This window comes from Mycoplasma imitans ATCC 51306, assembly GCF_000518305.1.
Taxonomy (GTDB): domain Bacteria; phylum Bacillota_I; class Bacilli_A; order Mycoplasmatales; family Mycoplasmoidaceae; genus Mycoplasmoides; species Mycoplasmoides imitans.
This window is the reverse complement of the sequence record NZ_JADI01000012.1, coordinates 1-48,793: the sequence shown is the minus strand read 5'-3', so window position 1 is coordinate 48,793 and position 48,793 is coordinate 1. Positions and strand designations below refer to the sequence as shown.

At 30.5% G+C, this 48,793-nt stretch carries 44 protein-coding genes, 1 tRNA gene and 1 pseudogene; 39 read left to right on the top strand and 7 right to left on the bottom strand.

The features are described 5' to 3' along the window. The 10 genes and pseudogenes from P690_RS04355 to metK all read left to right on the top strand — a co-directional run. Positions 1–89: pseudogene (locus P690_RS04355) on the top strand (transposase); the annotation flags it as partial. Between the two features lie 583 nt (positions 90–672). Further along, positions 673–1,728, top strand: coding sequence for a recombinase RecA (gene recA, locus P690_RS0101830; protein WP_027122095.1), 1,056 nt, complete (start codon positions 673–675; stop codon positions 1,726–1,728). Positions 1,729–1,742: 14 nt separating this feature from the next. Further along, on the top strand, positions 1,743–3,524 hold the full coding sequence (locus P690_RS0101825; RefSeq protein ID WP_036459521.1) for an HDIG domain-containing metalloprotein: 1,782 nt from the start codon (positions 1,743–1,745) through the stop codon (positions 3,522–3,524). A 69-nt stretch (positions 3,525–3,593) separates the two neighbouring features. Beyond that, on the top strand, positions 3,594–5,090 hold the full coding sequence (locus tag P690_RS0101820; protein WP_027122093.1) for a hypothetical protein: 1,497 nt from the start codon (positions 3,594–3,596) through the stop codon (positions 5,088–5,090). 434 nt (positions 5,091–5,524) lie between these two features. Continuing rightward, positions 5,525–7,027: an ABC transporter ATP-binding protein gene (locus P690_RS0101815; RefSeq protein ID WP_027122092.1), complete on the top strand. Its 1,503-nt coding sequence runs from the start codon at positions 5,525–5,527 to the stop codon at positions 7,025–7,027. Continuing rightward, positions 6,981–7,949, top strand: a complete 969-nt coding sequence (locus tag P690_RS0101810) for an ABC transporter permease (RefSeq protein ID WP_027122091.1) — start codon at positions 6,981–6,983, stop codon at positions 7,947–7,949. The genes P690_RS0101815 and P690_RS0101810 overlap by 47 nt, the downstream gene beginning before the upstream one ends. After that, positions 7,942–8,787 carry an ABC transporter permease gene (locus P690_RS0101805; RefSeq protein ID WP_027122090.1) on the top strand — a complete coding sequence of 282 codons (846 nt, stop codon included), beginning with the start codon at positions 7,942–7,944 and terminating at the stop codon, positions 8,785–8,787. Before P690_RS0101810 ends, P690_RS0101805 begins: the two co-directional genes overlap by 8 nt. A 2-nt stretch (positions 8,788–8,789) precedes the next feature. Beyond that, a complete protein-coding gene (locus P690_RS0101800) occupies positions 8,790–10,211 on the top strand; it encodes a spermidine/putrescine ABC transporter substrate-binding protein (protein ID WP_027122089.1) in 1,422 nt (473 codons plus the stop codon). Between the two features lie 29 nt (positions 10,212–10,240). Next, positions 10,241–11,203 (top strand): tRNA (adenosine(37)-N6)-threonylcarbamoyltransferase complex transferase subunit TsaD, encoded by a 963-nt coding sequence (tsaD, locus tag P690_RS0101795; protein ID WP_027122088.1) that lies wholly within the window; start codon positions 10,241–10,243, stop codon positions 11,201–11,203. A 105-nt stretch (positions 11,204–11,308) separates the two neighbouring features. Next, the gene (gene metK / locus P690_RS0101790; RefSeq protein ID WP_027122087.1) at positions 11,309–12,430 is read left to right on the top strand and encodes a methionine adenosyltransferase; all 1,122 of its coding nucleotides are present in this window, start codon (positions 11,309–11,311) and stop codon (positions 12,428–12,430) included. Between the two features lie 33 nt (positions 12,431–12,463). Here metK and P690_RS0101785 read toward each other — a convergent pair whose 3' ends face one another. Next, on the bottom strand, positions 12,464–13,603 hold the full coding sequence (locus tag P690_RS0101785; protein ID WP_027122086.1) for a hypothetical protein: 1,140 nt from the start codon (positions 13,601–13,603) through the stop codon (positions 12,464–12,466). A 59-nt stretch (positions 13,604–13,662) separates the two neighbouring features. Here P690_RS0101785 and P690_RS03960 point away from each other — a divergent pair, with 59 nt between their 5' ends. The 8 genes from P690_RS03960 to P690_RS03955 all read left to right on the top strand — a co-directional run bounded on the left by P690_RS03960 (position 13,663) and on the right by P690_RS03955 (position 23,704). Next, positions 13,663–14,478 carry a GntR family transcriptional regulator gene (locus P690_RS03960; protein ID WP_051420959.1) on the top strand — a complete coding sequence of 272 codons (816 nt, stop codon included), beginning with the start codon at positions 13,663–13,665 and terminating at the stop codon, positions 14,476–14,478. 52 nt (positions 14,479–14,530) lie between these two features. Then, a complete protein-coding gene (gene trxB, locus P690_RS0101775; protein WP_027122085.1) occupies positions 14,531–15,472 on the top strand; it encodes a thioredoxin-disulfide reductase in 942 nt (313 codons plus the stop codon). Then, positions 15,473–16,360, top strand: a complete 888-nt coding sequence (gene whiA, locus P690_RS0101770; protein ID WP_027122084.1) for a DNA-binding protein WhiA — start codon at positions 15,473–15,475, stop codon at positions 16,358–16,360. 44 nt (positions 16,361–16,404) lie between these two features. Next, complete coding sequence (gene secG, locus P690_RS0101765; RefSeq protein WP_027122083.1) at positions 16,405–16,638, top strand: preprotein translocase subunit SecG; 234 nt, start codon at positions 16,405–16,407, stop codon at positions 16,636–16,638. Positions 16,639–16,667: 29 nt separating this feature from the next. Further along, a complete protein-coding gene (gene rnr, locus P690_RS0101760; RefSeq protein WP_027122082.1) occupies positions 16,668–18,842 on the top strand; it encodes a ribonuclease R in 2,175 nt (724 codons plus the stop codon). A 19-nt stretch (positions 18,843–18,861) separates the two neighbouring features. Then, entirely contained in the window at positions 18,862–19,494 is a 633-nt protein-coding gene (gene cdaM / locus P690_RS0101755) for a diadenylate cyclase CdaM (RefSeq protein ID WP_027122081.1), read from the top strand. Between the two features lie 236 nt (positions 19,495–19,730). After that, a complete protein-coding gene (locus tag P690_RS0101750) occupies positions 19,731–21,566 on the top strand; it encodes an FIVAR domain-containing protein (protein WP_027122080.1) in 1,836 nt (611 codons plus the stop codon). Positions 21,567–21,955: 389 nt separating this feature from the next. Beyond that, on the top strand, positions 21,956–23,704 hold the full coding sequence (locus tag P690_RS03955) for a hypothetical protein (RefSeq protein ID WP_245576664.1): 1,749 nt from the start codon (positions 21,956–21,958) through the stop codon (positions 23,702–23,704). 205 nt (positions 23,705–23,909) lie between these two features. Here the strand turns inward: P690_RS03955 and P690_RS0101740 are convergent, their stop codons facing one another. Next, positions 23,910–25,025 (bottom strand): SLAC1 family transporter, encoded by a 1,116-nt coding sequence (locus P690_RS0101740; protein ID WP_027122079.1) that lies wholly within the window; start codon positions 25,023–25,025, stop codon positions 23,910–23,912. Between the two features lie 150 nt (positions 25,026–25,175). On the opposite strand from P690_RS0101740, the gene P690_RS0101735 reads away from it, so the two are divergent. The 4 genes from P690_RS0101735 (at position 25,176) to obgE (ending at position 28,836) form a co-directional block, all read left to right on the top strand. Beyond that, positions 25,176–26,513 carry a leucyl aminopeptidase gene (locus P690_RS0101735; RefSeq protein ID WP_027122078.1) on the top strand — a complete coding sequence of 446 codons (1,338 nt, stop codon included), beginning with the start codon at positions 25,176–25,178 and terminating at the stop codon, positions 26,511–26,513. Between the two features lie 21 nt (positions 26,514–26,534). Next, entirely contained in the window at positions 26,535–26,810 is a 276-nt protein-coding gene (locus tag P690_RS0101730) for a hypothetical protein (protein ID WP_027122077.1), read from the top strand. A 100-nt stretch (positions 26,811–26,910) separates the two neighbouring features. Further along, positions 26,911–27,513 carry an MPN565 family protein gene (locus P690_RS0101725; protein ID WP_027122076.1) on the top strand — a complete coding sequence of 201 codons (603 nt, stop codon included), beginning with the start codon at positions 26,911–26,913 and terminating at the stop codon, positions 27,511–27,513. Between the two features lie 18 nt (positions 27,514–27,531). Beyond that, on the top strand, positions 27,532–28,836 hold the full coding sequence (gene obgE, locus P690_RS0101720) for a GTPase ObgE (RefSeq protein ID WP_027122075.1): 1,305 nt from the start codon (positions 27,532–27,534) through the stop codon (positions 28,834–28,836). 3 nt (positions 28,837–28,839) lie between these two features. Here obgE and P690_RS0101715 read toward each other — a convergent pair whose 3' ends face one another. Continuing rightward, positions 28,840–29,124 (bottom strand): hypothetical protein, encoded by a 285-nt coding sequence (locus P690_RS0101715; RefSeq protein ID WP_027122074.1) that lies wholly within the window; start codon positions 29,122–29,124, stop codon positions 28,840–28,842. Further along, the gene (gene udk, locus P690_RS0101710) at positions 29,114–29,758 is read right to left on the bottom strand and encodes a uridine kinase (protein ID WP_027122073.1); all 645 of its coding nucleotides are present in this window, start codon (positions 29,756–29,758) and stop codon (positions 29,114–29,116) included. The genes P690_RS0101715 and udk overlap by 11 nt, the downstream gene beginning before the upstream one ends. 81 nt (positions 29,759–29,839) lie before the next feature. Here udk and P690_RS0101705 point away from each other — a divergent pair, with 81 nt between their 5' ends. The 10 genes from P690_RS0101705 to P690_RS0101660 all read left to right on the top strand — a co-directional run bounded on the left by P690_RS0101705 (position 29,840) and on the right by P690_RS0101660 (position 39,519). Then, entirely contained in the window at positions 29,840–31,258 is a 1,419-nt protein-coding gene (locus tag P690_RS0101705) for an arginine deiminase family protein (RefSeq protein WP_027122072.1), read from the top strand. A 55-nt stretch (positions 31,259–31,313) separates the two neighbouring features. Then, a tRNA-Arg gene (locus P690_RS0101700) sits at positions 31,314–31,390 on the top strand. Between the two features lie 1,745 nt (positions 31,391–33,135). Next, on the top strand, positions 33,136–33,297 hold the full coding sequence (gene rpmG / locus P690_RS0101695; protein WP_027122071.1) for a 50S ribosomal protein L33: 162 nt from the start codon (positions 33,136–33,138) through the stop codon (positions 33,295–33,297). Then, a complete protein-coding gene (locus P690_RS0101690; RefSeq protein WP_027122070.1) occupies positions 33,297–34,358 on the top strand; it encodes an aminopeptidase P family protein in 1,062 nt (353 codons plus the stop codon). The genes rpmG and P690_RS0101690 overlap by 1 nt, the downstream gene beginning before the upstream one ends. Positions 34,359–34,363: 5 nt before the next feature. Next, positions 34,364–35,104 (top strand): hypothetical protein, encoded by a 741-nt coding sequence (locus P690_RS0101685; protein ID WP_027122069.1) that lies wholly within the window; start codon positions 34,364–34,366, stop codon positions 35,102–35,104. After that, positions 35,104–35,535, top strand: coding sequence for an SsrA-binding protein (gene smpB / locus P690_RS0101680; protein ID WP_027122068.1), 432 nt, complete (start codon positions 35,104–35,106; stop codon positions 35,533–35,535). The genes P690_RS0101685 and smpB overlap by 1 nt, the downstream gene beginning before the upstream one ends. A 7-nt stretch (positions 35,536–35,542) precedes the next feature. Beyond that, positions 35,543–37,198 (top strand): C1 family peptidase, encoded by a 1,656-nt coding sequence (locus P690_RS0101675; protein ID WP_027122067.1) that lies wholly within the window; start codon positions 35,543–35,545, stop codon positions 37,196–37,198. Beyond that, complete coding sequence (locus P690_RS0101670; RefSeq protein WP_027122066.1) at positions 37,198–38,688, top strand: C1 family peptidase; 1,491 nt, start codon at positions 37,198–37,200, stop codon at positions 38,686–38,688. Before P690_RS0101675 ends, P690_RS0101670 begins: the two co-directional genes overlap by 1 nt. Beyond that, the gene (locus P690_RS0101665; protein WP_027122065.1) at positions 38,658–39,119 is read left to right on the top strand and encodes a hypothetical protein; all 462 of its coding nucleotides are present in this window, start codon (positions 38,658–38,660) and stop codon (positions 39,117–39,119) included. The genes P690_RS0101670 and P690_RS0101665 overlap by 31 nt, the downstream gene beginning before the upstream one ends. After that, on the top strand, positions 39,109–39,519 hold the full coding sequence (locus tag P690_RS0101660) for a hypothetical protein (RefSeq protein WP_027122064.1): 411 nt from the start codon (positions 39,109–39,111) through the stop codon (positions 39,517–39,519). Before P690_RS0101665 ends, P690_RS0101660 begins: the two co-directional genes overlap by 11 nt. 106 nt (positions 39,520–39,625) lie before the next feature. Here P690_RS0101660 and P690_RS0101655 read toward each other — a convergent pair whose 3' ends face one another. Beyond that, the gene (locus P690_RS0101655) at positions 39,626–39,970 is read right to left on the bottom strand and encodes a hypothetical protein (RefSeq protein WP_027122063.1); all 345 of its coding nucleotides are present in this window, start codon (positions 39,968–39,970) and stop codon (positions 39,626–39,628) included. Positions 39,971–40,321: 351 nt separating this feature from the next. Between P690_RS0101655 and P690_RS0101650 the strand changes: the two genes are divergently transcribed. From P690_RS0101650 to P690_RS0101640, 3 genes are all read left to right on the top strand, one after another. Then, positions 40,322–41,161, top strand: a complete 840-nt coding sequence (locus P690_RS0101650) for an aldo/keto reductase (protein WP_027122062.1) — start codon at positions 40,322–40,324, stop codon at positions 41,159–41,161. 106 nt (positions 41,162–41,267) lie between these two features. Then, complete coding sequence (locus tag P690_RS0101645; RefSeq protein ID WP_036459518.1) at positions 41,268–41,825, top strand: YbhB/YbcL family Raf kinase inhibitor-like protein; 558 nt, start codon at positions 41,268–41,270, stop codon at positions 41,823–41,825. A 15-nt stretch (positions 41,826–41,840) separates the two neighbouring features. Continuing rightward, positions 41,841–42,509, top strand: a complete 669-nt coding sequence (locus P690_RS0101640) for a YbhB/YbcL family Raf kinase inhibitor-like protein (RefSeq protein ID WP_027122060.1) — start codon at positions 41,841–41,843, stop codon at positions 42,507–42,509. Between the two features lie 135 nt (positions 42,510–42,644). Here the strand turns inward: P690_RS0101640 and leuS are convergent, their stop codons facing one another. Both leuS and P690_RS0101630 read right to left on the bottom strand, forming a co-directional pair. Beyond that, a complete protein-coding gene (leuS, locus tag P690_RS0101635; RefSeq protein WP_027122059.1) occupies positions 42,645–45,062 on the bottom strand; it encodes a leucine--tRNA ligase in 2,418 nt (805 codons plus the stop codon). A 17-nt stretch (positions 45,063–45,079) separates the two neighbouring features. Continuing rightward, positions 45,080–45,751 carry a potassium channel family protein gene (locus tag P690_RS0101630; RefSeq protein WP_027122058.1) on the bottom strand — a complete coding sequence of 224 codons (672 nt, stop codon included), beginning with the start codon at positions 45,749–45,751 and terminating at the stop codon, positions 45,080–45,082. A gap of 180 nt (positions 45,752–45,931) precedes the next feature. Between P690_RS0101630 and P690_RS0101625 the strand changes: the two genes are divergently transcribed. The 4 genes from P690_RS0101625 to P690_RS0101615 all read left to right on the top strand — a co-directional run bounded on the left by P690_RS0101625 (position 45,932) and on the right by P690_RS0101615 (position 48,623). Next, the gene (locus tag P690_RS0101625; RefSeq protein WP_027122057.1) at positions 45,932–46,990 is read left to right on the top strand and encodes a hypothetical protein; all 1,059 of its coding nucleotides are present in this window, start codon (positions 45,932–45,934) and stop codon (positions 46,988–46,990) included. Between the two features lie 40 nt (positions 46,991–47,030). Next, positions 47,031–47,741, top strand: a complete 711-nt coding sequence (locus tag P690_RS0101620; protein WP_027122056.1) for a hypothetical protein — start codon at positions 47,031–47,033, stop codon at positions 47,739–47,741. Positions 47,742–48,241: 500 nt separating this feature from the next. Beyond that, complete coding sequence (locus P690_RS04655) at positions 48,242–48,427, top strand: hypothetical protein (RefSeq protein WP_084318511.1); 186 nt, start codon at positions 48,242–48,244, stop codon at positions 48,425–48,427. Then, positions 48,396–48,623: a hypothetical protein gene (locus P690_RS0101615; protein ID WP_027122055.1), complete on the top strand. Its 228-nt coding sequence runs from the start codon at positions 48,396–48,398 to the stop codon at positions 48,621–48,623. The genes P690_RS04655 and P690_RS0101615 overlap by 32 nt, the downstream gene beginning before the upstream one ends. Positions 48,624–48,793: the final 170 nt, after the last annotated feature.

The following is a 48,793-nucleotide window of genomic DNA, read 5'->3' as shown; positions in this document are numbered from 1 at the left end:
TAAATCAGAAAAGTAATAGACTGAGAAATTGATATAGAATATATGAAGAGTTAATGGATGTATTTCCGAACTTACTTAAGAAAAACTAAAAGTTTGAAAAAATCCAGATTACACAAAATTAGCTTCGTTCCCCACTGCCCCCGTATGATATATGTTTAGCAGAATAGGTTTTAAAGAATAATAAGAAAATTCTATTTATCAAAGCGTTATTAACAAACTAAAATATACTAAATTATTTTCTAATAAACATTTTTAAAATATCAAAAAAAACACGGTAAAAACGCTATTTTTTACATTTTTAAGTGCTAAATAAAAGTTATTATATTCAACTGTTGAAGTTCGCTTTGTGACTATAAAAACACATCACTTAAAAACAATAGAATATCTGATAAACTATTAGAAAGGCGTTTTATGTTTTGTTATAAAAAGCTGTCTTTGTTTTTTAATATTTTTACCGAGAATTCTTTTAGAATTTATAAAATAGATAAGAATTTATTTTCATGAAAAGAGATTGATTTTTTTCATGAATATGAGCAGAAATCATTCATAGTTAATGACAATGCAAGTTTTTTAAGATTTTCTAAACTTGTAAAAAAACGATATTTTATTTACTTAAAAATCTCATTAAAAATAAGAAAAAAATTTTTCTTCCTAAATAACCACTTTATACATATGTTTAATAAAAAGAATTACGACAAAATTATGAATGATTTAAAAAACAGTAAAAGAAATAACGACAGAATTAGAAATGTTACAAATGATGACATTTTGAAGTTATTACAACAAAAGTTCGGTAAAAGCAACATATATTTAAATGAAAATGATGAATTGAAAGATTTGGAATTCATATCAACAGGAAGCATTAAATTAGATCAGGCTTTAGGAACTAATGGTTTTATAAAAGGAAGGATCGTAGAAATCTACGGCAATGAGTCTTGTGGAAAAACAACCTTAGCATTATCAACAATAAAGCAAGCGATTGATAAAAATATGCGTGTTGCTTTTATTGATGCTGAACACGCATTAGACTTAAGGTATGCAAAACGTCTAGGTATAGATTTAACAAAACTAATTATTGCTAGACCTGACTATGGAGAACAAGGTTTTGAGATAATCAAATCATTAATTAAGACAGAATTAATTGATTTAATTGTTGTGGATTCGGTTGCAGCATTGGTTCCTAAGGTTGAAATTGAAGGCAAAATGGAAGATCAAACAATGGGAACACATGCAAGAATGATGTCTAGAGGTCTTTCTAGAATTCAACCATTGTTAGCCAAACATAATGTATCGGTCATCTTTATTAATCAACTAAGAGAAAAAGTGGGAATCATGTTTGGTAATCCAGAAGTAACAACTGGTGGAAAAGCATTAAAATTTTATTCATCAACAAGATTAGAGTTACGAAGAGCTGAAATTATTAAAGACGCAGCTAATAATGCTATTGGTATTAGATCGAAAGCTACAATAACTAAAAATAAGCTTTCAACACCGATGACTACAACTTATATCGACTTTTATTTCAAATCAGGAATCAGTGAAATAAATGAAATTATTGATTTAGCGATTGATTACCAAATAATCGAACAATCAGGTAGTTGATTTTCATACCAAAAAGAAAAAATTGCTCAGGGTAAAGCAAATTTAATTTCTAAAATAAGTGAATCAGAGGAGTTATACCAAATAATTAGGAATGAGGTTTTAAATAAATTAAAAGATTGCCAATAATATAATATTGGTGTATGAACGTCTCTATTTTATTAATGTACCTAATTGTCGGTTTATTAACCGCATTAGCATTTTTGCTTTTAGCTTTTATATTACTTAAGTTCTTAGAATTTAGATTCTTTAAACAAACAGAAATGCATCAACGTGAGATTGAACAAGAAATATTAAAGATCAATAAACAGGAAGAACTTGAAGAAAAATTAAAAGAACACTATTTATTTCAAGAAAGTTATAAAGAACTAACAAGAAAAGATCTAAAAGAAATTAGAAATTTCTTTGTTTCGGTTTTGAGTTCTAATATTGTTTTAGAAAACACAAAAGAAAAACTATTTGGGGAAATAAAAGAAAGAAAAAGAGAAAATGATGAGCTTAGAGCAAAATTAGAGGCTAAAAAAGTTGAAGACAAAATAACATTATTAAGAGAGATGAAATTAACCCATGAAGAGGCTAGAAATCAACTTTTAGAAGAATACCGTGGGTATGTAAGAAACGACCTTGATAAAATGGTCAAGGAAGAAGAAAAAGCTGCAAACAACAAAAGAAATGGAATAGCAAACGAACTAAACAAGATTTTAATCAACGCAATGAATAATGCTAACTTACTAACAGACATGGTTAGAATGGGTACTCTAAAAACCATTGAATATGAATATGTTGATGATGATCAAGTAAAAGCGAAAAAATTTACTGATGATTTTTATGGCAAATTAATAGGTAAAGAAGGTAAAAATAAGGAATACATTGAAAAACTATTCAATGTAGCTTTAAGTATAAAACCACACTTATATCAAATTGAAATTACATCATTCAACACAATTAAATTAGAAGTAGCTTACAATGCAATGAATAAAATTGTTGAAGCGGTTAGTGAGGAAGGAACTCATGTTTTAAATGAAAATTTAATAAAGAAATGTTGATACGGATCACTAAATGAATTTACTGCTGAAGCTAAACGAGTTGGTGAAGAAACACTTAAAGATTTAGGGCTATACGAATCTAGTTTTATTCCTAGCAAGGAAATTTGTGAATATATAGGTAGATTAAAATACAGAGGTTCTAATACTCAAAATGTTTTAACTCACTCAATCGAAGCAGCTCAAATTGCTGAAAGCATTGCTGAACAGTTAAATCTAAATAAAGAAAAAGCTAAAGTTTGTGCTTTGCTTCATGATATTGGTAAAGCGATTGATAAAGAAATTGTAAATGGCGAAGGCAGATGAAAAAATCTTAAATATGCAGCTAACGAACACGTAAGTGCAGGTGTAGCTATTGCTCAACACTATAAGATGGATATTGATATCATTGATGCTATCAATTGTCATCATGGTAGAAAAAAGCTATACGAAAAATCTAAGAATTTCTACGCAAAAATTACGAGAATTGCTGATTTCTTATCAGCGGCTAGACCAGGTGTTAGATTTATTAAAGATAATGATCTTGAAAATCGCTTTGATGCGATCGCTAAAATCATGAACAATTATGTTTCTAAAGAACTTATCAATACTTACAAGATCTTAAAAAATGGTTACAATATTGATGTAATGATCAATCCAAATGTAAGCGAAAATGAATTTAGAGAACTAACAATTGATCTTAAGAGAGATCTTGAATCGGATGAAGAACTATCAAAACTTGCAATTTCAATTACTTACGTTTTAAATATTACGAAAACTGAAACAACGAATGCTGCTGCTCATGCTGTTAAGCCAGTAAAAAATGAAGTAGAAGATCTTGAAGATAATGATGATTCAAACAACGAAGAATATCTGAATACTGTTGAATACGTAGAGCAATAAATTTATCAAAAACGTTAATAAATTAGCCTATTAAAATTTCTTAAAATATTATAATTTTGTTAACGTTTTATGGATGATAATAAAAAGAAAGATCGCTTAATAAGTGATGCATTAATCAATAGAACCGAAGACTTCTTAATTGAAGAAGATGATATTTCGTTTACTGAAGATATTAAAAATGATGACGAACCTATAAAAGATGGGTCTGCTAACAGACCAACTAATTTAGGTTCTCTTTTTATTGACACACAAGCTGAAATACCTGATTTGACTAATCGTGTTTTAGTTACAGAAGAATATGATGATGAAGAATTATTTAATGTTCAATCTGAAATTATTGTTCCTGATAAAAAACATACTAAAACAGCTACAGGTTACTTAAGTATCGATCATGTAACTGATCTTTATAGCCCTAATACTGGAACTTTTAATACAATGAGTGTGCATGATGCTTCATTTATTAAGCGCGGAGATCAGTCTATTCCTGAAAAAATTAATGATTTTAATTTATCAACTAAGAACAAAAATTTAGTTCCTAATGCAAATCAATTTAATAGATCGCCACAAACAGATTTCATTCAACGAACAAACAAGGCTTTTAATAATCGTGATGATAACTATAAAATTGATCTAGATAAGTTAGATACAGTTGAATTTAAGCTAGAACCAAATAATAAAGCTCAACAGCAAATAAAGACTTCAGCATCTACACCGAATAATAATAAGTTTGATTCATTATTTGGTAATGATCATTGAAGTTCTGATTCTAGAACTTTGGACACATTAGCTAGCAGGGCAGCTGCTAAAGCTAATATGTTTGAGTCTTCTTCTATTATTAAAGAATTTAATAATCAAGATTTGCCATTTAAAAAAGCAAATTATCGTGATGATCGAATCGAAAAAAGTAATCGTGTTGATTTTGATTTAGGTGATACTGATTATTTAATGGAAGAAATGAGCTTTCAGCAAGGTAATGATTATGTAACTGATAATCATTCACGAATTGATCTTAATCTTGAAAACGATCCATCTGTTATCCCTAAAAAGATGACAGTTAATATGCAAAACATCGAATCTGATATAGATCAAATCACCAAAGGTGATAAAAGTAATCTGTATCGTTATATTAAAACTGGTAATAGCAATCTAACAACATCAACGTTTTTAAAACGCGCAACACAAAAACCAGAAGTAAATAATAATGAAGAATTTAAGAACGATCTAGCGCATTCTGAAGAAATAAAGATGGTTCTTAATAATAAGCAATCTCTTTTTGAACAAATTGACAATCAAATAAAACAAGAAAAGAAACAAGAAGCTCAATTAAAAAAAGAAGAAGAAAAAAGAGCAAGAATAAAATCTTATCCTGATGATTATGATAATCTTGAACAAGTAAAAGAAATAGAAGCCAATCGCCCTAAACCGACAACAAGACGTGGAACAAACAAAAGAAATAATCCACAAACAAAGAAATTTCTAAAGTTTTTTTATTCAATTATTGCCCTGACTTTATTGGCAATTATTATTGTTGCAATAATTATTTTTACTAAGCCATCTGCGATTTAATTTATACCTTTTTTCTTTAAAACGATCATCCTTATTTATAGGGATGATCTTTTTTTGATTAGGTGTGCATATAATTAAGGAAATATCATAAAAATAAATAACGATTTACATTAAATTTTTAGCTTAAAAAAGTTAACAAAAAAAGTAATAAAATACACTTAAAATTCGTCTTAAAAAAATTACAACAAAAAGACAGCGAAAAAATCACCTAAAATTGCTTAAAAAAATTCTTAAAATTTTGAAACAAAAAATGTTGCAAAAACCTTTATTTTAAAGGGTTTTAAACAAATTTAAAATTTAAATATTTTTTTTCGAAAAAAATTTGAAAAGATTTTTCATTATTTTTTGAAAATTTTCATAAAAAAAACTTTATAATGTTATCTGTATTTTCAAACAAGGAAAATTAGATATTATATTGAAAGGATTAACTGGAATTGGAAGATAAGGTTTTTATTCAGCTAAGAAACGTAAATAAAACTTTCGACGATGGTTTTGTTGCGGTTAGAAATCTAAATCTAGATATCAATAAGTCTGAATTCGTAACATTGTTAGGACCATCAGGATGTGGAAAAACTACAACGTTAAAATTACTAGCTGGGTTCGAACAACCAACATATGGGCAAATTAAGATCGACGGCATCGACATTAAAGACATGCCCGTTCACAAGCGCCCGTTTGCTACTGTTTTTCAGGATTACGCACTATTCCCTAACATGACTGTTTATAACAACGTTTGTTATGGTCTTAAGATCATGCGTGTACCTAAGGAAAACACCGATCCAAAATTAGCTGTTCAGGCTGAAAACATTCAAAAAGAAGCTGAAAAGAAAGCGGCTGCTAAAATTAAAGATCTAAGCAAAAAGAAGAATGATCTAACCATTAAGTTAGACAAGATTCGTAAAGAGTATGAAAAAAGTGATTGAATGTCAGAAAACGATGAAATGCGTTTTGCTCAATATCAAAACGAATTAATCAAACTACAAGCAAAATTATCTGAAGCATACGAACAAGCTGAGATCAGTGAACTAAATCAAGAGATTGTTACACTTAAAACTAACTACCAAAAGAAGATCCCAATCGATGTTAAGTACGATAAGGTATTAAAAGAGTTAGAAAACGTTGATGGATGAGTTTCATACTGAGAAACTTACCCAATGATGAAAAAAGAAAACTTTGAAAATAAAGTTTTAACTCGTAGATTAACTAAGAAAGAGATCGAAGAAAGAGCCAACAACATGATTAAACTTGTTGGTTTAACAGGTAAAGAAGACAAATATCCTTCAGAACTTTCTGGTGGTATGCAACAACGTGTAGCGCTTGCTCGCGCTTTAGTTATTGAACCTGAAACATTATTACTTGATGAACCATTAAGTGCGTTAGATGCTAAGGTAAGAAAACAACTACAAAACGAACTTAAGAGAATTCACAAAGAATTAAACATTACTTTCATTCTAGTTACTCACGACCAAGAAGAAGCTTTATCACTATCTGATAAGATTGTGGTAATGTCTCAAGGTGATATCGAACAAGTTGGTAAGCCTAATGAAATTTACGACTCGCCAATCAACGAATGAACAGCTAGATTCATTGGAGCTGCAAATATCTTTGATGGCAAGTACTTAGGCGATTACAAGATCGAATTAAACTCTGGTGATATTATCGACACTGATGAAGAATACGAATTTAAAAAAGATGATAATGTTCGTGTTTTAATTCGTCCTGAAGACTTTGACGTAGTTGAAAAAGATAAAGGGTTCTTTAACGTTGAAGTAGTTAAAACTTCTTATAAAGGAGTTTTATGAGAAGTTGAATGTTTAATGCCTGATAAGACTAAACTTAAGGTTGATAACATCGACGAAGTTAAAGTAGGTTCAATCGTTGGCTTAAAATTTGACGAAATGGACGTACACATGATGAGGAAAGATGAAGATGCTTAGAAGTTTTAGAACCAATAAAAATTTTAATGCCATCGTTCAAACCTTAAAGGCTCCTAAAAGAACTTGGTTAATTCTTCCTTACGGATTATTACTATTAATTCTTTTCATCATTCCATTAATTATTGTTTTAGTTAATGCGTTTACAACATTTGGTGTACAAACTCAAGATGGAAAGACAATTTCTGTTAATGTTTCTGAAAATTTTTCGATCATTGATGGGTTTACAATGGCTAAATTATTTAAATCATTTGGTTTAGCTGTTGCTTGTACAATTATCTGTTTAATCATCGCATTTCCATTTGCTTACATCTTATCAACAACTAAGAGCAAATTATTCAAATACAGCGTTGTAGCTTTAGTTACCGCACCAATTTGAAACAGTTTCTTAATTAAAGTAATTGGACTTAAGTCTATATTAGACTTAATCTTTGGTGAAGCAAACAGCACTTTTGGTGATGGTTGATCATTGCTTGGTATGGTTTATATCTTTATGCCATTTATGATCTTACCAATCTATACAGTATTAATCTCAATGCCTAAGAACTATATGTTAGCTTCACAAGATTTGGGATATAGTTACTTTATAAGTTTCTTTAAGGTAGTTATCCCTTATTGTCGAAATGCGATCATCTCAGGTGTTACATTGGTATTATTACCTTCATTCACCACTGCAGGGATCGGAAGATTTGTAAATAACTCTAACGATGGTCAATTAATTGGGGATTACTTACTTTCATTAGGTTCTAATGGACTTGAATCAAAAGTGGCTATCTCTCAAGCAAGTGCATTAAGCCTTACTTTATCATTAATGATCTTAGCCTTCTACACTTTATTCTTTGTTCTTCCAAGAGTGGTTGGCTACTTTAAAAAACGATCAGCTTTAAAAAACAAAATTAAAACAACGGTAAATACAAATGAATAAGTTTAAAACAATTTTAAGACAAAGTTACATTTTTATCATCTTATTGTTTATTTATTTACCTCTATTAATCATCGTTGTTTTATCGTTCAATGGTGTAACTGAAAGAGGAAACGTTAATGTAACGTTTAGTCAATTTGATCCAGCTAAAGCGTTTGAAACTTATCTAGCGCTAGCTGAAGGTGATTTCTTAACCCCATTAATAACTTCGTTAATCGTGGCGTTTGTTTCAACACCCCTTTCTGTTTTTATTGCGACAATTACTGCTTTTGGAATCTGAAGAAATAAGAAAGTTTATCAAAAACTTATGTTATCAGCATCTAACACTTCAATTGTTGTGCCTGATATTATCTCTGGTCTAAGCTTAATTATCTTCTTTATTGCGGTGTGAGTTTCTTTTGCTCAACCATTAGGACTATTCACCATTATTCTTTCACACATTTCAATCAGCACCCCATTCGCGTTAGTTTCAATCTATCCAAGAATGTTAAAGATGAACCCAAACTTAATCTTAGCTTCGCAAGATCTAGGATATAACAAAATTCAAACATTCTTTAAGATTACTTTATCTTATTTAACACCTGCTTTAATCGTTGGTGGATTAATTGCTTTTGCGATATCATTTGATGACTTTATTATTACTTCTTATGTAAGAGGTTCAGCAAGAACAATCGCAACTGAATTATATTCTATTGCTAAAGGTATTAAAGGTTGAGCAATTGCGTTTGGTGCAATCTTAGTATTTATTGGGATCTTAGCAACAGCTATTTCAGTAATTAAAAAAGCAATTACTGAAAAGATTAATTACAAAGAAAAAGTTGCACGATCAATTAGTAACTAGCTATGTCAAAAATGAAGAAAAAACCGGTAAAATTAATTGTTTCTGCTTTAGCTGCATCATCACTTTTAGTAACTAGTTGTGAAGCTGGAGACAACATATTAACTCGTAACTTTGTGTATGCGAATTTTGAATCATATATGTCACCTAATTTGCAATCTGAATTAAGAAGTACATATAAGAATTTACAATTTGATACTTTCTCATCAAATGAAAATGCGATTACCAACTTTAAGAATAAAACCTATACGATTGGAACATTATCAACGTATGCAGTTTTAGACTTAATTAGTCAAGGGATCTTGCAAAAATTAGACTGAACTAAATTCGATTTAACTTATTTAAACGATGAAGGTCAAGAAGTACCAGTGAATAACGCAACTGATGCACTACCATTGTTTACTACTGATGTTCAAAAAATATTAACCAGTTATTCAATCAATGGTCAACCTGTCAATCTTTTAGATTATGCAGTACCTTATTTCTTCCAATCGCTCGTGTTTGCTTACCGTGGACCAAAGATTGAATCTTTAGTTGATCATGAAAGCAGCTGATATGATGTTTTAAGCACAATTAGTAGTGAAAAATATCGTGATCGTTTTAACAACAGCCTTTTAGGTATTGTTGAAGATGAACGTTCAATATATTCAATTGGTAACGTAATTCAAACTACTAAAAACGGTGGAGCAGTTTCAGTTAACCCTCCACCATCACAATTAAGCTTAGAACAGTTTTACGATGTTTATAAGCAGATTGCTGATGCTGGAGTGAATTATAAAAATCTAGCTGGAAAAGTTAAATCAACAGCTTTATTAAGCTCAGATGCAACGGTAATTATTAATAACTTAGTAAGTAAAAGAAACACCGGAGGAATCATGTTTAATGGTGATGCGATCTTTTCAGCTCAAGGTGGTGAATTCCATGGAGAAGATGGCGATCCACTAAAACCGACTAGTGAAAATTATCATATCATAACCCCGGTGAATACTCCATTAGCATTGGATATGATTGTAATTAATCGTCTAAATATCCAACAGTTTCCAGGATTCCTTGATCAATCTTATGAAGTTATCAAAAAAGTTGGACTACAGGGTGTTAATGAAACTTTAGAAGATTTCCAAGCAGTTGTTGGTGATAACCCTGATGATCCTAATCCAGTTTATAAAAACGGACCACTAGAAAACTTCAACTACGTTCAATATACTTCACCACTTAAGATAATTTCAGATCCTGAAACAGGATTAGTGGCTACAGAAGGTTGACTGGATGTTGCTGATGAAGAAGAGCTAACTAACAACATTAACTCAACTTACTTCATTCATGGTGTAGAAAATCTTAAGAATTTCGTTGAAGCACCACTTAATGATATTCAAAAATCAAGCTTAATTAACGCATTTGCTCGGTTTAAAAATAATTGATTAAAATAAAATAATACTTAGACAAAAATTAAGTAATTATGCACTATAAAACTATCCTTGGGATCGAATCAAGTTGTGATGATCTATCAATTGCTATAGCAATTGATGATAAGATTGTATCTACTAGAACCAAATCATCATCTAGCGTTCATGCTAATTATGGTGGTGTGGTACCTGAGATTGCAGCAAGATATCATGAAGAGATCTTGCACCAAACTTTTCATGAAGCGTTGGTTGAAGCTGATATTCCAATAAATAAGATTGATCTAATCACATATACTGAATCTCCTGGATTGTTAAACTGTTTGCATGTTGCTAAAGTGTTTGCTAACACGCTAGGTTCATTATTAAAAGTTCCAGTGCAAGGGGTGAATCATCTATTTGGTCATATTTATTCGCCATTAATTAATGATGGTAACAGCCCTTATCAAAAAGGTGATTTAGTTTATCCTGCACTTGGAATCGTAGTTAGCGGTGGACATACTGCAATCTATGATGTTCAATCAGCATCAAAGATTAGCTTAATTGATGAAACATTAGATGATGCGATTGGTGAGGTGTATGACAAAGTTGGTCGAGCGTTAGATCTACAATACCCAGCAGGTCCTAAGATTGATCAGTTATTTAACCCTGAAGAAGCTGAAACCATACAGTTTCTAAAAACTAATAAGTTATCTGTATTTAGCTACTCAGGATTCAAATCAGCAGTTATACGCTATATCGAACAAAATAAGAATAGCCCAGATTTTAATAAGATTCAAGTGATCTCTTCATTTCAAAAATTCATCATCGATGATTTTGTTGATCGAATTAAAAACGTGCTTAATACCACCCAAACTAAATACCAAACAATCTTATTAGGTGGTGGGGTCAGCGCTAATAGCTACTTACGATCAGAGTTACAAGAACTAAGTATTAAAACTTTGATTCCTAAACCGATTTATTCGGGTGATAACGCAGCAATGATCATTAACTATGCACAATATTTATTAAACGAATAAAATCGTTTAATATTTTTTTTATTAACCTATAATTTATGGGTAATAATTAAAAATTAAGGAATATAAACACTGAATATTATTAAACTAAACCATAACAGAAAAGGTGTGTTTACTGCTGAAAGTGTTGGTAGTGCACATCCTGATAAGATCTGTGACCAGATTGCTGATGCAATCTTGGATGAATGTCTAAAACAAGATGAAAACAGCCGTGTTGCTTGTGAAGTAATGGCGTGCAACCACCTGATTATTATTGCGGGTGAAATTAGCACCAAAGCGGTTGTTGATTATGTAGCTACAGCTTGAAAAGTTGTTAACCAATTTGGTTATGATCGTAACGATTTTACGATCATTGCTAATATTAACCAACAATCAAATGATATTGCTCAATCGGTCGATCAAAAAAACCAAAAGATTGGTGCAGGTGATCAAGGAATCACTGTTGGTTATGCTTGTGATGAAACCAAAGAACAGATGCCTTTAGCGGTAATGATGGCACACGATCTTGTTCGATTAGCTAAAGAATTAATTGATAATAAAACTTTCAATCATGCTAAATATGATATGAAAGCTCAGGTGAGCTTGAATTATTTAGATGATAATCAAGTTGAACTTAAAACAATCTTGATGTCAATCCAACATGAAGAGAATGTTGATCTAAGTGTGTTTAAACTTTTTGTTAAAAAGTTTATTATGGATGAGATTGCTACTAAATATGGTTTTAATAAAAACTATGAAGCGCTAATTAATCCATCAGGAATCTTTGTAAGCGGAGGGCCAACCGCTGATACTGGTCTGACTGGTAGAAAACTACTAGTCGATAGCTTTGGAATCTATGCTCATCATGGAGGTGGTGCTTATAGTGGTAAGGATTACACTAAGGTTGATCGTTCTGGAGCTTATTATGCACGATGAATTGCTAAACATATTGTAAAGGCTAAATTAGCTACACAATGTGAAGTAACCATTTCATGAGCAATCGGGTTACCTAAACCGCTTGATATCGTTGTTAATTGTTTTAACACTAACACTGTTGATATGATGATCATCAATCAGGTTGTGAAAAAAATTTTTAATCACGATTTAGCAACGATCATTGAACTGTTAAAACTGAAAAAAACCAGCTATGCTGGTTTAGCAGTTTATGGTCATTTTGGTAAATCAGAAAAACATTACCGTTTTGAAGACACGATCTATCTTGACGAGATCTTAAAGATGGTTAAGAAATAATGAAAATTCCCTAGAAAACTAGGGAATTTTTTATTACACATCATCTAAGCTAATTTCTTTGGTTTGATTTTTGTTAGAAGGTTTAGTTGGTGGTGGATTTATTTTCTTATTTTTAGCAATAGATTTAATCATTCCACTAATCTTATCAGTTTGGTTATAACGTTGATCGCCAACGATGCTTAGTAAAATCTTAAGTAGTTGTTTTTCAAATTTCGTATCATATTCAAATTGATCACCAGCCAAACCGGTTGATAGATTGCTTAATTCCAGTTCGCCAAATAAGTAGGTGTTATTTAAATGCGTTGAGTTACCAAACAAAAATTCGGGACGGTAACGCTCATAAACGTTAATTCCTTTGATTAGCTTGTTATTGTTGTACAGATATATTCCGGCTTTTTTAAAATCAGGATCGTGTAAAATTCCCAAATAACCCTTTAAATAGATCTTTTGTTCATTTCATTCGATCACTTTATTCACGATTAATCGTGATGAACCGTTTTTAAGTTTTGCTAGGGTTGGTTTTTTAGTTTTATTTAGCGGTTTAGCTTTATTAAGAGTTGTTAATTTATTTAAAGGGTTTGTTGAAAGATCAAAAAAGTCTTGATCTTTTTTATATAAGATATAGATCTTTAGTTTATTAGTATTAATAAACTTTTGATAAATTAATTTTAAACGATTAGCAATTACTTTTAATTCATCAATTTCATAAGGTTTTTTTAATTTTTTAATTCGAATAAAAGTTCCATTAGCAAAACTAGTGCGATTGTAATATTCCCCGCGTTGAGTTTGTTTTAAATTATTAAAAATCAATTGATCGTTTTGCTTAGTTAGCGTAAAGTAGTATCCAACTTCTTCAACAGCACTTTGATTGAAAAATTCAAATTGATCGGCTAATTTAATTAAAGATCGAAAATACCCATGGTATTGTTCATTATCACCTTGGAAAAAATTACTTAAAACAATCAATTCGTCATAACTAAAACCATTACTATTATCAAAGATTAATAGCTCATTAAGATTTTGATCATAGATCAAGAAAAAGGTTAGTTGTCGGTTTGTTTTATGAAAATTGATATGATTTGTCAGCGCTAAATCAATAATATTACAAAAAACATAACCACTATCATAGTGGAGTTGTTCAACTAATTTAATCCATTGTGATAAAGGATTCATAAACTGTATAAAAAATTTTAAATTATTTTATAATCTAGGCCGTAAATGTCAATAAAATTATGTACAATACTGTTTTACTATATATCTACTTAAAGATTCAATCAAAGCAGTGACTACCTAATAAACGAATTCCATCAGAACGCCAACTATCAATCAAGTTTGGTCTTTCACGCAACTTGATTCGTAAGGTATTCTCAGTTTTGTGTAATTATAATGTCCTAGACAATAATACAAAACCAGGGTATTTCGTTCATAAAGATTATAAAACAGGGTTTTTTATTAATTTCTTAGATTTTGATAAAGTCACAAATTTTGAGCACTCAGAATTGTATCGCACACCTTTTAGTTTGTTCGATATCAATATGTTCAAGGATTTATCTAATAAAGATGATTTCCTATCGTCGGCTTTCCCTAAAGTAGATCAAGTGGTATATTTCGATCAAAAGAAAGAACCAGTTTTTGTTAACCAAGTTTTATTAAATCGCAAGTTATTGGTATATCATAATACGAACTCGATGTCGTTCCAAGACTTTGTGATGTTTGCTGAAAATGGTCAACCAGTAGTAAGACATAAACAAATTACAATGGTGTGTACTGACATTGGACCTGTAAAAGATTTCATTAAACCAAATATGTTAAACAAAACATATTTGGTAACGTATTCAATTTACTTTAATATTGAAAATGAAATCTTAGCCCTATCTAAAATCTTCCATTTAGTTCCTGATTCTAAGATCACAAGTTTAGATGTGAAGTTAGAGTTTCATGATTACCAATCACGGATCGAATCGAAGATAAAAAGCGATGCCACAGCTAAACGTGGTCGCAAACCAAATAAAGTCGAAAATAATCAAACAAGCCCTGAAGATTTCTAATCAAAAATCTTCAAGGTTTTTTTTAAAAACTAATTAAAAAAGATAAAAAATTATGTCATACCGAGTTGATGGAAAAAATGATCTATTTGATCTAGTAATTGTAGGAAGTGGACCAGCTGGAATTTCAGCAGCGATTTATGCTAAACGCGCAAATATTAATGTTTGTGTTGTTGAAGGTTCAGCACCAGGTGGAAAGATTTTAAAAACAGGGTTTATTGATAATTATCCTGGTTTTGCTTCAATCAAAGGACCAGATTTAGCCGTTAATATGTTTAACCAACTAAACAGTTTAGACGTGCCAATCTTTTATTCAAAAGTAAGTGGGATTGATAAACAAGAAAACTATTTCTTTACTTATTTAGATAACAAGACATTATTATCTAAAGCAGTAATTGTAGCAACAGGAACACTTGAACGTAAATTAGGTTTACAACATGAAGCTAAGTTTGAAACCAAAGGAATTTCATATTGTGCAATCTGTGATGGTCCATTATATAAGAACCGTGATGTTGCGGTTGTTGGTGGTGGGAATGCTGCTGTTGAAGAATCTTTATACTTATCAGGGATTTGTAATAAAGTTTATTTAATTCACCGTAGAGATGAATTTAGAGCTGATAGTTATGCTGTAAATAAACTAAAAGAAAAGAAGAACGTTCATTTCTTATTGTCTAGTGTAGTTGATGGTTATTTAGGTGATCAAACATTAAAAGGAGTTAGGGTTAAAAACTTAAAAAACAACGAATCAACCGACCTTAATATTGACTGTTTATTCCCTTATATTGGTGCAATTCCCAACACTAGTTTTTTAAAGCCCTTTAACATCTTAAATGAAGAAGGATATGTATTAGTTGATGCTAACCAAAAAACTAGTGTTGATGGGTTATATGCTGCTGGAGATTGTGTTAATAAAAAGATTAGACAAATTTCAACAGCAATTTCAGACGGAACGATCGCTGCTTTAGCGGTTAATGATTTCTTCAAATTACAAAAATAGATGATCACCTTTAGTCAAGAGGTTAAAAGTGAGATTTGTGATCAAACATTAGACCAAACTAACGCAAAGTATTTCTTAAACGGGGTCATCTTTGATAAGTTACAACTTACTAGCGATGATCATCAAAGTTATATTTCTCAGCACCCAAAAACGATCATCTTTTTAAAAAAGATTTTAATCTTACTTAATCAAGAGTTAAAAAACGAAATCAAACACACCCACCGAATCAACCAGTTAAAAAAGCACGAATATGAACTGATCTTTAAATTAGATCCAACACTATTAAGTTTAGGTAAAAGCGAATTAAACGAACAACAATTACGCGCTTTTTTTGGTGGATTGTTTTTGAGTGTGGGTAATTTATCTACTTTTGATGCAAAAGATCATCACCTTGAATTGATCTTTAGTTATGAACATAAAGCGTTATTAATTAACGATTTATTAATGCAAAGTGGGTTTAATAATTTTAAGTTAATTACCCGTAAAAATAAGTACATTTTATACCTAAAAAAGACTCAAGAGATCATTGATTTTTTGGCTTTTATTAACGCGTTTAGTTGCATGTTTAAATATGAAGATAACAATCTTAAACGCAAAATGGTTAGAAAAATTCAACTATCAAATAATCTTGATATTGTTAATCTCACTAAAACGATTGATCTAAATAACAAGCTAATTCCAATGATTGAAGCAATCGTTAATACTGTTGAATTTAACGATCAAAAACCGTTATTTAAAAGTTATTGTTATACCAAACTTAATAACCCTTCAGCTTCATTAGCTGAATTAAGTGAGCTATTAATCAAACAAGGTCATCAGATTACAAGAACAGGTCTGGGACATTACAACAAAAAAATCCGGACACTATATAAACAATTAAAAAATTAAATTATTATAATTACTTATCCTAATAAAGAAATATTAATTACGATATGAATCCAATTGAAATAACATTTTTTGTACTAGCAATCGTTTCGCTATTAGTCGGACTAGGACTATCTAACTCTGGAACAACTGGAGGGTTAGCATCATTATCTGGACAAGATCTAGAGATCTTTAAAAAGACCAAAGACCGTGGAATTATTAAGATCTTGCAGATCGTAATGTTTATCTTAATGTTGTTATTCTTAATCCTAGGATTAATTTATCATTTCGTAATTAAATAGCTTTTGATTGTTTTAAGGAATATGCTGATATGAACAACCAAACTAAACAAAAGATCATTAATGATATCTTACAAATTGTAAGATTAGAAGACAAAAAACCAATTCCACCTGGGATCATTGTTAAAAAACTTGATAATAAGTACACTAAAACAGCAATCTATCGCGAGATCGATTTAATGTTAGCTAATGGCGCTTTGAAAAAATTAGCCAACAACAAAGTTGTTTTAGGTTATCAGAATTCAGCACCTGATTTAAATAAAATCATGGTTGGAAGATTAGCGATTGGTACTAATGGTAACGGGTTCATTAAATTAGAAGATGAAGAGTTATCAAAATACTACGTACACAACACTAATTTAAATAACGCCTTAAACAATGATTTAGTTGAGTTCGCCCCATTAAGTGTGCAAAATGACTGATACAAGCATGATCTAACTGATGCTTGCATTCTGAAAGTTTTACAACGATCTAGAACTAGATATGTGGGTACTTATGAAGATACTGGTGATGAATATTTAGTATTACCTGATGATCCTAAATTAATTTATAAGGTTGTTTTAGACAAGCATTACTTAGAACTAAAAGAACACGATCGCATCATGTTTGAGATCGTTGAGATTAACCAGGGTGTAATTAAAGCATCTTTAGTTAAAAAGATCGGATCTAAAGAAGATCTAGGAATTGATATTGATGCGATCGCATACAATCACTTGATTGAACCATCATTTAGTAAGGATGTAATTGAAGAAGCTAAAAGCTTGAAGTACGAACTGGATGATCATCAAAAAGCAATTCGTAAAGATCTTAGAGATCTAACTTTTATTACGATAGATCCAACAACAGCGCTTGATCTTGATGATGCGATCTACGTAAAAAAGATCGATCATGATAATTACAACCTAAAGGTTGCGATCGCTGATGTTTGTCACTACGTTAAGTTTGATGGACCTATGGATCGTAGTGCTAGATCTAAAGCAACTTCAGTTTATTTAGCGAATAAGGTAATTCCGATGTTACCTGAAGAGCTATCAAACGACTTATGTTCGCTTAATGAAGGTGTTGATAAGTTCGTATTAGTTGGTGATTTAATGATTGATGGTACTGGTAAGATTATGCAATATGAATATTACCCAGCAATCATTAACTCACACAAGCGTTTTAGCTATGAACAAGTTAATGAATATTTCACAGCTAAAAGTGATTTAACAGATGTTGATCCAAAAATTCGTCAGATGTTAGATGAAGCTAGAGTCTTAGCTAAGATCTTAAGACGCATGAAGGTCAAAAGAGGTTACCTACAATTTGATATAGATGAAACCGCAATCGAACTTGATAAGCACTTTGAACCAATTAATATCGTAAAAAAACCTCATGGTGAAGCGCAAGAGATGATTGAAGACTTCATGGTGGCTGCTAATGAAGCCGTGTGTTTATTTGCGAGCAAATACAACCTTGATTTTATCTACCGTGTACACCCTAAACCAGCAGTGCACAAACTTAATAGTTTTGCTAACTGAGCAAGAGCGCTTGAGTTTGAAATCTTTGGTGATTTAAATGCTATTAAATCAACCGATATTCAAAAGTGATTAAGTCACAACTCTGAACATAAACAGATTAAATTAATTAACAAGTTATTATTACGCTCAATGAATAAGGCGTACTATTCAGTTGAAAATACTCGCCACTTTTCATTAGCGTCAAAACATTATACCCACTTTACTTCACCAATCAGAAGATATGCTGATAATATCGTTCACCGCATTCTTTGAATGTTTGTTTTTGATAAACAAGCATACACTGATATGCAAAGAAATGAATTAAGAACTCATTTAGTTGAATGATGTGAATTAATTAACAAACAAGAATTAGTTGCAGTTGATTGTGAACGTGATGTGAATTCATTCTTATACGTGAAGTATATGAATAATTTCCTAGGGCAATGATATAACAACGTAACGATCAATGCGATTACTAACTTTGGAATGTTTGTTGAACTAGATAATGGTATTGAAGGTTTAGTAAGACTAAACAACATTAACGGGGATTATTACCGTTATGACCCAAATACTGATACATTAATCGGACGTAACAGTAATAAAAAATACCGAATTGGACAAACAGTTGATGTTAAATTATTATCAGCTGACAAACGCTTAAAGCGTATTGATTTTGCCATCCATGAAGATAACAAACCGCGATCATAATCTGATAGAACAATAATTAATGCCAAACTCAACATTACTGATCTTAATCTTAATAGCTTTTTTAGTGATAATGGTTGTAAGTATCATTCAATTTATTATCTTTGTATTTTCAAAAAAAGCTGAAAAAGAATCGTTTTTTAATTTCTTTAAAAAGATTTTTAAGAAAAAATATGATCAGAGATCGATTAACGATTTTTATGATAATTTAAGTAGTTCCCTACTTAAATTATCAGCTGATAAGATCGGTGGAATCATCGCGATTGAGCGTGAAGATAACTTAGATTATTACATTAATGTTGGTTATAAGATTATGGGAGATTTTTCGCCCGAGTTTATCATCTCGGTGTTTTATAACAAAAATTCTCCGCTACATGATGGTGGGATTATTATTCGTGATATGAAGATGGTATCGATCTCAAGTTATTTTCCGATGACTCGTCAGTTACTAGACGTATCATATGGAGCTCGTCACCGTGCTGGGGTTGGATTGAGTGAGAAGACCGATGCAATCGTTTTCATTGTTAGTGAAACTAATGGAAAGATATCTGTTGCGCAAAAAGGCAGGATCAAACGATTATCAAATAACCCAGAAAGGTTATTTGACGAAATCATCAAATTATTAGATGATAAAAAACCTCGCGATAGTTTTTAATTAGCTAATCTAATAGATTTTTTAAATAAATTTATTTAGCTAAAAAAAGAAAATAATTATTTAAATAATTATAATAGTAGCGAGAAGCATAGGTTTAGATATATCTATTTTGATATATGAATATAGCTTATAATTCGATCAACAAAAGAAAAAACTTAGTACATTTCTGAATTTTATTTGTTAGAAATAAAAGATTTAATGCATTTCTATAAAATCTATTGATTAGATAATTAAGAATGAAAAAGAAAAGTTTATTTAAAATAGTAAGCCTTGTTGGGTTAGGGTCGTTTGCTGGACTAGCTCCTGCTAGTTGTAGTGCACTTGTTCGTTCAGTTAACCAATCTGGAACGTTTGATACTAAACCATCTGAACCAAACAACAATGAGAATGGTAGTGGTAATGGCGCTGTTGTTAACCCTTCTCAACCAAATGAAACGACAACTCCTACTCAACCAGTAATTCTACTTCAACCAGGTTCTGCTACATCAGTAAGCCAAGCTAAAAGTCAGTTATCAGGATTATTAGGTAATCAACAAGCAACCACTTTAGGTATGTATGATGATTACAAAACGATCCAATCAACTTTACAAAAAGCTTATGATGATGCTAATGCAGTTTATTCTAAACCAAGTGCGACGGTAAAAGAATTAACAGATGCTACAGTAGCTTTACAAAATGCGATCAGTCAAGCGCAAGCACAGAAGAGTAGCTTTAACCAAACTAACGCTAATTTATTAGCTGCATTTAATCAAATTAAACAATCGTTACAATTACTTCAAGGTATTAATACTTCATTAACTCAAACTCAATACAGCGCAATTAAGTCTCACGTTAATGATTTATCCCAACAAGCTACAGCATTTGTTAAACTAGGTTTACAAGCTGATAATGGCTTACCTATTAATTTAGCTAACGTAACTTCTATTAGTAGCCAAATTACAGAAGTAACATCAAAACTTGCTGAATGAAAACAAACTGCTGATAGTTTTGCTAACTTCCAAAAGTTTGCATTAGTAAAAACTAATTTTTCTGGCGGAACTGCAACTACTCAACCTTCAAACTTTGGTTTCTCAGCTTTCTCAGTACCATATAATGCATCATACAAATACGGTAAGAGAGTAGTTAGAAGTGGTGACGGAAATACAACTGCTGCAGCTGCTGGTGATTTAACTGACGTTGCTTGGATTTATAATTTTGATAGTGCAACCACTGATGCATATACATTCACATTTAATTACTATGGACCATCAAATGCTTGATTGTACTTCCCATTCAAACTTGCAAACACAACAACTGGTAGAGTTTCATTTGCATATCAATTAAATGATAGAAACGCTGCAATTGAACGTACAGTTAAAATTAACGCTCCAACAGTTGATAGTATCCAAGTAGCCAAAGTTCCATTAGATGATTTAAAATTTGGTCAAAACAAAATTTCATTTAGTGCTGTAAGCGAAGCTACTGCTCCAATGGTAGGTAACTTCTTCATTAGTTCATCTAATAACAATGATGATGCTGTTTATAACGCAATCTTTGGTAATAGTTATTCAGAAGATATGAATTCTGTTTCAGTTGATTTCCTATCAGGTTATGGATTAGCTAATAACAGCGAAACAATGATTAGACAATTGACTGCAGGTATTGATGGTGCTACAGGAACAAGTAAATACAACATCATTGGTTGATTAGGTGGAACAGTTAATAGTTCGGCAATTGTTAAACCAACTAATGGAGACAAGAGAAGCTACACCTTCTATGTAAATGCTCCAAAAGATGGTTCTTACACTATTAGCGGATACACTTACTCATTGGCTACTCGTGATTTAGTATTTAGAACATTACCATTCCCTACAGGTGCACAGGCATCTACAACAGTTACAATTTCTAACATTACTGCTAGTGCAACAAACTCAAGCATCAAAGTTAAGAAATTTGATACGAAATCAATGAGTAGTACAACTAATGCACTAACCCTTCAAAAAGGTCTAAACAGAATTGTTGTTACTGGTGGAACAGCTGATAGCGGAAACGCTCCTAACGTAGGTAACTTAACATTCACATTTAAGGCTTAATGATTCTTTAATAACTCCATAATTAAAATAACTAACTTAGCAAAAAAAACAAGTTATTAAAATTAATCATTATTCCCAAATCAGATCAGAATTTTTAATCAGAAAATTCTGATCTTTTATTTATTCCTCATTACAGACAACTGATAAAAAATTTTAAAAATTTATAAATAAAAAATAATTTTAATTAAGATTGTGAGATAAAAATTTCACCAAATAAATTATTAATATCTCATTGATGTTAACTTTTAAAGTAATTAAACGTAGTAATCGATATCAACACGAATATTGATTTAGATTACGGTTGAATTTAACCATATATGCTGATTAAAGATAAATGATGAAAAGGAATTTATTAAAGGTGATTAGCCTATTAGAGATCGGATCTATCCTTGGTTTGAGCTTATCTAGTTGCGAAGCGCTTCAAAAAAATAATTGAAAAGCCGCCAACAACTAGTGTTCTCAACACAAAGAATGATGAACAACTTAAAAATCAGCTCAATATTTTAATTTCTAGCCAATCTACAACTGTTCAATTGTATGAAGATTACCGAATAATCCGCAACACTTTAAATGATGCGTATGAAGCTGCTAAAGCAGTAATGGATAATCCTGATTCGACTTCAATGCAGATTGAAGAAGCGATAAATACACTGCGTGAAGCGATTAATAAAGCCAGTGCTGATAAAACCGAATTTGATAACAATCACTCAGTATTAGTAGCAGCATATAATAGATTAAAAGCTGAAATGCAAAGTGCTAGTTTAATTATCTCATCATTAAATGATGATTGCTACAGCGCAATTAAAGCTAATATCGCACCGATATATGACCAAGGTAAAGTAATTATTGCTAATACTTTACAATCTGTTAATGAGTTTGAAAGTGCTGTAATTAATAATATTCAAAGCATTACTAATAGCATCTCTAAATTAGCAAATGAAAAACAAAAAGCTGATGACTTTTTAGGATTCAAGCGTTTTGATGTACTGTCACAAAATTTTGTTGTGACATTTGCTAAAGATCAACCATCACCACAACAATATAGTGCTGTTGGTTATAGTGTTGATAATAGTAGCGGATCATTTAGATTTGCATCTAGAAAAATTTGAATTAATCCAAACACTAATACGAATATAGAACCTAACGCAATCGTTAATAATTCAAGTGCAATAAGTAGGATTGGCTGAATTTATAGTTTAGCACCATCAGAACGAACAGATTCAAGATATGAATTTAGCTTTGATTACTTTGGACCACCTGTAGGTTATTTATACTTCCCATATAAATCAATTGATCAATTTCATAACAGAGTATTTTTTGATTACCGCTTAAATGGTGGTGATGGAGCTGATCAAAGTGCAAGTGCTCGAATAAGAATTCCTACTACAGTCGTTGATCGAATTACCGTTGCTAGATTACCATTAACTAAATTAAGATTTGGAACTAACACGATATCAATTAGAACTGTAAACAATGAACCGATTCCGCTGATTGGTAATATGTATGTTTCATCTGCTCCTCATACTGATCCAACGGTTTGGGATAAGATCTACAACGATATCTTTGGTAATACCATATCTCCTGATAATCCTAGTGTTATCAAAGTTAATCTTCTAAAAGGTTATGGTCTTGCTAACAGTTCATCGATCGTTTTTAGACAATTTTATTCAAGCAATAACAACTTAACATTGGATGGTGTAGTGCAGAAACAACCGCAATATCTAATTGGTAATTTAGGTGGTAGTGATACTGCTACTGATTCACAAGAAGGAAATATCCGCGCAACAAGTCCAACAACTAGAAATTACATTTTCTATGTAAATGCCTTGAGAGCGGGTTCATATCACATTTCAGGAATCTATAACTCTGGCGAAGCTCGTAGTCTAGAATTTAGAACAAACACTGGTAATACGTTATTACAAACTTCAGGTGCTGTAAGAATTACCAATCTAATATCAAAACAAAATGATTGAACTAATACGTTAAAAACTTTTGATACTGCTGAATCAGCAACCACAGTAATGGGATCTAACCGAACCTTAAAACTAACTAGAGGATTAAACAAGATTATTGTTTCAGCAATTGACAATCAACTTGCACCTAACTTGGGAAATCTAACTTTCACTTTAGCTTCTTAAAAATAAAACTTAAACATTTATATTAGTCAAATAGTAAAACAAGGATGATCGCTAACCCCATAGGATAAAACCTAGACAAAATATAAAACAAAGCTTAACAACCATCCACTTAAAGATATGTAAAAAAGACAAAAAAATTAGAAAAAATTAACAGATAATTTTTTCTAATTTTCACATATAAATCTTATTTATCTTATCTTTGTTTCTAAACCATACCACTGGTATGAACTTTGGTTTCGTATTCAAATCACGATTTGAATTTAATAAACGTTTTAATCGTTAAGAATAGAATAAGTAAACTTACAAGAGTAATTAAAGATATCGCAATCGTTAATAAAATGTAATAAAGACTATTAGGTACACCAACTTGATTAATTGTATCTAAGAATGCTCTTGCATTAATTGTGCCAGTGAATGTAAAAGCGGTTCAACCAAAACCGAAGTTACGCATTACCAACATTTTGATTGCGGCTAAAAAATAAATAAATAATCCAATCATTGAAAAGAATAAGAACAGATAGATCATGACATTAAATGCCGTAACCGAAAAGTTAATTAATAATGCTTGTTGTTTGATTATCGGATCAAAGATCTTTAAAAATCCCACTAATAATAAGTTGGCTGGAGAAGCCATAATCGCCATTGTGCTAATATCTTCTTTATTAGCATAACCCTTAAAGAATAGCTTGTATCCAAATAAGAAGAACGTTCCAATAAACAAGAATGCGCAGATTAATCAAAGCACTTGATAATAAGCTAAGTAATAGTCGTTTTTAACCCCTAGATTGGGATAAAAGCTACAATAGATTCCCAAACCAACTAAAGGTATATTTCATGAGGTGTATACCTCATCTTTTTCTAGATCATGTTTTGCTAACACCACGTTAATGAAATAAATTAAACACAAAACATGACACAGCGTTGCAAACACAACAATAATATTGATAATGACACTAAAAGCGAAGTTGGCATTAAAATAATTGACATTCAGATACCCTAAGAAATTACCGAATAAGCCTAATGCCATAAAAAATGGAAAGACTAACCCAGTCTGGTTAGGGGTTCGTAAAAACCCAACAAATTGTTTTTTATTAACCACATATTTGATTGCGGTTATAACTCCAAATAAAAGTGATAATAGCGCCAACATAAATAGAACTACTAAGGTTGGTGTTTTATAACTTTCATTGTTATTACTTATTAATTTGAAGTGGGTAAGTAATGCTTCTCAGCTAAAGCCAAGACCAATCGTTCCTAATGAAAGTCCGCTCAAAGCTAAAGGAACTTGTTCGAACTTTTTGCTAATCAGTTTTTTTGACATCTTGTTAATCGTTGTTTTTATTGAAATTAATTATCATTAATGTCAACTTACGTTTTTTAAATGTTAAAATTCTTAATAAAATATAGTTATATTTTAATTTAAATTAAATAATCACACGTTGATTAATTTAATTTGATAGAAAGACGAGAAATGCAAAAAAGTTCAAAAAAAACCCAATCTTCTTCAAAGAAGTTGTTATTAATCCAAGCAAAAGTAAATAATAAATTAAAAGATTACACTTTTAAAACTGAAGATGGCATCGTGCTATTTGAATTTACTTCTCACTACGATGGAGTAAATTTATACAAGAAGCTAGTTGAAATGTTCAGCGCTCAAAAAGACAAAGTTGAAGTTGATTTTGATAGCTTCTTAACATCTACTAGTGCTGATAAAGAAAATGTTGCATTATTAGTTGCTTGTGCGATTGAATATGCAAGCGTAATTCCGTTTACAAGAAAAACTAAACCAGATACTAAGCCAAGCTTTGTAGTTAAAGTTTCAAAAGAGTTCAAACCAATTTATGAAGCTGCTAAAAACGTAGCTGAAGCTATGACTTTATCAAGAAGACTGCAAGACACTCCTTCTGATGTTTTATACCCAGAAAGTTTTGTTGATATTTTCAAAGCTGAATTCAAAGACCTTAAATCTGTAAAAGTTTCAGTATACAACAACGAACAAGTTAAAAAGATGGGTCTTAACCTTCTATACGGAGTTAACAAAGGTTCTGATAAAGAATGTCGTTTCTTAGTTGTTGAATACTTAAACAACAAATCATCTAAAGAAAAATTTGCTTACGTTGGTAAGGGTATTACTTATGACTCAGGTGGTATGAACCTTAAAACTGGTCCTCACATGAGACATATGAAATATGATATGTCAGGTGCAGCGATCGTGATGTCAACTGTTTTAGCGCTAGCTAAAAACAAAGTTAAAACTAATGTTGTAGCATTAGCTCCATTAACTGAAAACTCAATCGGTCCAAAAGCGCAACGTCCAGATGATATCGTAGTAGCTTACAACAAGAAAACTGTCGAAATTGATAACACTGATGCTGAAGGTAGATTAGTGTTAGCTGATGCAATTTCATATGCTGCATTAGATATTAAAGCAACAAGAATTTATGACGTTGCAACATTAACTGGATTAATGAGTTACATTCTAGGTAAAACTTACACTGGAGTGTTCTCAACATCTGATAAGTTCTGAAAAGAATTTGAAGAAAACGCATTTACAGCTGGTGAAGCGGTTTGAAGATTACCAATGCACAATGACTACTTAGAGATGCTAAAAACTCCATTAGCTGATATTGTTAACTCAACTAATGGGCCTCATGCTGGTTCATCAAGAGCTGCAATGTTCTTAAACGAATTTGCTGAAGGTGTTGATCTAGTTCACTGTGATATTGCTGGAACTGGTTCTAACCAAGCTGGTCTTGGTTTATCACCAATGCTACGTGCATTATACTTACAAGCAAAAAACCAAAAGTAATTAGATTTATTTAGATAAGCAATGGCAAAAGAGTATATCGAGCATACCAATCAACCTGATCTTGATGAGGTTAAACAAAGCCACACCAAATTAATTCAAGAACAAGAACAACTACAAATCGATCCTAAAGCAGATAACCGCAATGAGGTTTATGAATACCAAAGTAGTTCTAAACTTGATAAGTTACCACAATGAACAAAGATTATGATCGTTGTTTTTTTAATCTTGTTATGTGTGGGCGCAATTGTTGGTGCTGTGTTTGCTGTAATGGCTGCACGCGAGACGCTCTTTAAATAAAGCTATAATAAACTTAATCAATCAGCAATTTGCTGATTGATTTTTTTAATTCAATCTAGATAGTTTAATAGCTTATTTTTATATAATTAGAACGTAATTTATGGATTATTTCAAAAGCTCGCAATACAAAAAAACCAAGCCATGGATCACAACGCTTTTCATCTTGATTTTTGTGGTGGTTTATTATGTGTTGATCTGAGTTTTATTGGGTGAGTTTAATCTTTTAAAACTTAACTGATTACTTGGTGAAGGGGTGATTGTTACCAGCGATCAGATGATTAACCAACAGAACTTTAATTTACTGATCTTAGCATTTATCATTCCTCCTTTAGGTTTTTATTTGATAATAATCTTATTGATTAAATACGTTCTTAAGCAAACCGGTTATGATCTAATTCCATTAACTTATAGTTTTAGTATAGCAATGATTACGATCATTCTTTCAGGGCTTTTTAAGTTTGCTAACCAGGGATTAATCATCTTTGGTCGGATCGTGCTTGTAATCGCTGTTTTTTGTATTAGTTTTTTTCTGTTGGTATTCATTACCAACAGAATTATGATCAGATTTGATTTTAGAAATGATTATGTTTATCTAAATGATCTTCTTGAAGAAAAAAAGAATAAAAACAAACGCAGTGAACAGATTAAACAACTAAAAAAACCTGAAAAACAAACTATAACAATTTCTGATGAGAATAAATAATTTATAAAGATATAGAATATGCAATTTATCGATCGTTGTCAATTAAAATTAATTGCTGGTAATGGTGGTGATGGGATCATTGCCTGAAGAAGAGAAGCTCACTATGATAAGGGTGGGCCTGCTGGTGGAAGTGGTGGAAAAGGCGGAAATATTATTTTAGTTGCTGACCACAACCAATCAACCTTATTAAGTTTGAAGTATTCCAAGATCGTTAGGGCTAGCAATGGGGATAATGGTAAACCTGATTTAGCATCTGGACAAAACGGAATGGATAAATATATTAAAGTTCCGATAGGAACTACCGTATATGATGAACTAACCAATGATGTAATTGTTGATCTTGTTCGCGATAAACAAGAATACGTAATCTGTCATGGTGGAAAAGGTGGCAGAGGCAATGCCGCTTTTAAATCATCAACCTTACGTGCACCTAACTTGTATGAATTAGGCGATGAAGGTGAAGAGAAAACCGTACGATTAGAATTAAAGTATTTAGCCAACATTGGAATTGTTGGTTATCCCAATGCTGGTAAATCAACTTTAATATCAAAACTGTCTAATGCTAAACCAAAAATTGCTAACTATCAATTTACTACTTTAGTTCCGATCTTGGGGATCGTTGAACATAATGATAAACGTTTAGTGTTTGCTGATATCCCTGGATTGATTGAGAATGCTAGTGAAGGTTATGGGCTGGGTCATGATTTCTTACGCCACGTAGAGCGTTGTGAAGTTTTGATTCATCTTATCTCAATGAACCCGATTGATCATGATGATGTGATTGATGCTTATGAAAAGATCATGACTGAATTAAGAAAATATTCACAACTACTTGTGAATAAAAAGATGCTAGTAGTCGCTAATAAAATGGATGTTGATGGAGCGATTGAAAACTTCAATAAGTTAAGAAGTTATCTTGCCAAGAAAAAGATTGATATCAGTTCAATCTCAGCAATTAATGGTGATGTGAACAGCCTTGTTGATCGTGTGTTTGAGTTGTACGAAAAAACGTTATCAACAACTACTGAAACAAACCCGTTCTCGATCCCGATGGTAGCTGAAAAAGTTTATTACTACGATGGGGAAAAACCGATTGATGATGATCCGCTAGATGTAACAAAAGACGGGGAAAATCGCTGAATTGTTTCATCTAAAAAACTGACATACTGATTCAAGAAGATTCCTCAAACTACATTAGATAATATCACTAGATTAGGACAAAAAATTAAATCATTAGGTGTAGAAGACCAACTAAAAAGTATGGGTGCTGAACCTAATGATGTAATCGTAATCTGTGATTATGAATATTTAATTGATGAGTAATAATTAACCAATACCATAGATTTTAATAAACTTGTTTGGTGAGATTGGAGTGATGCTAGTAATTACGCGATTGTTTAGATCGACAATCGCGTATGTTCTTTTTTGTTTGTTAATTAAGAATTTTTTAGGAATTTCAAAATAAGCAAAGTTCTTTTTATCGACATAATAAGGGATAATATCGCTTAAAATTTCATTAATTTCAACATCAATGAATAGTTCACTTTTTTCTTTTAACACCAATCGTTGGATTGCTCTAATTCGTGAGTGATGGGTAAGTTTATAACTCATTATGGTTAGCGATTTGAATAATCGCGTTTTGAATAATATTCATTCCCTGGTTATTTAAGGTATACCAAGGCAATATTAGGTTAGCTTCTTCTTTTTGTTTTTGCACATACTTACGGTGCATCACTCGAACTTGAGAACGCCATTGGTTTAACACTTGTTTAATATCTCTAGCGCGTTCTAAACAATCTCGTTCGATTCTACGCGCTAGTCGTTCATCTGATGGGGTGTCTATAAATAACTTAAATTTAGATAATTCCAAGATTCTTGGGTCATATAAAGATAAGATTCCTTCATATAAAATTACATCAGATGGACTGATCTCGCTAAAGCTATCTGATCTAGTGTAATTCTTATAATCATAGATCGGCATCTTGATTATTTGGTTATTGCTTAGTGCTAATAGATCGTGATAAACTTGATCAAAATCAAAGCTATTAGGATCATCATAGTTTAGTTTTTTTCTAGCTTCAAGAGTCAGTTCACTAAACGGTTTATAGTAGTTATCCAAACAAACAGTTGCTACTTTTAGTTTGGTATCACTTTTGATCTTTGCAATAATTGATTGGGTGATTGTTGTCTTACCAGAACCGCTACCACCAGCTATTGCAATGATCATTGGTTGAACGTTTTTCATCTGATAATAAGTTAAGTAAGTATTATTATTTATTTTTAATAATAATATAATAATAAAGTTATATTTATATAAGATTTAAAAGTGGCAGTTAAAAAGAAAAAAACAAAGAAACGATCAGCTAAACTATCTAGTGAAAAAGTAGAAAAAGTTGCTAAGAAAAAAGTAACAAAAAGAACTACTAAAAAAGTAGATAAAAAACCTATTGTTAATGTTAATAACCAATTAACCACTTTAGATGATCGTGAAACAAAACTAAAAGCAAAAGCGCCTTTAGACTTTAATGTTTATAATAATGCGTCTAAATTAAAAGAAGCAATTATCTATCGTCCAGGTATTGAAGTTGAACGAATCATTAAAAAAGATAATAATACTTTTAGTAGCGCAAAGCATCTAGAAAGAATTCAAAGAGAGCACGATATTTTAAGTGCTATCTTACAAAAGAATGATGTTAAGGTGCATTATTTAAATCTGATGTTAGCATCAGCTTTAGATCAGATTGACGAAGAATTAAAAGAAGAGTTTATTAAACGTTTTATTGTTGAAGCTAAGATAACTAGCTTATCAGCATTTAATACTTTATTTAATTACTTTAGAAGTTTTGATAGCAATCTAGAGATGATTAATGCAATGATTGCTGGTGTAAGAAAAAACGAAGTTCCTTCATTAATCATCAACCGTTTCAGTGATTTAGTTTTAGATGATAGTGCTTATTACATCAAGCCACTGTGTGATTTCTTATTACAAGCTAAATATTTTGGAACTGTGGGTAACGGAGTAGTAATTTATCAACATAATGATGAATATTTCAACCGTCACACATTATTTTATGAATACTTAATTAAGTTTCATCCAAGATTTAATAATGTTAATCTTTATTTTTCAAGAAATGATGATGAGTGTTATTTATCAAGCGATGATCTGTTATTAGTTAACCAGGATACATTATTAATTAGTGTGTCTGAACACACTAATATCTTGGGAATCGAAGTATTTGCGCGTAATTTATACAAAGATCCTAAAAATAAGATCTTAAGAATTATCGTTTGTGCAAGAAAAAACAGTGATCAATTTATTAGCATCAATCAATTAATTTCATCACTTGATTATGATAAGTTTATTGTTCATCAAAAAGCAGTTGGTGAGATGGTATTCTTTGAGTTACTAGATTCTGAACAAAAAGATCTTGATGGTCTAAACAAGTTAGACTTCAAAGAGATTGATATTAATTTTGAGTCGTTAATTGAACTAATTATTAAAAGAAGACCGAAGTTCATTCTTTCTGGTGGTGGGGATGAAATCAATTCGATTAGCGAATCAAATAACAGTGCACTAGAGGTGTTGATGATCAAACCTACTGAAGTAATTGTTTATGATCGCAATAAAGTTACCAACCAATTGTTATTACAGCAAGGGCTAGTTGTTCACTATTTACCTTCGGCTGAACTTGCTCGCACTAATGGTGGAGTTAACAATCTTGTAATTCCATTAATTCGCGAATAATAACAGTAAAATAATATATAATAATAGAAGGTATAAATAAATTACCTTCTAACCTGCGCCGGTAGCTCAGTTGGATAGAGCACATGCCTTCTAAGCCTGTTGTCAGGGGTTCGAATCCCTTTCGGCGCGCCATTAAAAGTTTCCATTCAAGTTTATTTAACTGCATTTTATTACCTTTCTTAAAATTATTTAGCAGTTAATAAGAAGCAATTTATAAAAAAATTGCTTATATAATTTTTTATATTCTATTCATTTTTAAATTTATATAGCGGCTGAAATAATCAGTCGCTTTTTTATTGTCATAATGATTCATAGTAGTATATTTTTGATCGATATTTTTAAAACATCGACTTAATATACATCCTTAATAAATATTTCGTTTTTACCGTTTTTATTTAAATACTAACGCTTGCAATTTATATTAATAATTAATGGCTTTAATTATTTCAAAAGGCTTGCTCCAAATAAACAAAGCCTTGTCTTGCTTTTGTATAAAGATTATGTCGCTCGTGTGTGCTAAACATAATTTTATCTAATCTGAACACTTGAACTTTTTTATCTTTTTAATAGGCATTAAAATAGAACAAATATCTATTAAAAAGCTTGCATCATTTTTTTGATCTGTTTTTAAACAAAACCATTTAACAAATTAAATAAGCAATTTTATATTAGCTTTATTTGTCATTTTTGCTTTTTGCTTGTTCGCCTTTGCAAATTTATATTTTTCAAGATTCAAAAAGATTTTTTTTACAAAATTAATTCGTAAATTTTCAACAAAAAATAAAAATAAAGAAAAATAAATTTAAATATTTTGCGGTAAAAAGAATGATTTTTATAAAAATTTTTATCAAACAACACATCAAGATATGATTGATTACTATTGTTTCTTGATCAATTGAGAGTTTTATCCTAATGTTTATTGTTCAACAAAATGAGCCTTATATAGAGCTCATTAAAATGTGTGATTCTTAGATTTATACAAATCAATCACGAAACATTTAGTTCGATTCAATTTCATATTTTAAAAGCTAGATCCTAAAAGACAGAACGCTTATAGAAAAATGCAGGGTTTTACTCTTGTAATTGGATACAAACTTAATTTGAAACGTATCCAAAAACAATTAATAAAAGTAGTTCAATTTTGTTAAGCTATTAATGCTTGACAAATAAACTGTTACGTAAAATTTGCAAACTAAACATAGTTATATAAAAATCCTTTTAAGAATTAAAAAAAATATAAAATCAACGGTAAATTTATAAAAAAAATAGTTAAACTTAATATTTATAATTAGAAAAAATATTATTAATTATCAATTCAATCACGACTAAAAAAATGAAAAAATAAACAATACAAAACCTTATTTTTGATTAAAAATATAAATGATTAAATGTTTTTGAAAAACGAAATAATTAACGCCAAAATGCTGAAGTGTATTAAGCCTTTATAGATGAAATCTTGCCAAGATAAAATTCAAGTTTTTGTGTTTACAGCGCTAACGCTTAAGTAATATATGCATAATATTTATTACTAGAATAGAATGCAATCTGATGAACTTTCTTGTTTTAAATAAACACCGTTTTATATTTGGTGTTAAATTGCGTAAAAAAGGGAATTGAAATAAATACTACAAAATTGTTAAATCTTTACCTTGGTCTAGAATCTTAGCTAATTACTTATAATTTCTACAATGATTACTGCATACAAATGAGCTGATAAGCATTTAATTATCATAGAGATTAATTATTTATTACAATAAATATTAATAAAACATATAACGGCTGTCTTGCAGTCGTTATTTGCTGTTACATTTGCATTTTTTTAATAAAAAATTAAAATATAAAAACGTTTTATAAGAATAAATAAGGAAAGAATAAAAATGGCACAAAAACGTGGTACCAGATTAGGTTGCAACACTTGTAATGAAATTAACTACATCACAAGAAAGAATGCAAAGAAAAACCCTGAAAAATTAAGTCTAAACAAATACTGTTCTAGATGTCGTGTAACTACTGTTCACAAAGAGGTGAAACGTAAGTAATGTTAATTGCTGATTTTCAATTTAAACACGACATTATCAAAAAAGCGCTAAAGCAACACAATGCTGATGCGATTTTATTAACTTCTGATCAAAACCGTTTATGGTTTACAGAATTTGCTTCTACTGCTGGATATTTATTAGTAACTAACACTAAGTCAGTTTTAATTATCGACGCTCGTTATTATTTAGCAGCGAGTAAAGCGATTAAAAACACTGAAGTAGTTTTATTAGCAGCTAACGTGTTAAGTGATGTTGCTAAAAAATTAAAGATAAAGCACTTATTAATCGAAGGTGATTATCTAACATATCAATATCAACCAATGTTAGATCAAATTAGTGAAAAGCAAACTCCGATTGATACTCAAAGTCTAAGATCGATTAAAACTCCTAGTGAAATTAAGAAGCTTAAAAAAGTAATTGATATTACTAAAGAAGTTGGTAATAAGTTAACTGATATGATTAAGGTTAATATGACTGAGATCGAATTAGCTAAATTAGTTACTTTTGCTTTAGTTGAAGCTGGGGGTGAAAAGAACTCATTTGATCCAATCGTAGCATCAGGTCCAAATGGAGCTAAACCTCACCACCATCCAACAAACCGTAAGTTTAAAGATGGTGATTTCATAACTGTTGATTTCGGAACAATATATCAAGGTTTTTGTTCAGATATCACAAGAACTTGAGTGTTAAACAAACCTAAGAACCAAAAGTTAATTAACGCTTATAAGTTAGTTGATAAATCAAACCAAGCTGGAATTAAAGCAGCAAGAGCTGATATGACTGGACAAGAGGTTGATGCGGTTTGCCGTAAGATCATTGATGAAACTGAATTCAAAGGTCTATTTGCACACTCAACAGGTCACGGTGTTGGGATTGATATTCACGAAAAACCAAATGTAGCAAGCTCTTATACCCAAAAATTAGGAGTTGATTCAATCGTAACTATCGAACCAGGAATCTATATTCCTAATGTTGGCGGAATCAGAATCGAAGATATGATCCAAGTCAAAGCTGATAAAGCAATTTGACTATCTAAAGATATTAAAAGAATGAAACTTTAATCAAAATGTTCAAATTCCAACACGAAGATATTGACAGTAAGATTAACGAGCTTAAAAAAGAGCTAGAAAAAAATAAAAAACCTTCAAAGATATTACCGCTTATTAAAGTTGATTTATGAAGATTTATTAGCGCAATAATTTTTAGCTTAAGTTTGTTGATCCTATCTTTACTAATTTTTATTGGAGCACTTTATCCAAAACAATTTGATTCTACCAACGGTGGTGTAATCGGATTATTTTGAATCTATCAGCCTAATAATGATCCATTAATAGGAACGCACATGCGCACTAGTGCTTCATTAAGGTTAACCTCATATGGGATTAGTTGTATTATCTTCTTTTTAATCAACATGGTGAGCGTGCTTTTCTATTATGGTTATAGTTTTAAAGATCAAAATTACCTAAGTTTAGAAAAGAAGCCACGAGTAATCTTTAATTACAAAGCTTTTGGTTATAGTTTTTTCATTCTAATTAGTGGGATTATTTTTATCCTTGGATTAGTGATGACTGACTTTACTCAATTCCCTGATGCTTCTAAACAAATTAATGTTGGTCAATCTTTTGGTTATGCTTTTAAGATTACTAAAGAATTGCCAAATAACGTTTATGAATTAGGGATTGATCTTTTTGGTTATCTATTAATTGTTTTATTCTTTATTCTTAATTTAGCTAGTATTTACACTTTCTTTAAATTGAATACCAAGTTAACATTAAATCTCTTTAAGAAGAAGCGACCTAACCATTAATGCGATTATTAGTTAATAATAAAAAAGCTAAATATAACTACGAATTATTAGATAAATATGAAGCTGGCATTAGCTTAAGAGGAAATGAAGTAAAATCATTAGCTTTACACCACGGTAAGCTTGATGACAGCTATATCATTATTCGTAAGAACGAAGCATATATCCTAAATTTATTGATTCCCAAATACAAGTTTGACACCTCTAAAGTGTTAAATGAAACCAGAACAAGGAAATTACTTTTACACAAAAGCGAGATCTTAAAAATTGATCTAATGAGAAAACAACAAGCGCTTGTAATAATTCCTTATCAGATCTATTTTGTTAGAAACAAAATTAAGGTCAGTATCCATTTAGCGCGACCGAAGAAACGTCACGATAAACGACAAACTATCAAAGAACGTGAGATTAGTAAAAGCCTAAGAAAGTATTAAATAAAATATGAACAAAAATAATAAAATTGATTTTCAAAAATACTTAAAGAAAAATTTAAGTTACCAAAAAAAGCGTGAGTACATCTTAACAAGAAATGCACTAGTGGCTAATGATATTAATGTAATGGCTGCTAATGTTTTTAATCCTGATAAAAACATTACTGATTTTTTAGTAGATGCGCACAAATCTAGTTTAACAATTACCAACCAAGATATGAGTGGTCGTTGCTGGATCTTTGCTGGTCTAAACCCACTAAGAAGACAAACTTCAGAAAACCTAAAAGTATCTAATTTTGTGTTTTCACAAACATATATGGATTTTTGGGACAAATATGAAAGAGCTAATGTTTTCTTAAACCGTATGGTAGAAAAAGTTGATGTTCAACTTGATGATCGCGATCTTAAAGCTGAATTGCAATCAGCTGGACAAGATGGTGGTTGATACGGTTTTTTTGAAAACTTAATTAAGAAATATGGTGTTGTTCCTCAAGAAGTGATGCCAGATAGCTTTTCTGGTCATAACACTTTTATTCTTAATGAATTACTACAGGTTTTATTAATTAAAGCAACTAAGGAGATTCGTGCTAATAAAAAATCACCTCAAAAACAAAAAGAAGTGGTTAGCTCAACGCTAAAAAAAGTGTTAGAAATGCTTGTTTTAGCATACGGACCTGTTCCAACTAGATTTGATTGACAATATATTGCTGATGCTAAAAAAGACGAAGAAAATAAAGATCTTAAAAAAGATTTAGTAAACAAAGAAGAGAAGTCAACTCAAACTAAAGCTGAAGAAAAGAAATCAGAAGCTGAACAACAAGAAGAAAAAGCTAAACAAGATTTAAAAGAAATCAAAACTGAGTTTTCTCACATTAAAAGAATTACGCCATTAGAGTTTGCTAAGAAATACGTTAAATTTGAAAACTATGATTTCTTAGACCTATGAACAATTGGGAATACTACCGATTACAAAGTTAACCAAAAATACACATTAAAAGATTCAAACAACGTGTATGAATTCGATAACTTTACATTCTTAAATGTAGATAGAAAAATTCTTAAGTTTTTTGCGCTAGCAAACCTAATTTCTAAGCAAACTATGTGGTTTGCTTGTGATGTAACTCACTACCGTAACAACAAAACTGGTGGATTTGATAACCAACAATTTGATTACGACGCATTATTTAATATTGATTTTAGTGTGGATCGTAACCAACAAGTAAGAAATCACTTCATCTCATCTAACCATGCGATGACTTTATGTGGAGTAGATTTTGACGAAGCTAAAACATTAACCAAACAAAAAGAATTAGCTAAAAAATACGCTAAACTTAATAATTTTGATCAATACCAATTTGTATCAGAACTAAGTGAAACATTTGTTTTCAAAAAATGAAAGATTGAAAACTCATGAGGTGAAAAAGTTGGTAACAAAGGTTTCTTCTACATGAACGATAAGTGATTTGATGATTATTTAATTGATATTGTAATCTCAACTAAAGCTGCAGATGATTTCTTTGCTAATCCAAAATTTGTTGATCAAGATTTAATTGGTTTAATTAAACAATTAAAAACTAAAGAGATCTTAAAACAAGGTTTAAATTCTAAACCAATCTTAATAGATGGTTATGACCCATTAGGTACTAACATTAAAGGAGTTAAATAATGGCTAAATTACAACTAAAAGAGTCACTAAAACAGTTACAAAACTTATCACGTTCTAAATTTAATAAACAACTAACTAACATCTTGCATACCACAGGTGTAAAAGCGGTATCATATAACGGTTATAATTTTTCTAAGAACTCATTCTCATTTAATGTTGATCTAAGCGCACAACCAATAACTAACCAATTCCAAACTGGAAGATGTTGAATCTTTGCGGGATTAAACCTATTAAGATATCATTTAGCTAAACAACTAAATGTTGATGATTTAGAACTATCTCAAAGCTATCTAGCTTTTTGAGATAAGTTTGAGAAATCAAATTATTTCTTAGAAACTGTTACTGAACTAAGACATAACAAGTTAAGCGATCGCACTTTATCATTTATTTTAAGAAATGGTGTGGCTGATGGTGGTCAATGAAGTATGTTAACCAACTTAATTAAAAAATATGGTTTGGTGCCTAAATCAGTAATGCCTGATACTGCTAACTCAGCTTCAACAACCCAACTTAACTACTTGATTAATTTAAAACTAAATCAAGCAGCAAGCAAGATTATTCAAAACAAAGATAAGTCTTTGGCTGAACTTAAAAAAATCAAAACAAAAGCGTTAGATGAAATATTTTATCTATTAAGTTCAATTTATGGTGAACTGCCAACTAAGTTTGATTTTAGTTATACTAAACTAATCAAACACGATAGTGCTGATAAATCAGAATCTCATTTCAATTACGTGCCTAATAAGATTGTTGAAACTAACTTAACACCTTTAAGTTTTTATCAAAAATACTTTAAAGATTTAATCGAAAAACAAGGTTTTGTTTCAGTAATCAACGCACCAGCTAACAACAAACCGTTTAACCAAACCTTTAGTGTTAAATATTTAAATAATGTAATTGAATCAGAAGACACATTACACTACAACGTTGAACAAGGATTGTTTAGTTATCTAACGATTAAACAATTAATCAATAAGCAACCTGTATGGTTTGGTTGTGAAGTTAAGAATATCTACCTAAACGAAGCTAGAACTTTCTGAGATGATCGATCATTTGATTATGAAACATTATTTAATGTTGATCTAAGTTTATCTAAGAATGATCAGTTAGATTATTGATTATCATCAATCAACCATGCAATGTTGATTACTGGAGTTGATCTTGATTTAGACCAATTTAATAAGATTGATCAAGAGTTTAATAAGTTAATTAAAGCTAATAAAAACAAGCAAGCTTACCAATATTTAGTAGAAGCTATGGATAAATTAACTATTCATAAGTGAAAGATTGAAAACTCTTGAGGTCAAGATCTAGGTCACGCTGGGTACTTTGTAATTTCAGATTCTTATTTCAAAAAATATACTTATCAAGTAGCAATCAACCAACAATCATTTAATGAATTAGTTGATCAGTTAAAATTAACTAAAGAGTTTGATAAACCTGTAATATTATTAGAACCATGAGATCCAATCGGAACGCTAGCGAAATAATTCACGACATTAACAGCTGTATTAAAAATAAAAAACAACCATTGATCATGATTCTGGTTGGTTTTATTGTTGGTGTAATCGTTTTTGGTGTGGGAATTTATCTGACTTTAACAAACACTAATGCATTTGATGCACCACCTAATATGAATAATGGTGATTCTACTACTGATAAAACAAACACAACTCAGGAAACATCATCAAGATTGTTTTTAATGGCTTTTGTAATCATTCTAGGGTTTGGAATGTTGGGATTCTTCTTGCACATTAAACAGCGTAATAATTTCCAAGAATTAACTTACAACGCAAATTTATTTTTTAGAAGACATAATTCTTTTTTTAAAATAACTAAATACCAGATTAAACAACTAATTATCGCCAAAGCGTTAATTAAAGAAATACAAGAAGGTGGTGAACAAAACGATGTTAAATAAACTAGCAGAAAAACTAAAGATCTCTAAAGAAGAATTAAAAAAACGTCTAAACGTTTCAGATGATGTGACAGAGTCACAACTATTAGTGGCTCTAGGTTTTGATAAAATGGCTGCTTATAACGATCTATTAAATTACACAAAGAACATCGTAGGGGCTGAACAAATTGATCTATCTAACTTTAATACGAATAATTTTGAAGGGGTATTTGAAAAAATTCAAGAAGATATCGTAAACGACCCTAGAGCATCTGATGAAGTAAGAAAAGTAGCTGAGTTCATGGAAAAACTTCAAGCCGTATATGGTGATGCAATTTTCAATTACGATTACGGTGTTAAAGACGAAGACGACAAAGATGATAAACCGATCTCAGCGCCTAAAGATAAGAAAAACTTATCTTAATTGATTACATACATAGAAACAAAAAAATATTAAGCCGGAGAAGGCTTAATATTTTTTGTTAGTTTTGTGCAATGTAATTACATTAATATTGTAGCACAAATTATAACTAACGCCCAGGTTTTCGACTACTTAAAAATAGGTTATGTTCATTATTTTGCATATTAATGATTCTTGAAGCAAAATAATCGACTTCTTTTTCTTCTCACTTATGTAAGCGTTTAAACTTTTTAATCACCTTTTTTAAATCGCTGTTTCAGCTCTTATCGATTAAACGATCAAGCTTTTTAATCAACTTTTTCTTGTGAGAATGAGGTGATTGCCAATTGTATTCGATTTGCAAGATAACACTACTTAATTCGACACCAAGTAGGTTAGCAATCATATTGCTTTTTAGATTAATATAAACTTTTGGTTTGCTTATGAGTAAGTCTTTAGTTTTATTAAACACCATGGTGTTGTATCAATCAATTTATCGTTTAGTTTTTTTATCTAATTATTTTATCTTATATAAAACAAAGAATTAAGTTAGCTTAAAACGATCTTGAATATTACAGTTCAAATCGTTGTATAAAAGACCAAGATCAACTTTATTATTCATTAATAACTATAACTTAATAAGTTTTTATGAATATTATAAAGGATATTTTGCCTTTTTATTAAATAAATAGTCTATAATAAAACATTTTAGTAATCAGGATCGATCTAAAAGTTTAGATTAATCAGTTTTGTTGATCTTGATCTTATCTATAAAGATAAAAACTTATGATATGTTATAAAGATAGTGTAATAAGAAAACAAAGATATGAAATACAATTTATTAGCTAATAACTACAAGATGCCTAGTATTGGCTTTGGAACTTATAAGTTAGAAGAAGGCCAACAAACCGTGGATGCTGTAAGACATGCTTTAGAAGTAGGTTATCGACATATAGACTGTGCTGAGATATATAAGAACCAAAAATCTGTGAGTCAAGCAATCAAACTATCTAACGTAGATCGTAAAGAGATCTTTGTAACATCAAAGATCTGAAACGATGATAAAGGTTATGAATCAACTAAATTAGCTTTTAAGAAGATCTTAAATGATCTTGATCTAGAATATTTAGATCTATTATTAATTCATTGACCAATAGGTAATAACTTTAAGAACAATTGGCAAGAAGTTAACGCGCAAACTTGAAAAGCAATGGAGGAGTTGTATCTTGAAGGTAAGATAAAAGCAATCGGGGTAAGTAACTTCTTAGTTCATCATCTAGAAGCTTTGAAAAAAAGCGCAAAGATCTTACCGATGGTAAACCAACTAGAATTCCATCCTGGGTATATGCAACCTGAAATTGTTGATTATTGTAAGAAGAACAATATCGTAGTTCAAGCATGATCGCCGTTTTCTCAATCTAAGATTTTAGAGCATAAACAGTTAGTTGAACTAGCTAAAAAATACGAAGTAACAGTACCTCAATTAATCCTTAATTGAATTCTGCAAAAAGATATTGTTCCCCTACCAAAATCTAAGACTTTCGAACGGATCAAATCTAATTTTGATGTATTTAATTTTTGAATTAATCAAAACGACGTTAAGATAATTGATGAATTGACTGATATTGGCGGGTTAAATCTTCACCCAGATCAAGTCGAATTTTAATTAATAATATTAATTAATCTAAAGCAATTTTTATAAATAAAAATAAATAAGTTTTATAGTTTTATTAACTGTAATTTTTTACAGTTGTTTTAGGTAAATAATTAATATGGACGTAAGAAAAAATGGTTCCATCTGATCAAGTTGTTTTAAAGAAACAGCAGATGGTGTTTATTTAAAAAATGAAACTGTTAAACTAAACAACAATCGTTATGAAAGTTTAGATTTAACATGAGAAAAAATTGATGGTGCTAAAAGCTATGCAATCGTAATGGTTGACTATGAAGCATCTCGTGTGATTGGTCAATCTTTTACACACTGAATTGTGGCTAATGTTAAAGAAAATAAATTAGCATATGCTGCTAATATTAACGACAAGAACATTATCCAAGGTTTAAACTCAACCGCTCAAGGACAAACTGAAAGTTCTAAAGGTGTTTTAATTGAGTGTGTTCCAGGTGCTTTTAAAAACACAGCACAAGCTGCTAGTGATTACCTACCACCCCTTCCACCAGATGATACGCACCTATATACAATTAGAGTATATGGACTAGATGTTGAGAAACTAGAACTTCCAAAGCACTTTAGTTTATCTGATCTAAATAAAAAGATTATTCACCATGCAGTAGGTGAACACGAATTACACTTCTGGTACAAACCAAATTAAGGTGGTATATAAACGATGAAAAAATATTCAATTGGTAATAATAGCAAGATCTGATCAAAGATGGTTGGATCAGATGGTTATCTAGCTTTACACGGTGGTGCTCATGATAACAAGAACAACACACCATTCCCCTCTTTCTCATTAGATCTATCATGAGAAAAGATCCCTAATGCTAAAAGTTATGCAGTAATGATTGAAGACTTTGATGCAGCTGAAGTAATTGGTTTTAGTTTCATTCACTGAATTGCAGTAAATGTTAAAACTAATCACATTCCAGAAAACCAATCATACTTAGATCATAAGAAATGATTAGATTCTAAACAACCGACATATTCTGAAGCAATCTTATGACAAGGTCATAACTCAAGTGTTAACAAAACATTAGTGGCTAACAACAAAACTAATCCAAATTTAGGTGGAATTTTACCAGAAGGATTTACTTCAACTTCTTCTGAAAACTCATTAATGTATTTTGGTTGCTATCCACCAAATGCAGATCACACTTACACTGTAACTGTTTATGGGTTAGATGTAGAAGCTAAAGATTTAGCTTACCACAAAAATCACCGTACGCAAAAACACCACTTAAATGAGCCTTTCTACGTTGGTGATTTCATGCATGCAATCCACAAACACGTTGTAGGCAAACACACATTACATTTCAAATACAAAAAAGTTGGTTAATAACCAACAATATAACTTTGATATTGAAATTTCAAATAGATATATTACAATATTATTGAGTATAAACTCGAGATTAACAAAAAAATATAAGCAGTTACCCCTTTATCTGCTTATATTTTTTTTATGCTTATGAGTTTATTTAACAATAAAGTTAATTACTTTGTTTTTAACAAAGATCGTCTTAACTAACTTTTTATCTTGTAGTTGGCGCTTGATAATATCTTGTTCTAAGAAGAACTTACTTACTTCTTGTTCATCTGAATTGATTGCAAACTCGTGAACTAATTTAAACTTACCATTAACACTACATGAGATTGTTACTACATTTTTAATTAAGTAAGATTCATCTCATTTAGCTAAATTCATTTTAAATAATAATGTTTGGTTGTTTAGTTTACTATTTAATTCTTCAGCTAAATAAGGAGCGAAGAATGATAAAACAATTAAAAAATTAGTCATCATCTCTTTATTAAGCTGGGTTTGTTTATAACAAGCATTAATAAAGATCATCATCTCACTAACAACCAGATTGAATTCAAAGTTTTCTAGATGTTTATTAACGTTCTTTAAGAAATTATGATAATCATAATTTAGTTGTTCTGTTGGTAAATCATTAATTTCGATCTTATCAAATAGGTTATAAACTCTTTCTAGAAACTTTCTAGTTCCATTAACCGCGTTTGAGTTTCATCCCAAGCTAGCAGTAATTGGTCCCATAAACATCACGTAAGTGCGAATCGTATCAGCACCATGAGATAAGATTAGATCATCGGGGTTGATAATATTACCTTTAGATTTTGACATCTTCGTATTATCTTCACCTAGAATCATTCCTTGGTTAATCAGTTGACTAAACGGTTCATTAGAACTTACTACGTTAATCTTATGCAAGAATTTGTACCAAAATCTTGCATACAGTAAGTGCAATACGGCATGTTCTTGTCCGCCTACATAAAGATCAACTGGCATAAAGTGATCAAATAATGCTTTGGCTTGCGGGCTATCTAATGGAATATAGTTCTGATCTTTTTCAGTTTTATTCAGATCGGTTAATTTCAAGATGTAAGCTAGATAATACCAACAAGATCCAGCTCATTGAGGCATCGTATTTACTTCACGTCGATATTTCTTATTATCAATTACTGGATGTAATCATTCATCACTAGCATTAGCAAGTGGTGGCAAACCGTCTTTATTAGGTGAAAAATCAGTTAGATCAGGTAATCTAAGTGGTAGATCGCTATCTTTTAAAAGAAAGATATTGTGATTTTCATCAAACAATACAGGGAAAGGTTCACCTCAGTATCTTTGTCGTGAAAAGATTCAGTCCCGTAGTTTGTAATTAGTTTTTTTAGTCCCTAGATTGTGTTTTTGTAAATAAGCAATTACTTTATCAATTGCTTGTTCGTTATTTAACCCATTAATAAAATCTGAATTAATGTGTTCACCATCCAACATATAAGGATAATCACTAGACTTAATTACGGGGATGATCTCTAGATTGTATTGTTTAGCAAACTGATAATCACGATCATCATGAGCAGGTACTCCCATGATTGCACCTGTTCCATAGTCACTAACAATATAATCAGCAATATAGATAGGTAACTTCTTATTCGTAATCGGGTGGATCACGTAATAGTTTGTATTAATTCCTTGATATCTTACAGTTTGATCAATACTGTTTTGTTTAATAAATTGTTCAATCTCAGGATTTTTATCAGTTATTAAATTTTGCTTAACTATCTCGTGGTCTAAACTGATTGCAATAAAACTAGCACCAAAAATCGTATCAGCTCTTGAAGTAAACACTTCAATGAATTGATTGTTTAACTGGTCAATCTGAAACTTGATTGTCGCACCAACTGATCGATTAATTCAATTAGCTTGCATCGTTTTAATTGAATTAGGTCAGTTTAATTGTTCAAGATCATCAATTAATTGATCAGCAAACGCAGTGATTTTTAGCACCCATTGTCGCATTTTTTTCTTAACAACCGGATAAGATCCGCGTTCAGAGATCTTATTGCCGTTTTCATCAGTTAGCACCTCTTCATTTGCTAACACCGTACCCAACTGTTCACACCAGTTAACTTCAATATCATCTTGATAAGCTAAACCGTGCTCATATAATTTCTTAAAGATTCATTGTGTCCATTTAAAATAATTAGGATTAGTAGTATCAACTTCTAAACGATAATCATAATTAAATCCAAGACGTTTAAGTTGGGTTCTAAAGTTATCAATATTTTCTTGAGTAAATTTAGCTGGATGGTTATTAGTTTGAATCGCATATTGTTCAGCTGGCAAACCAAAAGCGTCCCATCCCATTGGGTGTAGCACATTAAAACCTAAAGCATTTTTTCATCTTGAGATCACATCAGTTGCCATATACGCCTTAACGTGACCCATATGAAGCCCTTTTCCACTAGGATAGGGAAACATATCAAGAATATAGTATTTAGGTTTATTCTTATCAAATTGATAAGAATAAATATTATGATCATTTCAGACCTTTTGTCATTTCTTTTCAATTAAATTATGGTTGTACATAGCTTTAAGGTTTTATTTTAAGAATTATCTGAACTCATAAGTTTTAAAAACTTAGAGATGTCAGCATTGTTACAAGCTGCAGTAATTAGATCGTTTTTTAAGATCATTGTCTCAGCTGTAATCGGATAGATGTTTTTATATTCTCTGGTAATTGAGATGATATTAGCTTTAGATTTGTTTCTTACATCGATATCGATTAGTTTTTTATTAACAACATCTTTAGAGCTAGCATACACCCTAACTAGTGAGATATCTTCATCGATTGAGATAATTTCACTATTAATACTGTGTACTACTCTCATCGCCACGTTTTCACCCACGATTTCTTCAGGTATTACAGCTTCTTTTACCCCAAAGGTTTTTAGCACTCTTTTGTGTACATCGTTTTTTGCTCTGGCAATGATGTTCTTAACTTTTAGTTCACGTAAGTTGGTTGCAATAATAATTGATTCTTCAATACTACTTACTGATAAGATTACTGTACCAAAATTATTGATTGCCACATCAGCTAATGACATAATATCAGTAGCATCTAAATGGATGGCATAATCAAACCGTTTAGCTTCTAAATTAATCTTTTCTTTATTTTTGTCAAGAATTAGCACCTTACAACCTAATTCTTTGAGCTTAGACGCAACCTTAATTCCAAAGCGTCCAATCCCGATCACGCAATAATCTGCCCGTTTCATAATCTAGGTAATATTATAAATATTAATATAATAAAAATCAGTCGACAACTTTTTATTTATATAATATTTTGTATAATTCGTATATGTATATTAGCTTATTAATTGTAATGTAATTAACTAATGGAAGTATCTAGCTCGAATAGATATATTAGTAGCTAATTATTTATAATATGGAGTATTATGTTAAACAGGTCGGCTAATAAAAAGCTAAAGAAAACCAAAACCAAAAAACCAATTAAGATTACAGTAGGATTAATTGGCTTTTTGATTTTGGCTACTGTTGTGCCATTAGTTAACATACCGCTTTTTGGTTTATATAATAATAAGAAAAATAACGATAAAACGCGGAATAAGTTTGAAAAAGATCAGAAGTTTTTAGCAGCTTCTAAAGAGAAGTTACTAAAAGAAAATCCGAATGCGATAATTCCTAATGTGGCTTTAGATTTTCATGCTGCTAATAGCGGGGATAGTAAAGACGTTCCGCTGATTCCAACTGTTTATGATAATTATCCATTCAAAATAGTTGAAAGATTAAAGAAGGCTAAGGTGGATTCGACTAACTGAGAAGAGTTCAATGATTTTATTTATAAAAATCTTGATCGCAATATGTTAGATGACATCCTAAGCTCATTTATGTCGTTCTATCCGGTATTTCATGGTTCATGATTAAGTGAGTTAACCGAAAGAATTTTGCTATACCGTTATCAAAAGATCGGAATCGTTAGTGGATTTTTTAAACAATACCACGCTGAAGTAGATAATGCATACTTTGTTAATAAGGACAATTTTGCTTTTGTTTCAAGTATTAAAGCTGATCTGATTGCTGTACATAAATTATTTGGGAATGTGCCAACTGAAGTTGGGATTTCAGTTAGAACTTCAGCAAATTCAAAGATCATGATTGATCCCCAAACAAAAGGTGTGGTATTAACTAATGCTAGTATTTTTTTAGAATCTTCAGCTGGGTCACTAAGTCCTTATACAAGTATTTATGTAAAAACTAATTCTACTGATGATAAGAATGTTTATGACTACTTTGGTAAGGCGCTTACTGGTAGTGCTGTTCAACCGATTCCAAGTTTTCCCCTTACTGGAATCTTGTACAGTATCATCAATGATAGAAATGTTGTTAAGAATGATATTCAAAAATACTTTTATGAATGAACTATACCAGTATTAATTAATTTCTTTACTGGTTCTTATTACGATCAACAAAATATTGGTAAAAAACCTAAATAGTGATCACCATCAATAAAAGATACTAATAGATCAAACAACTATGGTTCCACAAAGAATCGTTCGTATTAACAATAGTTTACCAAAGAATTGGCAAAACCATAAGTTAGCCAAAACAAAAAAACCTGAAAATCTAAACTGGCAGGAGTTCTTTTTTTATAGTGCGAGCCAACAAGCTAAATACTACTTAAAACAGATGGTTTTTAGTTGGATCTATATAATCCCGATCCTTGGTTTTTTTTATTTTATCTTTAAAAGTGAAAAAACTAATGAAAAATTGGTTTATAACAAACTTAAGCACCAGTATTTAAAATCAGGAGGTGATAACTGGTTGGTTTTTTTAATCCTTTATCTAGCAGTTTGATTATCTTTTGTTATCTGAGCAAACTTATTAATTTTTTTAACAGATAACTTTTATCCAATTAGCGATCCTAAGAATGTTGATAAGATTGTTTCATTATTTTTAACAGGCAATCTATTAATCTTCTTATTCTTTAGTTATATGTATTTAACTTATTGGTATAGCTTTGTTTATCGCAAGTTTAGAAATGATATTTTTAATACGATTAAAATAACTCGCAACCAAATTAATCCTTTTTCTTTCTTTTCTTTTATTATCAAATGTGATGATGGCGATTATTTAAAAGAATTAGAAAAAGATAAAAGAAAAAGAAATAATAACAAAGAAGCGATCAATAAGTTAAGGTTATTGAAGGCTAAGAAGTTAGCTAGAAGTAAAGGTTATTATTTATAAAAGTTCAGGTTATTCATTTAATAATTGACGCTTGTTGTAAGCGTTAATTTTTATGTTTTTTCTAGTGAAATTGGTTTAGTAAAAAATTGGGCTTGAACTTGATTTATAAAGGGTTATAAAAATTTTATGGTTAAACAAAGCCTTACACAATTAGCTTGTTTATTTATAATTTCTATAAATTATCATCTCACCAATTATTAGTTATTTACTTAAAAAACTTTGATACGATCCTAAATTTGTTGAGATACAAGATTATAAGATGTGTCGAGTTGTTTTTAATCACTAGATATATATCTAACTTAATAGTTCTGCTTTAACTATAAAAATACTTAACTCATTCCTAAATATGAAATATATGAAAGGATTCAATTTATTTAAATATGCACTTAGCGTATTATGATTTTTAAGTGTCTGCACTTTAACAACGAAAACAACTTAATGATGATGGTGTTCTTGTTGAATATGAAGCAGCCACACCTACTGTTAATGTTAATGATAAAATAGGTAGAAATTTTATATTTTATCTTAACTCACCGTTAGCTGGTGAATATACTATAAGCGGATACTACAATTCACCAACTCAAAGAGGGTTAACTTTTTCTACACCTGGTGCAAGCGCTAATATTGTTGAGATAAGAAACTTAAAATCTGATAATGGAGAAGAAAAAATTGTTAGCATCTTTTAACACATTAGATGCATCTAATACTAATAGCAATAAAAATGGCTATACTGTTGATATTCAAAAATCCGCATTAACTTTAGTAAAAGGTTTAAATAAAGTAGTTGTTACAGGTTTGAGTGAACTAGATAATGGTAACGCACCTTATCTTGGTGATTTGCAATTCACTTTAAGAAAAAGTTATGTTAGTTATTTTAGTTAAAACTAAATTTTGTATAAAGCACTAGATTAAATAATTCTAGTGCTTTTATATTTTTAATAAATATATTAATAACATTATTTTTAATAAGTACTATAAAAATAAGCAAAACCCTTTATTTCTAGAAGAAGAAGAAGAAGAAGAAGAAGAAGAAGAAGAAGAAGAAGAAGAAG